The organism is Enterobacter sp. CPE_E863 (genome assembly GCF_046521465.1).
GTDB classification, from domain to species: domain Bacteria; phylum Pseudomonadota; class Gammaproteobacteria; order Enterobacterales; family Enterobacteriaceae; genus Enterobacter; species Enterobacter adelaidei.
This window is the reverse complement of record NZ_JBKFZX010000001.1, coordinates 4,242,651-4,300,321: the sequence shown is the minus strand read 5'-3', so window position 1 is coordinate 4,300,321 and position 57,671 is coordinate 4,242,651. Positions and strand designations below refer to the sequence as shown.

At 54.1% G+C, this 57,671-nt stretch carries 43 protein-coding genes, 1 tRNA gene, 3 rRNA genes and 2 pseudogenes (1 of these 49 only partly in view); 30 read left to right on the top strand and 19 right to left on the bottom strand.

The window, feature by feature from the left end; genetic code table 11:
- Nucleotides 1-46 carry the 3' portion of a 3'-5' ssDNA/RNA exonuclease TatD gene (gene tatD / locus ACLHV8_RS21150; RefSeq protein WP_134708719.1) on the top strand. Its footprint begins 737 nt before the window's first position, so only the last 46 of its 783 coding nucleotides appear in the window; the start codon falls outside the window, past its left edge; it ends in the stop codon at nucleotides 44-46.
- Here the strand turns inward: tatD and rfaH are convergent.
- Entirely contained in the window at nucleotides 43-534 is a 492-nt protein-coding gene (rfaH, locus tag ACLHV8_RS21145) for a transcription/translation regulatory transformer protein RfaH (RefSeq protein WP_028018168.1), read from the bottom strand. The two genes, tatD and rfaH, sit on opposite strands and share 4 nt — an antisense overlap.
- A 170-nt stretch (nucleotides 535-704) precedes the next feature.
- On the opposite strand from rfaH, the gene ubiD reads away from it, so the two are divergent.
- Entirely contained in the window at nucleotides 705-2,198 is a 1,494-nt protein-coding gene (gene ubiD / locus ACLHV8_RS21140; RefSeq protein ID WP_028018167.1) for a 4-hydroxy-3-polyprenylbenzoate decarboxylase, read from the top strand.
- Between the two features lie 43 nt (nucleotides 2,199-2,241).
- Nucleotides 2,242-2,943 (top strand): NAD(P)H-flavin reductase, encoded by a 702-nt coding sequence (fre, locus tag ACLHV8_RS21135; protein ID WP_008501516.1) that lies wholly within the window; start codon nucleotides 2,242-2,244, stop codon nucleotides 2,941-2,943.
- Between the two features lie 182 nt (nucleotides 2,944-3,125).
- Here fre and fadA read toward each other — a convergent pair whose 3' ends face one another.
- Nucleotides 3,126-4,289: an acetyl-CoA C-acyltransferase FadA gene (gene fadA / locus ACLHV8_RS21130; protein ID WP_010436772.1), complete on the bottom strand. Its 1,164-nt coding sequence runs from the start codon at nucleotides 4,287-4,289 to the stop codon at nucleotides 3,126-3,128.
- Nucleotides 4,290-4,298: 9 nt separating this feature from the next.
- Nucleotides 4,299-6,488, bottom strand: a complete 2,190-nt coding sequence (fadB, locus tag ACLHV8_RS21125) for a fatty acid oxidation complex subunit alpha FadB (RefSeq protein ID WP_208594813.1) — start codon at nucleotides 6,486-6,488, stop codon at nucleotides 4,299-4,301.
- Nucleotides 6,489-6,678: 190 nt separating this feature from the next.
- Here fadB and pepQ point away from each other — a divergent pair, with 190 nt between their 5' ends.
- The 11 genes from pepQ to ACLHV8_RS21070 all read left to right on the top strand — a co-directional run bounded on the left by pepQ (nucleotide 6,679) and on the right by ACLHV8_RS21070 (nucleotide 19,130).
- Nucleotides 6,679-8,010, top strand: a complete 1,332-nt coding sequence (gene pepQ / locus ACLHV8_RS21120; protein WP_028018164.1) for a Xaa-Pro dipeptidase — start codon at nucleotides 6,679-6,681, stop codon at nucleotides 8,008-8,010.
- Complete coding sequence (locus ACLHV8_RS21115) at nucleotides 8,010-8,624, top strand: IMPACT family protein (RefSeq protein ID WP_028018163.1); 615 nt, start codon at nucleotides 8,010-8,012, stop codon at nucleotides 8,622-8,624. The genes pepQ and ACLHV8_RS21115 overlap by 1 nt, the downstream gene beginning before the upstream one ends.
- Nucleotides 8,625-8,665: 41 nt before the next feature.
- Nucleotides 8,666-10,117 (top strand): Trk system potassium transporter TrkH, encoded by a 1,452-nt coding sequence (gene trkH, locus ACLHV8_RS21110; protein WP_208594812.1) that lies wholly within the window; start codon nucleotides 8,666-8,668, stop codon nucleotides 10,115-10,117.
- 10 nt (nucleotides 10,118-10,127) lie between these two features.
- On the top strand, nucleotides 10,128-10,673 hold the full coding sequence (hemG, locus tag ACLHV8_RS21105; protein WP_028018162.1) for a menaquinone-dependent protoporphyrinogen IX dehydrogenase: 546 nt from the start codon (nucleotides 10,128-10,130) through the stop codon (nucleotides 10,671-10,673).
- 355 nt (nucleotides 10,674-11,028) lie between these two features.
- A 16S ribosomal RNA gene (locus tag ACLHV8_RS21100) occupies nucleotides 11,029-12,568 on the top strand.
- A gap of 85 nt (nucleotides 12,569-12,653) precedes the next feature.
- A tRNA-Glu gene (locus tag ACLHV8_RS21095) sits at nucleotides 12,654-12,729 on the top strand.
- A gap of 192 nt (nucleotides 12,730-12,921) precedes the next feature.
- Nucleotides 12,922-15,825, top strand: a 23S ribosomal RNA gene (locus ACLHV8_RS21090).
- Between the two features lie 70 nt (nucleotides 15,826-15,895).
- Nucleotides 15,896-16,011 (top strand): 5S ribosomal RNA (gene rrf, locus ACLHV8_RS21085).
- Together the 16S, 23S and 5S rRNA genes with 1 tRNA gene alongside form the textbook arrangement of a ribosomal RNA operon.
- Nucleotides 16,012-16,133: 122 nt before the next feature.
- Nucleotides 16,134-17,162 carry a UDP-N-acetylmuramate dehydrogenase gene (gene murB, locus ACLHV8_RS21080; protein ID WP_208595327.1) on the top strand — a complete coding sequence of 343 codons (1,029 nt, stop codon included), beginning with the start codon at nucleotides 16,134-16,136 and terminating at the stop codon, nucleotides 17,160-17,162.
- Nucleotides 17,159-18,130, top strand: coding sequence for a bifunctional biotin--[acetyl-CoA-carboxylase] ligase/biotin operon repressor BirA (gene birA, locus ACLHV8_RS21075; protein ID WP_208595328.1), 972 nt, complete (start codon nucleotides 17,159-17,161; stop codon nucleotides 18,128-18,130). The genes murB and birA overlap by 4 nt, the downstream gene beginning before the upstream one ends.
- A 7-nt stretch (nucleotides 18,131-18,137) precedes the next feature.
- On the top strand, nucleotides 18,138-19,130 hold the full coding sequence (locus tag ACLHV8_RS21070) for a glycosyl hydrolase family 8 (RefSeq protein WP_410377026.1): 993 nt from the start codon (nucleotides 18,138-18,140) through the stop codon (nucleotides 19,128-19,130).
- Nucleotides 19,131-19,174: 44 nt separating this feature from the next.
- Here the strand turns inward: ACLHV8_RS21070 and bcsG are convergent, their stop codons facing one another.
- The 3 genes and pseudogenes from bcsG to bcsE all read right to left on the bottom strand — a co-directional run.
- Nucleotides 19,175-20,854 carry a cellulose biosynthesis protein BcsG gene (gene bcsG / locus ACLHV8_RS21065; protein WP_028018363.1) on the bottom strand — a complete coding sequence of 560 codons (1,680 nt, stop codon included), beginning with the start codon at nucleotides 20,852-20,854 and terminating at the stop codon, nucleotides 19,175-19,177.
- Nucleotides 20,847-21,044 carry a cellulose biosynthesis protein BcsF gene (gene bcsF, locus ACLHV8_RS21060; protein WP_028018362.1) on the bottom strand — a complete coding sequence of 66 codons (198 nt, stop codon included), beginning with the start codon at nucleotides 21,042-21,044 and terminating at the stop codon, nucleotides 20,847-20,849. Before bcsF ends, bcsG begins: the two co-directional genes overlap by 8 nt.
- A pseudogene (gene bcsE / locus ACLHV8_RS21055) lies at nucleotides 21,038-22,039 on the bottom strand (cellulose biosynthesis protein BcsE); the annotation flags it as partial. The gene bcsF and the pseudogene bcsE, both read right to left, overlap by 7 nt.
- A gap of 58 nt (nucleotides 22,040-22,097) precedes the next feature.
- On the opposite strand from bcsE, the gene ACLHV8_RS21050 reads away from it, so the two are divergent.
- The 5 genes from ACLHV8_RS21050 to ACLHV8_RS21030 all read left to right on the top strand — a co-directional run bounded on the left by ACLHV8_RS21050 (nucleotide 22,098) and on the right by ACLHV8_RS21030 (nucleotide 31,617).
- Nucleotides 22,098-22,794, top strand: a protein-coding gene (locus ACLHV8_RS21050) for an IS1 family transposase (protein WP_174491968.1) whose coding sequence is annotated in 2 segments (ribosomal slippage) — nucleotides 22,098-22,351 and nucleotides 22,350-22,794 — 699 coding nt in all. Because the reading frame shifts where the segments join, the coding sequence is not laid out codon by codon here.
- Nucleotides 22,795-22,826: 32 nt separating this feature from the next.
- Nucleotides 22,827-26,324, top strand: a complete 3,498-nt coding sequence (gene bcsC, locus ACLHV8_RS21045) for a cellulose synthase complex outer membrane protein BcsC (protein ID WP_410377025.1) — start codon at nucleotides 22,827-22,829, stop codon at nucleotides 26,322-26,324.
- Nucleotides 26,325-26,443: 119 nt separating this feature from the next.
- Nucleotides 26,444-28,450, top strand: a complete 2,007-nt coding sequence (gene hmsP / locus ACLHV8_RS21040; protein ID WP_028018355.1) for a biofilm formation regulator HmsP — start codon at nucleotides 26,444-26,446, stop codon at nucleotides 28,448-28,450.
- 159 nt (nucleotides 28,451-28,609) lie between these two features.
- Nucleotides 28,610-29,896: a dicarboxylate/amino acid:cation symporter gene (locus ACLHV8_RS21035; RefSeq protein ID WP_028018354.1), complete on the top strand. Its 1,287-nt coding sequence runs from the start codon at nucleotides 28,610-28,612 to the stop codon at nucleotides 29,894-29,896.
- A gap of 227 nt (nucleotides 29,897-30,123) precedes the next feature.
- Nucleotides 30,124-31,617 (top strand): M16 family metallopeptidase, encoded by a 1,494-nt coding sequence (locus tag ACLHV8_RS21030; protein WP_028018353.1) that lies wholly within the window; start codon nucleotides 30,124-30,126, stop codon nucleotides 31,615-31,617.
- Between the two features lie 54 nt (nucleotides 31,618-31,671).
- On the opposite strand, the gene ACLHV8_RS21025 is transcribed toward ACLHV8_RS21030, so the two are convergent.
- Nucleotides 31,672-32,601 carry a sugar kinase gene (locus ACLHV8_RS21025; protein WP_208594513.1) on the bottom strand — a complete coding sequence of 310 codons (930 nt, stop codon included), beginning with the start codon at nucleotides 32,599-32,601 and terminating at the stop codon, nucleotides 31,672-31,674.
- A gap of 229 nt (nucleotides 32,602-32,830) precedes the next feature.
- Between ACLHV8_RS21025 and pdeH the strand changes: the two genes are divergently transcribed.
- Both pdeH and ACLHV8_RS21015 read left to right on the top strand, forming a co-directional pair.
- Entirely contained in the window at nucleotides 32,831-33,604 is a 774-nt protein-coding gene (pdeH, locus tag ACLHV8_RS21020) for a cyclic-guanylate-specific phosphodiesterase (RefSeq protein WP_028018351.1), read from the top strand.
- A 65-nt stretch (nucleotides 33,605-33,669) separates the two neighbouring features.
- Nucleotides 33,670-35,712 (top strand): AsmA family protein, encoded by a 2,043-nt coding sequence (locus ACLHV8_RS21015; protein ID WP_208594514.1) that lies wholly within the window; start codon nucleotides 33,670-33,672, stop codon nucleotides 35,710-35,712.
- 60 nt (nucleotides 35,713-35,772) lie between these two features.
- On the opposite strand, the pseudogene ACLHV8_RS21010 reads toward ACLHV8_RS21015, so the two are convergent.
- From ACLHV8_RS21010 to ACLHV8_RS21000, 3 genes and pseudogenes are all read right to left on the bottom strand, one after another.
- Nucleotides 35,773-37,046, bottom strand: a pseudogene (locus ACLHV8_RS21010) (MFS transporter).
- A 261-nt stretch (nucleotides 37,047-37,307) separates the two neighbouring features.
- Nucleotides 37,308-38,333 (bottom strand): inner membrane protein YhjD, encoded by a 1,026-nt coding sequence (yhjD, locus tag ACLHV8_RS21005; protein ID WP_410377024.1) that lies wholly within the window; start codon nucleotides 38,331-38,333, stop codon nucleotides 37,308-37,310.
- A gap of 50 nt (nucleotides 38,334-38,383) precedes the next feature.
- The gene (locus ACLHV8_RS21000) at nucleotides 38,384-39,283 is read right to left on the bottom strand and encodes a LysR family transcriptional regulator (RefSeq protein WP_208594517.1); all 900 of its coding nucleotides are present in this window, start codon (nucleotides 39,281-39,283) and stop codon (nucleotides 38,384-38,386) included.
- A gap of 119 nt (nucleotides 39,284-39,402) precedes the next feature.
- Between ACLHV8_RS21000 and ACLHV8_RS20995 the strand changes: the two genes are divergently transcribed.
- Together ACLHV8_RS20995 and ACLHV8_RS20990 are read left to right on the top strand one after the other, a co-directional pair.
- Entirely contained in the window at nucleotides 39,403-40,161 is a 759-nt protein-coding gene (locus ACLHV8_RS20995; RefSeq protein ID WP_208594555.1) for an SDR family NAD(P)-dependent oxidoreductase, read from the top strand.
- Nucleotides 40,162-40,333: 172 nt separating this feature from the next.
- Nucleotides 40,334-40,936, top strand: a complete 603-nt coding sequence (locus ACLHV8_RS20990; protein ID WP_028018345.1) for a response regulator transcription factor — start codon at nucleotides 40,334-40,336, stop codon at nucleotides 40,934-40,936.
- Here ACLHV8_RS20990 and ACLHV8_RS20985 read toward each other — a convergent pair.
- Complete coding sequence (locus ACLHV8_RS20985) at nucleotides 40,915-41,253, bottom strand: lysozyme (protein ID WP_208594518.1); 339 nt, start codon at nucleotides 41,251-41,253, stop codon at nucleotides 40,915-40,917. The two genes, ACLHV8_RS20990 and ACLHV8_RS20985, sit on opposite strands and share 22 nt — an antisense overlap.
- A 71-nt stretch (nucleotides 41,254-41,324) precedes the next feature.
- The gene (locus tag ACLHV8_RS20980) at nucleotides 41,325-41,864 is read right to left on the bottom strand and encodes a GNAT family N-acetyltransferase (RefSeq protein WP_049005588.1); all 540 of its coding nucleotides are present in this window, start codon (nucleotides 41,862-41,864) and stop codon (nucleotides 41,325-41,327) included.
- A gap of 148 nt (nucleotides 41,865-42,012) precedes the next feature.
- Between ACLHV8_RS20980 and ACLHV8_RS20975 the strand changes: the two genes are divergently transcribed.
- Nucleotides 42,013-43,602: an STY4199 family HEPN domain-containing protein gene (locus tag ACLHV8_RS20975; RefSeq protein WP_410377023.1), complete on the top strand. Its 1,590-nt coding sequence runs from the start codon at nucleotides 42,013-42,015 to the stop codon at nucleotides 43,600-43,602.
- Here ACLHV8_RS20975 and ACLHV8_RS20970 read toward each other — a convergent pair whose 3' ends face one another.
- The 3 genes from ACLHV8_RS20970 to ACLHV8_RS20960 all read right to left on the bottom strand — a co-directional run bounded on the left by ACLHV8_RS20970 (nucleotide 43,603) and on the right by ACLHV8_RS20960 (nucleotide 47,700).
- Complete coding sequence (locus ACLHV8_RS20970) at nucleotides 43,603-45,252, bottom strand: alpha,alpha-trehalase (RefSeq protein ID WP_208594556.1); 1,650 nt, start codon at nucleotides 45,250-45,252, stop codon at nucleotides 43,603-43,605.
- Nucleotides 45,253-45,433: 181 nt separating this feature from the next.
- Nucleotides 45,434-46,786 carry a glutathione-disulfide reductase gene (gene gorA, locus ACLHV8_RS20965; RefSeq protein ID WP_108091145.1) on the bottom strand — a complete coding sequence of 451 codons (1,353 nt, stop codon included), beginning with the start codon at nucleotides 46,784-46,786 and terminating at the stop codon, nucleotides 45,434-45,436.
- A gap of 71 nt (nucleotides 46,787-46,857) precedes the next feature.
- Nucleotides 46,858-47,700 (bottom strand): 23S rRNA (adenine(2030)-N(6))-methyltransferase RlmJ, encoded by an 843-nt coding sequence (locus ACLHV8_RS20960; RefSeq protein ID WP_028018339.1) that lies wholly within the window; start codon nucleotides 47,698-47,700, stop codon nucleotides 46,858-46,860.
- Between the two features lie 177 nt (nucleotides 47,701-47,877).
- On the opposite strand from ACLHV8_RS20960, the gene prlC reads away from it, so the two are divergent.
- Together prlC and rsmJ are read left to right on the top strand one after the other, a co-directional pair.
- Nucleotides 47,878-49,920, top strand: a complete 2,043-nt coding sequence (gene prlC, locus ACLHV8_RS20955) for an oligopeptidase A (protein ID WP_208594519.1) — start codon at nucleotides 47,878-47,880, stop codon at nucleotides 49,918-49,920.
- A 7-nt stretch (nucleotides 49,921-49,927) separates the two neighbouring features.
- A complete protein-coding gene (gene rsmJ, locus ACLHV8_RS20950; RefSeq protein WP_049005596.1) occupies nucleotides 49,928-50,680 on the top strand; it encodes a 16S rRNA (guanine(1516)-N(2))-methyltransferase RsmJ in 753 nt (250 codons plus the stop codon).
- Nucleotides 50,681-50,719: 39 nt separating this feature from the next.
- On the opposite strand, the gene uspA is transcribed toward rsmJ, so the two are convergent.
- Complete coding sequence (gene uspA / locus ACLHV8_RS20945) at nucleotides 50,720-51,157, bottom strand: universal stress protein UspA (protein WP_003861223.1); 438 nt, start codon at nucleotides 51,155-51,157, stop codon at nucleotides 50,720-50,722.
- Between the two features lie 282 nt (nucleotides 51,158-51,439).
- On the opposite strand from uspA, the gene uspB reads away from it, so the two are divergent.
- Entirely contained in the window at nucleotides 51,440-51,775 is a 336-nt protein-coding gene (gene uspB, locus ACLHV8_RS20940; protein ID WP_028018336.1) for a universal stress protein UspB, read from the top strand.
- A 42-nt stretch (nucleotides 51,776-51,817) separates the two neighbouring features.
- Here the strand turns inward: uspB and ACLHV8_RS20935 are convergent, their stop codons facing one another.
- Together ACLHV8_RS20935 and pitA are read right to left on the bottom strand one after the other, a co-directional pair.
- Nucleotides 51,818-52,225 carry a hypothetical protein gene (locus ACLHV8_RS20935; protein WP_208594520.1) on the bottom strand — a complete coding sequence of 136 codons (408 nt, stop codon included), beginning with the start codon at nucleotides 52,223-52,225 and terminating at the stop codon, nucleotides 51,818-51,820.
- A gap of 84 nt (nucleotides 52,226-52,309) precedes the next feature.
- A complete protein-coding gene (gene pitA / locus ACLHV8_RS20930; protein ID WP_028018333.1) occupies nucleotides 52,310-53,809 on the bottom strand; it encodes an inorganic phosphate transporter PitA in 1,500 nt (499 codons plus the stop codon).
- A gap of 228 nt (nucleotides 53,810-54,037) precedes the next feature.
- On the opposite strand from pitA, the gene ACLHV8_RS20925 reads away from it, so the two are divergent.
- From ACLHV8_RS20925 to ACLHV8_RS20915, 3 genes are all read left to right on the top strand, one after another.
- Nucleotides 54,038-55,231, top strand: coding sequence for an NAD(P)/FAD-dependent oxidoreductase (locus ACLHV8_RS20925; protein WP_128348370.1), 1,194 nt, complete (start codon nucleotides 54,038-54,040; stop codon nucleotides 55,229-55,231).
- 109 nt (nucleotides 55,232-55,340) lie between these two features.
- Nucleotides 55,341-55,739, top strand: a complete 399-nt coding sequence (locus ACLHV8_RS20920) for a potassium channel family protein (protein WP_108091141.1) — start codon at nucleotides 55,341-55,343, stop codon at nucleotides 55,737-55,739.
- Between the two features lie 68 nt (nucleotides 55,740-55,807).
- Nucleotides 55,808-56,833, top strand: coding sequence for a TerC/Alx family metal homeostasis membrane protein (locus tag ACLHV8_RS20915; protein WP_028018065.1), 1,026 nt, complete (start codon nucleotides 55,808-55,810; stop codon nucleotides 56,831-56,833).
- 44 nt (nucleotides 56,834-56,877) lie between these two features.
- On the opposite strand, the gene ACLHV8_RS20910 is transcribed toward ACLHV8_RS20915, so the two are convergent.
- Nucleotides 56,878-57,537, bottom strand: coding sequence for an HAD family hydrolase (locus ACLHV8_RS20910; protein ID WP_028018064.1), 660 nt, complete (start codon nucleotides 57,535-57,537; stop codon nucleotides 56,878-56,880).
- Between the last annotated feature and the right edge of the window lie 134 nt (nucleotides 57,538-57,671).

The following is a 57,671-nucleotide window of genomic DNA, read 5'->3' as shown; positions in this document are numbered from 1 at the left end:
GCAGACGGATGACAACGTGCGTCACCTGTTTGGGATCGATTTTTAAACTTTGCGGAAGTCGGTGTTTTTAACGCTTTGCAGAACCTGTTTGTTCAGCAGGTTGAGCAACAGCATGGAGCGTGCTTCGCCGTCCGGTTCAGCGAAAATCGCCTGCAACCCTTCGAAAGCACCTTCCGTGATGACGACGCAGTCCCCTGAGTAAGGTGTTTCCGGGTCGGTGATACCTTCGGGTTGTTGATAAACCGATAGTTGATGGATCACCGTTGACGGAACCATTGCCGGGCTGGTACCAAAGCGCACAAAGTGGCTGACACCGCGTGTGGCGCTGATGGTGGTGGTGTGGATGACTTCCGGGTCGAACTCCACGAAGAGGTAGTTCGGGAACAACGGCTCACTGACGGTTGTGCGCTTCCCGCGCTGCATTTTTTCAAGCGTGATCACGGGTGTCAGGCAATTTACAGACTGACGTTCAAGATGTTCCTGCGCGCGCTGAAGCTGCCCGCGTTTGCAATAAAGTAAATACCAGGCCTGCATAATCACTCTTTCCCTTAGTTCGGGGCGCAAGCATATCAAAACCCTGGCGGGATCGCTAAGTTGATTATAATGGGGGAAAATGGAACAGAACGCATAAGTTCACGCTAATTTAACAAAATTACAGCATCAAGCAGGCTTACGCCGTATAATGAAGCGCTTACAGAGAGGCCATGACTAACTGCATGAAATACCACGATCTCCGCGACTTCCTGACGCTGCTGGAAAAGCAGGGCGAACTCAAACGCATTACACTTCCTGTTGATCCTTATCTGGAGATGACAGAAATTGCTGACCGCACCCTGCGTGCCGGTGGCCCCGCATTACTGTTTGAAAATCCGAAAGGGTACGCCATGCCGGTGTTGTGCAACCTGTTTGGTACTCCACGTCGTGTTGCATTGGGGATGGGGCAGGAAGACGTTACGGCGCTGCGTGAAGTGGGTAAACTGCTGGCGTTTCTGAAAGAGCCAGAGCCGCCGAAAGGCTTCCGCGATCTGTTCGACAAATTGCCACAGTTTAAGCAAGTATTGAACATGCCAACTAAACGCCTGCGCGGCGCGCCGTGCCAGCAGAAAGTGCTGGAAGGCGATGCGGTTGATCTGACCAAAATCCCTATTATGCAGTGCTGGCCTGAGGATGCTGCTCCGCTGATCACCTGGGGGTTGACGGTTACGCGCGGCCCTCACAAAGAGCGGCAAAATCTCGGTATTTACCGTCAGCAATTAATTGGCAAGAATAAACTCATCATGCGCTGGCTGTCGCATCGCGGCGGCGCGCTGGATTTCCAGGAGTGGTGTGCTGAGCATCCGGGTGAACGTTTCCCTGTCTCTGTCGCGTTAGGTGCCGATCCGGCCACCATTCTGGGTGCGGTGACCCCCGTGCCGGATACACTCTCTGAATACGCGTTTGCAGGCCTGCTGCGCGGAACCAAAACCGAAGTCGTGAAGTGTATTTCTAACGATCTCGAAGTTCCGGCCAGTGCGGAAATTGTGCTGGAAGGTTACATTGAGCAGGGTGAAATGGCGCCAGAAGGCCCTTACGGCGACCATACCGGCTATTACAACGAAGTGGATAACTTCCCGGTGTTTACCGTTACGCACATTACACAGCGTGAAGATGCGATCTATCACTCCACCTATACCGGACGTCCACCGGACGAACCGGCGGTACTGGGAGTGGCGCTGAATGAAGTGTTTGTGCCGATCCTGCAAAAGCAGTTCCCGGAAATTGTTGATTTTTATCTGCCGCCTGAAGGATGCTCATATCGCATGGCGGTGGTCACGATGAAGAAACAGTATCCTGGTCACGCGAAACGCGTGATGATGGGCGTATGGTCTTTCCTGCGCCAGTTTATGTATACCAAGTTTGTTATTGTCTGCGATGATGATGTTAACGCCCGCGACTGGAATGACGTAATCTGGGCCATTACCACGCGAATGGACCCGGCGCGCGATACGGTGTTAGTCGAAAACACGCCGATAGATTACCTGGATTTTGCCTCGCCGGTTTCCGGTCTTGGCTCAAAAATGGGACTGGATGCCACCAATAAATGGCCTGGCGAAACCGATCGTGAATGGGGTCGCCCGATCAAAAAAGATCCTGCAGTGACCGCGCGAATTGACGCGATCTGGGACGAGCTGGCCATAATGAATAACGGTAAACCCTGAGCTTGACCGTTAAGCCCTATAGACTTCCCGACAGAGAGAGCGAATGACAACCTTAAGCTGTAAAGTGACCTCGGTAGATGCCATCACCGACACCGTATATCGCGTCCGTTTAGTGCCAGAAGCGCCATTCTCTTTCCGCGCGGGTCAGTACCTGATGGTCGTGATGGATGAGCGTGATAAGCGTCCTTTCTCTATGGCCTCAACGCCAGCGGAGCAGGAATTTATTGAGCTTCATATTGGTGCGTCAGAGCTTAACCTGTATGCGATGGCCGTCATGGACCGCATTCTTAAAGAGCGTGAGATTGTGGTCGACATTCCTCATGGTGATGCATGGCTGCGCGATGACGAAGACCGTCCGCTGATCCTGATCGCGGGCGGTACGGGCTTCTCTTATGTGCGCTCTATTCTGCTGACCGCACTGGCGCGTAACCCGGACCGTGACATCACCATTTACTGGGGTGGCCGTGAAGAGAAACATCTCTATGACCTGTCTGAACTGGAAGCGCTGAGCGTAACCCATCCTAACCTGCGCATAGAGCCGGTGGTTGAGCAGCCGGAAGAAGGCTGGCGTGGACGCAGCGGTACGGTACTGACGGCGGTGCTACAGGATCATGGCACACTGGCAGGGCACGATATCTATATCGCTGGCCGTTTTGAGATGGCGAAAATTGCCCGTGACTTGTTCTGTAACGAACGTGATGCGCGTGAAGACCGTCTCTTCGGCGATGCTTTTGCCTTCATCTAAATAAAAAACCCGCCCCTGACAGGCGGGAAGAACGGCAACTAAACTGTCTCTCTTCGCCAATGACGCCATAACTGCGTTGGCTGCGCTCGTTCACCCGAATCACTTACTTGAGTAAGCTCATCGGGATTCGCTCGCTTGCCGCCTTGTTCTGACGGCATTGGCTTTGAGATACTTTTCCTGATTTACACTCTCTCAAACACCGTCGCGATACCCTGACCCAGCCCGATACACATCGTTGCCAGGCCAAACTGGGCATCTTTGCGCTCCATCAGGTTAATCAGCGTGGTGCTGATACGCGCGCCGGAGCAGCCCAGCGGATGGCCGAGGGCGATCGCGCCGCCGTTGAGGTTAATCTTCTCGTCGATCTGATCCATGAGTCCCAGATCTTTAATGCACGGCAGGATCTGCGCGGCGAAGGCTTCGTTCATTTCGAACAGGTCAATGTCGCTGGCGGTTAATCCCGCTTTTTTCAGCGCCAGCTTTGAGGCCGGAACCGGGCCGTAGCCCATGATTGAAGGATCGCAGCCCACGACCGCCATCGAACGTACCCGGGCGCGAGGGGTTAAGCCCAGCTCGCGGGCGCGGCTTTCGCTCATCACCAGCATCGCGGCGGCACCGTCGGACAGTGCGGACGAAGTACCTGCCGTTACCGTACCTGTGACCGGATCAAATGCCGGACGCAGCGTGGAAAGGGCTTCGACCGTGGTTTCCGGGCGGATCACTTCGTCGTAGCTGAACTGCTTCAGAACGCCGTCTGCATCATGACCACCGGTTGGGATGATCTCATTCTTAAACGCACCGGACTGTGTCGCCGCCCATGCGCGAGCGTGAGAGCGTGCGGCAAAAGCATCCTGCATTTCACGGCTGATGCCATGCAGACGAGAGAGCATCTCAGCGGTCAGGCCCATCATCCCTGCCGCTTTTGCCACGTTGCGGCTCATACCTGGGTGGAAATCGACCCCGTGGCTCATCGGCACGTGACCCATGTGCTCCACGCCGCCGACCAGGCAGGCCTGAGCATCGCCGGTCATGATCATACGTGCTGCATCATGTAACGCCTGCATTGACGAACCGCAAAGACGGTTGACGGTGACGGCCGGAACCGAATGTGGGATCTCCGCCAGCAGCGAGGCGTTGCGGGCGATGTTGAAGCCCTGCTCCAGGGTCTGCTGCACGCAGCCCCAGTAGATATCGTCGAGCGCGGTTGGGTCCAGCGCCGGGTTACGCGCCAGCAGGCTACGCATCAGGTGCGCAGAGAGGTCTTCCGCACGCACGTTACGGAATGCACCGCCTTTTGAACGGCCCATCGGGGTGCGAATCGCATCAACAATGACAACCTTTTCCATTGTGACTCCTTAAGCCGTTTTCAGCTCGCCAACCGGACGGGCTGGCTCAACTGCTGGATAGTAGGGTTCGTTATGGCGCGCTTTGTTACGCAGCCCTTCCGGCACCTCATAAAGCGGGCCGAGGTGCTGATATTGCTGAGCCATATCGAGATAGCGGGCGCTGCCGAGCGTGTCCAGCCAGCGGAACGCGCCGCCGTGGAACGGAGGGAAGCCCAGGCCGTACACCAGCGCCATGTCTGCTTCTGCCGGGCTGGCGATGATGCCTTCTTCCAGGCAACGCACCACTTCGTTGATCATCGGTATCATCATTCGGGCGATGATCTCGTCGTCGGTGAAGTCACGCTTTGGCTGACTCACTTCTGCCAGCAGGCTGTCCACTGCGGCGTCTTCTTCTTTCTTCGGTTTGCCTTTGCTGTCTTCTTTATAGCGCCAGAAGCCCAGACCGTTTTTCTGACCGAAGCGATTAGCGTCGAACAGCGCGTCAATGGCATCGCGATAATCTTTCTGCATGCGCTGCGGGAAGCCTGCCGCCATGACTGCCTGAGCGTGATGCGCGGTATCAATGCCGACTACATCCAGCAGATACGCCGGGCCCATCGGCCAGCCGAACTGTTTTTCCATCACTTTGTCGATTTTGCGGAAGTCGGCACCGTCGCGCAGCAACTGGCTGAAACCGGCGAAGTAAGGGAACAGGACGCGGTTAACGAAGAAGCCCGGGCAGTCGTTAACGACGATTGGCGTTTTGCCCATCTTGCTTGCCCATGCCACCACTTTGGCGATGGTGTCGTCTGAGGTTTTTTCCCCACGGATCACTTCGACAAGCGGCATCCGGTGTACCGGGTTGAAGAAGTGCATCCCGCAGAAGTTTTCCGGACGCTTCAGCACGCTCGCCAGTTCGCTAATCGGAATGGTGGAGGTGTTAGAGGCCAGGACGGTATCCGGACGAACCTTTTCTTCGGTTTCCGCGAGCACTGCTTTTTTAACTTTCGGGTTCTCAACGACGGCTTCGACTACCACGTCAACACGGTCGAAGCCGGTATATTCCAGCACAGGCTGAATGGTGGAGATCACGCCCGCGAGCTTCAGCCCGTCAATTTTTCCGCGTTCCAGCTGTTTATTCAGCAGCTTGGCCGCTTCGGTCATGCCCAGCGTCAGGGATTTCTCGCTGATGTCCTTCATCACCACCGGTACGCCTTTCCAGGCTGACTGATAAGCGATGCCGCCACCCATAATACCGGCACCGAGTACCGCTGCATGTTTCGGTGTCTCAACGTTTTTGGTCAGCTGTTTCGCTTTACCTTTCACGAACTGATCGTTGAGGAAGATGCCAACCAGCGCGCGGGCTTCATTGGTGTGCGCCAGCGGGACAAAGCTCTGGTTTTCCAGTTTCAGGGCTTCGTCGCGGCCAAAGCGGGCCGCCGCTTCAATGGTTTTCACCGCGGTGATGGGGGCCGGGTAGTGCTTACCCGCCGTCTGCATCACCATGCCTTTGGCAATGGTGAAGCTCATAGCGGCTTCAATCTTGCTGAGCTTTAACGGCTCCAGCTTCGGCTGGCGTTTGGCTTTCCAGTCGAGATCGCCGTTAATCGCCTGACGCAGAATGGCGAGTGCGCCTTCAACAAGCTTCTCAGGTTTCACAACGCCGTCGACCAGACCGATTTTCTGCGCCTGTTCTGCGCCAACATCTTTACCTGCCGCAATGATCTCAAGTGCACTGTCGGCACCCAGCATGCGCGGCATACGCACGGAACCACCAAAGCCCGGCATGATACCCAGCTTGGTTTCCGGGAGGCCAATGCGCAGATCCGGCGTCGCCAGACGGTAATCAGTGGCTAATACGCATTCGCAGCCACCGCCCAGCGCGTAGCCATTAACGGCGGAAATGGTCGGGACAGGAAGGTCTTCCAGACGATTAAAGACGCTGTTAGCAAAGTGCAGCCACTGGCTCAGCTGTTCCTCCGGGACCAGGAACAGAGAAAGGAATTCGGTGATATCGGCACCGACAATAAAGGCCGCTTTGTTCGAACGCAGCAGCAGCCCTTTTAATTCAGGTTGTTTTTCAAGTGCATCCAGCGCCTGGCCAAGACTGGCCACCGTCGCGGTATCAAGCTTATTCACTGAGCCGGGGGCATCGAACACCAGTTCGGCAATGCCATCTTCCAGCCAGTTGAGGTACAGGGTGTCGCCTTTGTAGAGCATGTCAGTCTCCTGAATCCAGCAATTGGATCTGGTCATACCAGATGAATCGGAGTGTGGAATTTATGTTAATAAAATGCAAATCACTCATTAAGAAATTGCTGCATTGATCACGGTCGGTGTAAATCACGCAGCCGGAGTGAGGTGTGCTAAGATGCGATGACTTGAGGTCAATAAAACGAAAGGAAGAATGATGGACTCACTGGCTTCGCTTTATAAAAATCATATCGTTACCCTACAAGAACGTACCCGCGATGTACTGGCCCGCTTTAAGCTGGATGCGCTGTTAATCCACTCTGGCGAGCTTTTGAATACTTTTCTGGATGACCATGCTTATCCGTTCAAGGTCAACCCACAGTTTAAGGCCTGGGTGCCGGTAACCCAGGTTCCAAATTGCTGGCTGCTGGTGGATGGCGTGAATAAGCCAAAATTGTGGTTCTATCTGCCTGTCGATTATTGGCACAACGTGGAACCGCTGCCGACCAGCTTCTGGACGGAAGAAGTGGATATCATTGCATTACCAAAAGCTGACGGCATTGGCAGCCAGTTGCCTGCTGCGCGCGGCAATATCGCCTATATTGGCCCTGTTCCGGAGCGTGCATTGGGCCTGGATATTCCGGCTGACAAGCTTAACCCGAAAGGGGTGCTGGATTACCTGCATTACTATCGCGCATATAAAACCGACTACGAACTTTACTGCATGCGTGAAGCGCAAAAAACGGCGGTGAACGGCCACCGCGCCGCGCATGAAGCATTCCAGTCTGGCATGAGCGAGTTCGATATCAACCAGGCCTACCTGACCGCGACCGGGCACCGTGATACGGACGTGCCGTACAGCAATATCGTCGCGCTGAATGAACACGCTTCCGTGTTGCACTACACCAAACTCGATCACCATGTGCCGTCGGAGATGCGCAGCTTCCTGCTGGATGCGGGTGCGGAGTACAACGGTTATGCGGCTGACCTGACCCGTACATGGGCGGCAAACGCGGATACTGACTTTGCGCATCTGATCAAAGACGTCAATGACGAACAGCTGGCCCTTATCAGTACCATGAAAGCGGGAACCAGTTACGTGGATTACCATATCCAGTTCCATCAGCGCATCGCGAAGCTGTTGCGTAAGCACCAGATTGTGAAAGACATGAGCGAAGAGGCGATGGTCGAGAACGATCTGACCGGGCCATTCATGCCGCACGGGATCGGTCACCCGTTGGGTCTGCAGGTTCACGATGTTGCAGGTTTTATGCAGGATGATACCGGTACGCACCTGGCGGCACCGTCTAAATATCCTTACCTGCGCTGCACCCGCATTCTTGAACCACGCATGGTGCTGACGATTGAACCGGGGATCTACTTTATCGAATCGCTGTTAGCACCCTGGCGTGAAGGTCAGTTCAGCAAACACTTCAACTGGGAAAAAATTGAAGCGCTGAAACCGTTTGGTGGCATTCGTATTGAAGATAACGTGGTCGTTCACGAAAACGGTATCGAGAATATGACGCGAGATCTGAAGCTGGCCTGATGGAAAGCTGGCTGATACCGGCTGAACCGGTCACCTTTGTTGAGGAAATCAAGAAAAGCCGCTTTATTACGCTGCTGGCACATACCGATGGCGTAGAGGCGGCAAAGGCGTTTGTTGAATCTGTTCGGGCGGAGCATCCTGACGCACGTCACCACTGTGTGGCGTGGGTCGCGGGGCCTCCAGACGATTCGCAGCAGTTGGGCTTTTCCGACGACGGTGAACCGGCTGGCACAGCCGGAAAACCCATGCTTTCGCAGCTGATGGGCAGCGGTGTGGGTGAAATTACCGCCGTGGTGGTGCGCTACTACGGCGGGATCCTGTTAGGCACGGGTGGGCTGGTTAAAGCGTATGGCGGCGGAGTTCAGCAGGCACTGAATTTGCTGATAACTACCCGCAAAACACCACTCACAGAATATACTTTACTGTGCGATTACGGACAGTTATCCGGTATCGAAGCGTTGCTGAAGCAGTTTAACGGCGTCATCGCGCACAGTGAATATCAGGCAATGGTGCAATTACGCGTGGCGCTTCCTCAGGCGGAACTGGCTGCTTTTTCAGCAAAACTGGCTGATTTTAGTCGTGGTTCGTTGCAATTGCTGCCGATTGAAGAATAATCCCCACCTCACTTTTTTGAATACCAAAGGAAGCGGCAGAGATGCATTTTCGTGCCATAACCCGAATCGTTGGACTGCTGGTCATACTCTTTTCCGGGACGATGATTCTCCCTGGGCTGGTGGCGCTTATCTACCGGGACGGCGCGGGGCGGGCATTTACCCAGACTTTCTTTGTTGCGCTGGCGATCGGCTCTCTGTTGTGGTGGCCTAACCGTCGTCAGAAGGTCGAGCTGAAATCACGCGAAGGATTTTTGATTGTCGTCTTGTTCTGGACGGTGCTGGGAAGCGTCGGTTCTCTGCCCTTTATCTTCTCCGAACAACCGAATCTGAGCATCACGGACGCATTTTTTGAATCGTTCTCTGGTTTAACAACAACCGGAGCGACGACGCTGGTGGGACTGGATTCGTTACCGCACGCGATTCTCTTTTATCGCCAGATGCTGCAATGGTTCGGTGGTATGGGGATCATCGTCCTGGCCGTGGCTATCCTGCCTATTCTGGGCGTCGGTGGGATGCAGCTCTATCGTGCCGAAATGCCCGGGCCGCTGAAAGATAACAAGATGCGCCCGCGTATTGCCGAGACGGCGAAAACGCTGTGGCTTATTTATGTCTTGCTGACGGTCGCCTGTGCGCTGGCGCTATGGTTCGCCGGTATGCCGGCATTCGATGCTATCGGACACAGTTTTGCGACGATTGCTATCGGCGGGTTCTCCACCCACGATGCCAGCGTGGGCTACTTTGACAGCCCTACGATTAACACCATTATTGCTATTTTCCTGCTGATTTCCGGCTGTAACTACGGTTTGCACTTCTCTTTACTCAGCGGGCGCAGCCTGAAAGTGTACTGGCGTGACCCCGAGTTCCGCATGTTCATTGGCGTTCAGCTTACGCTGGTTATCATCTGTACCCTGGTATTGTGGTTCCATGATGTTTATAACTCCGCGTTGACCACGTTAAACCAGGCGTTCTTCCAGGTGGTGTCGATGGCGACGACCGCCGGGTTTACCACGGATAGTATTGCGCGCTGGCCGTTATTCCTGCCGGTGTTACTGTTATGCTCCGCCTTTATTGGCGGCTGCGCGGGATCCACGGGCGGTGGCCTGAAGGTGATTCGTATTCTGCTGCTGTTCAAGCAGGGCAACCGTGAGCTGAAGCGTCTGGTCCACCCGAACGCGGTCTACAGTATCAAACTGGGAAACCGGGCACTGCCGGAACGTATCCTCGAAGCGGTGTGGGGTTTCTTCTCGGCGTATGCGCTGGTCTTTATCGTCAGTATGCTGGCGATCATCGCGACGGGGGTGGATGATTTCTCTGCTTTTGCATCCGTCGTAGCAACATTAAATAACCTTGGGCCAGGCCTGGGGGTTGTGGCGGATAACTTTGCCAGCATGAACCCGGTCGCGAAATGGATCCTCATCGCCAATATGCTGTTTGGTCGTCTTGAGGTCTTTACGCTGCTGGTGCTGTTCACCCCAACGTTCTGGCGCGAGTAAGGAGCCGTTGATGAAAACACTGATTCTTTTCTCTACCCGAGATGGACAAACGCGTGAGATTGCCGCGTATCTGGCGTCGGAATTAAAAGAGCTGGGAATTTACTCTGATGTGGTGAACCTGAATCGTGTCGGACAGATTACCTGGCAGGATTACGATCGCGTGGTGATTGGCGCGTCAATTCGTTACGGTCATTTTCATCCGGCACTTGATCGCTTCGTGAAAAAGCACACCGCGGTGCTCAACAAATTGCCTGGCGCGTTCTACTCGGTCAATCTGGTTGCTCGTAAAGCAGAGAAGCGTACGCCGCAGACCAACAGCTACACGCGCAAGTTCTTGCTGAACTCTCCATGGCAGCCAGACCTTTGTGCCGTCTTTGCTGGTGCGCTGCGTTATCCTCGCTATCGCTGGTATGACCGCTTCATGATCCGCCTGATTATGAAGATGACGGGGGGCGAAACCGATACGCGTAAAGAAGTGGTTTATACCGACTGGTCGCAGGTGGCCAGTTTTGCGCGGGAAATCGCGCATTTATCGGGCGATTCGCGGGTTAAATAAGCGTTGAGTCTGAAAAGTGAGCGAACGAAAAGTTTTTTTAAATTTCCTCTTGTCACGTCGGAATAACTCCCTATAATGCGCCTCCACTGACACGGAACAACGGCACGCACGCCGCCGGGTCAGCAGAGAAAAGCAAAATAAACGCTTGACTCTGTAGCGGGAAAGCGTAATATGCACACCCCGCGCCGCAGCGAAAACGAAGCGGCACTGCTCTTTAACAATTTATCAGACAATCTGTGTGGGCACTCAAAGTGACATGGATTCTTAATGTCCTCGGACACTAAATGAATACCAAGTCTCAACGAGTGAACACGTAATTCATTACGAAGTTTAATTCATTGAGCATCAAACTTTTAAATTGAAGAGTTTGATCATGGCTCAGATTGAACGCTGGCGGCAGGCCTAACACATGCAAGTCGAGCGGTAGCACAGAGAGCTTGCTCTCGGGTGACGAGCGGCGGACGGGTGAGTAATGTCTGGGAAACTGCCTGATGGAGGGGGATAACTACTGGAAACGGTAGCTAATACCGCATAACGTCGCAAGACCAAAGAGGGGGACCTTCGGGCCTCTTGCCATCAGATGTGCCCAGATGGGATTAGCTAGTAGGTGGGGTAACGGCTCACCTAGGCGACGATCCCTAGCTGGTCTGAGAGGATGACCAGCCACACTGGAACTGAGACACGGTCCAGACTCCTACGGGAGGCAGCAGTGGGGAATATTGCACAATGGGCGCAAGCCTGATGCAGCCATGCCGCGTGTATGAAGAAGGCCTTCGGGTTGTAAAGTACTTTCAGCGGGGAGGAAGGTGCTGAGGTTAATAACCTCAGCAATTGACGTTACCCGCAGAAGAAGCACCGGCTAACTCCGTGCCAGCAGCCGCGGTAATACGGAGGGTGCAAGCGTTAATCGGAATTACTGGGCGTAAAGCGCACGCAGGCGGTCTGTCAAGTCGGATGTGAAATCCCCGGGCTCAACCTGGGAACTGCATTCGAAACTGGCAGGCTAGAGTCTTGTAGAGGGGGGTAGAATTCCAGGTGTAGCGGTGAAATGCGTAGAGATCTGGAGGAATACCGGTGGCGAAGGCGGCCCCCTGGACAAAGACTGACGCTCAGGTGCGAAAGCGTGGGGAGCAAACAGGATTAGATACCCTGGTAGTCCACGCCGTAAACGATGTCGACTTGGAGGTTGTGCCCTTGAGGCGTGGCTTCCGGAGCTAACGCGTTAAGTCGACCGCCTGGGGAGTACGGCCGCAAGGTTAAAACTCAAATGAATTGACGGGGGCCCGCACAAGCGGTGGAGCATGTGGTTTAATTCGATGCAACGCGAAGAACCTTACCTACTCTTGACATCCAGAGAACTTAGCAGAGATGCTTTGGTGCCTTCGGGAACTCTGAGACAGGTGCTGCATGGCTGTCGTCAGCTCGTGTTGTGAAATGTTGGGTTAAGTCCCGCAACGAGCGCAACCCTTATCCTTTGTTGCCAGCGGTCCGGCCGGGAACTCAAAGGAGACTGCCAGTGATAAACTGGAGGAAGGTGGGGATGACGTCAAGTCATCATGGCCCTTACGAGTAGGGCTACACACGTGCTACAATGGCGCATACAAAGAGAAGCGACCTCGCGAGAGCAAGCGGACCTCATAAAGTGCGTCGTAGTCCGGATTGGAGTCTGCAACTCGACTCCATGAAGTCGGAATCGCTAGTAATCGTAGATCAGAATGCTACGGTGAATACGTTCCCGGGCCTTGTACACACCGCCCGTCACACCATGGGAGTGGGTTGCAAAAGAAGTAGGTAGCTTAACCTTCGGGAGGGCGCTTACCACTTTGTGATTCATGACTGGGGTGAAGTCGTAACAAGGTAACCGTAGGGGAACCTGCGGTTGGATCACCTCCTTACCTTAAAGAACCTGCCTTTGCAGTGCTCACACAGATTGTCTGATGAAAAGTAAATAGCAAGGCGTCTTGCGATTGAGACTTATACGTCCCCTTCGTCTAGAGGCCCAGGACACCGCCCTTTCACGGCGGTAACAGGGGTTCGAATCCCCTAGGGGACGCCACTTGCTGGTTCGTGAGTGAAAGTCACCTGCCGTCATATCTCAAAACTGACTTGCGAGTCATGTTTGAGATATTTGCTCTTTAAAAATCTGGATCAAGCTGAAAATTGAAACGACACACAGTTAATGTGTGTTCGAGTCTCTCAAATTTTCGCAAATCGATGATGAATCGAAAGAAACATCTTCGGGTTGTGAGGTTAAGCGACTAAGCGTACACGGTGGATGCCCTGGCAGTCAGAGGCGATGAAGGACGTGCTAATCTGCGAAAAGCGCCGGCGAGGTGATATGAACCTTTGACCCGGCGATGTCCGAATGGGGAAACCCAGTGTGATTCGTCACACTATCGTTAACTGAATACATAGGTTAACGAGGCGAACCGGGGGAACTGAAACATCTAAGTACCCCGAGGAAAAGAAATCAACCGAGATTCCCCAGTAGCGGCGAGCGAACGGGGAGCAGCCCAGAGTCTGAATCAGCTTGTGTGTTAGTGGAACGGTCTGGAAAGTCCGACGGTACAGGGTGATAGTCCCGTACACGAAAATGCACAGGCTGTGAACTCGAAGAGTAGGGCGGGACACGTGGTATCCTGTCTGAATATGGGGGGACCATCCTCCAAGGCTAAATACTCCTGACTGACCGATAGTGAACCAGTACCGTGAGGGAAAGGCGAAAAGAACCCCGGCGAGGGGAGTGAAAAAGAACCTGAAACCGTGTACGTACAAGCAGTGGGAGCACCTTCGTGGTGTGACTGCGTACCTTTTGTATAATGGGTCAGCGACTTATATTCTGTAGCAAGGTTAACCGTATAGGGGAGCCGAAGGGAAACCGAGTCTTAACTGGGCGTTAAGTTGCAGGGTATAGACCCGAAACCCGGTGATCTAGCCATGGGCAGGTTGAAGGTTGGGTAACACTAACTGGAGGACCGAACCGACTAATGTTGAAAAATTAGCGGATGACTTGTGGCTGGGGTGAAAGGCCAATCAAACCGGGAGATAGCTGGTTCCCCGAAAGCTATTTAGGTAGCGCCTCGTGAACTCATCTTCGGGGGTAGAGCACTGTTTCGGCTAGGGGGCCATCCCGGCTTACCAACCCGATGCAAACTACGAATACCGAAGAATGTTATCACGGGAGACACACGGCGGGTGCTAACGTCCGTCGTGAAGAGGGAAACAACCCAGACCGCCAGCTAAGGTCCCAAAGTCATGGTTAAGTGGGAAACGATGTGGGAAGGCACAGACAGCCAGGATGTTGGCTTAGAAGCAGCCATCATTTAAAGAAAGCGTAATAGCTCACTGGTCGAGTCGGCCTGCGCGGAAGATGTAACGGGGCTAAACCATGCACCGAAGCTGCTGCGGCAGCGACGCTTATGCGTTGTTGGGTAGGGGAGCGTTCTGTAAGCCGTTGAAGGTGTCCTGTGAGGGATGCTGGAGGTATCAGAAGTGCGAATGCTGACATAAGTAACGATAATGCGGGTGAAAAGCCCGCACGCCGGAAGACCAAGGGTTCCTGTCCAACGTTAATCGGGGCAGGGTGAGTCGACCCCTAAGGCGAGGCCGAAAGGCGTAGTCGATGGGAAACAGGTTAATATTCCTGTACTTGGTGTTACTGCGAAGGGGGGACGGAGAAGGCTATGTTAGCCGGGCGACGGTTGTCCCGGTTTAAGCATGTAGGCGGAACGATTAGGTAAATCCGGTCGTTTATTAACGCTGAGGTGTGATGACGAGGCACTACGGTGCTGAAGTAACAAATGCCCTGCTTCCAGGAAAAGCCTCTAAGCATCAGGTAACATCAAATCGTACCCCAAACCGACACAGGTGGTCAGGTAGAGAATACCAAGGCGCTTGAGAGAACTCGGGTGAAGGAACTAGGCAAAATGGTGCCGTAACTTCGGGAGAAGGCACGCTGATATGTAGGTGAAGCCCCTGCGGGTGGAGCTGAAATCAGTCGAAGATACCAGCTGGCTGCAACTGTTTATTAAAAACACAGCACTGTGCAAACACGAAAGTGGACGTATACGGTGTGACGCCTGCCCGGTGCCGGAAGGTTAATTGATGGGGTTAGCGGTAACGCGAAGCTCTTGATCGAAGCCCCGGTAAACGGCGGCCGTAACTATAACGGTCCTAAGGTAGCGAAATTCCTTGTCGGGTAAGTTCCGACCTGCACGAATGGCGTAATGATGGCCAGGCTGTCTCCACCGAGACTCAGTGAAATTGAACTCGCTGTGAAGATGCAGTGTACCCGCGGCAAGACGGAAAGACCCCGTGAACCTTTACTATAGCTTGACACTGAACACTGGTCCTTGATGTGTAGGATAGGTGGGAGGCTTTGAAGCGTGGACGCCAGTCTGCGTGGAGCCGCCCTTGAAATACCACCCTTTAATGGCTGGTGTTCTAACGTAGACCCGTAATCCGGGTTGCGGACAGTGTCTGGTGGGTAGTTTGACTGGGGCGGTCTCCTCCCAAAGAGTAACGGAGGAGCACGAAGGTTAGCTAATCCTGGTCGGACATCAGGAGGTTAGTGCAATGGCATAAGCTAGCTTGACTGCGAGAGTGACGGCTCGAGCAGGTGCGAAAGCAGGTCATAGTGATCCGGTGGTTCTGAATGGAAGGGCCATCGCTCAACGGATAAAAGGTACTCCGGGGATAACAGGCTGATACCGCCCAAGAGTTCATATCGACGGCGGTGTTTGGCACCTCGATGTCGGCTCATCACATCCTGGGGCTGAAGTAGGTCCCAAGGGTATGGCTGTTCGCCATTTAAAGTGGTACGCGAGCTGGGTTTAGAACGTCGTGAGACAGTTCGGTCCCTATCTGCCGTGGGCGCTGGAGAATTGAGGGGGGCTGCTCCTAGTACGAGAGGACCGGAGTGGACGCATCACTGGTGTTCGGGTTGTCATGCCAATGGCACTGCCCGGTAGCTAAATGCGGAAGAGATAAGTGCTGAAAGCATCTAAGCACGAAACTTGCCCCGAGATGAGTTCTCCCTGACCCTTTAAGGGTCCTGAAGGAACGTTGAAGACTACGACGTTGATAGGTCGGGTGTGTAAGCGCAGCGATGCGTTGAGCTAACCGATACTAATGAACCGTGAGGCTTAACCTTACAACGCCGAAGCTGTTTCGGCGAAGAGAGACAGAAGATTTTCAGCCTTGATACAGATTAACAGAATTTGCCTGGCGGCTTTAGCGCGGTGGTCCCACCTGACCCCATGCCGAACTCAGAAGTGAAACGCCGTAGCGCCGATGGTAGTGTGGGGTCTCCCCATGTGAGAGTAGGGAACTGCCAGGCATCAAATAAGTAGAGGCCATCCGCAAGGATGGCCTTTTTGCGTTTCTACGGCGCACAAACAAATCCCCCAACTCCTTGCTTATACGGTAAACTACCTCCGTTTTTGCATCAGGATAGCGTCTATGAACCACTCCCTTAAACCCTGGAATACCTTTGGCATTCAACGGAATGCTAAACAAATTGTACGTGCCGATACTGCACAGCAGTTGCTGGATGCATGGCAAAGCGCAACAGAAAATAACGAACCCGTACTGATTCTGGGCGAAGGAAGTAATGTCCTGTTTCTCGACGATTTTGCCGGAACGGTGATCGTCAACCGCATCATGGGAATTGATGTGGAAGAGCGCGTTGATAGCTGGCATTTGCACGTAGGGGCCGGAGAAAATTGGCATCATCTGGTGCAATTTACCCTTGAGAAGGGGATGCCAGGCCTCGAAAATCTTGCACTGATCCCAGGTTGTGCTGGATCGTCACCCATTCAAAACATCGGTGCCTACGGCATCGAACTGAAACACGTCTGCGAATATGTCGATTGTATTGAACTGGCGACCGGAACGGCTCAGCGCTTGACGGCCAAACAGTGCCGTTTTGGCTACCGCGACAGTATTTTCAAACATGAATACCAGGATCGCTATGTGATTGTGGCCGTTGGTCTGCGTCTGGCGAAAAACTGGAAACCTATCCTCACCTATGGTGATTTAACACGTCTTGACCCAGCCACTGCAACTGCACGTGAGGTGTTTGAGTCTGTTTGCCATATGCGAATGACCAAACTTCCCGATCCAAAAGTGAATGGAAATGCCGGGAGTTTCTTCAAAAACCCAGTCATTAGTGGTGAAAATGCAAAAGTATTTCTCGCTGGATGGCCTGCTGCACCACATTATCCGCAAGCTGATGGCAGCGTGAAGCTGGCAGCGGGCTGGCTCATCGATCAGTGCCAGTTAAAAGGTGCCACGAAGGGCGGGGCTGCAGTGCATCGTCAGCAGGCCCTGGTTCTGATTAACCAGGGCAATGCGACCGGCAGCGATGTTGTGCAGCTGGCACACCATGTCCGTCAGTGCGTGGGCGAAAAATTTAACGTCTGGCTGGAGCCAGAAGTTCGCTTCATTGGCCGCACAGGTGAAGTGAATGCCGTGGAGACCATTGCGTGAAGGATAATACCATCCCGTTAACACTGATTGGCATTCTTGCCGACGGTGAGTTTCATTCTGGCGAGCAGTTGGGTGAGCAACTCGGCATGAGCCGTGCCGCCATTAACAAACACATCCAGACCCTCCGTGACTGGGGTGTGGATGTCTTCACGGTTCCCGGAAAAGGATATAGCCTGCCGGAGCCAATCCAATTGCTGAATGAAGAAGCGATCCGTAACCAGATTGGATATGGCAATGTTGCGGTGCTGCCAGTGATTGATTCGACGAACCAGTATCTTCTGGATCGTCTGCCTGAGATGAAATCCGGAGATGCCTGTGTTGCGGAGTATCAGCAGGCTGGTCGTGGTCGTCGTGGCCGCAAATGGTTCTCGCCATTTGGTGCCAATCTCTATCTGTCCATGTACTGGCGTCTTGAGCAGGGGCCTGCTGCCGCTATTGGCCTGAGTCTGGTTATTGGCATTGTCATGGCAGAAGTTCTGCACGATCTGGGTGCTGATAAAGTGCGCGTTAAATGGCCTAATGATCTGTATCTGAACGATCGTAAGCTTGCAGGTATCCTGGTCGAACTGACAGGAAAAACAGGCGATGCGGCGCAAATCGTTATTGGTGCAGGCCTCAACATGGTGATGCGCAATGTACAAAATGATGTGGTGAATCAGGCCTGGACTAATCTTCAGGAAGCGGGGATCGTCATCGATCGTAACACCCTCGCCGTGCGTATGATTAAGGAATTGCGCAGCTCACTCATCCTCTTTGAACAGGAGGGACTGGCACCCTTCCTGTCTCGTTGGGAAAAGCTGGATAATTTTATCAACCGCCCGGTGAAATTACTGATTGGTGATAAAGAGATCTACGGAACATCCCGTGGCATTGACGCACAGGGGGCGTTGCTCCTGGAGCAGGATGGTGTGATCAAGCCGTGGGTGGGCGGTGAAATTTCACTGCGAAGTGCTGAACAACCGGAATGAGTTAATTATGCGAAAACCCGTCTGCGCTACGCTAGCTGTGATGATGAGTTTGCTCTTCTCTCCTCTCTCTCAGGCGAGTCAGGCCTGGGAAAGTTATAAGGCACGCTTTTTCAAACCGGAAGGTCGCATTGTCGATACCGGCAATGGTGACGTTTCGCATACGGAAGGCCAGGGTTTCGCCATGCTGATGGCGGTGGCCAACAACGATAAACCCACGTTCGATAAGCTCTGGCAATGGACAGACAGTCAGCTTAAAAACAAAGAGAACGGCCTGTTTTACTGGCGTTATAACCCCGCAGAATCCAACCCGGTCACCGACAAGAACAATGCCTCAGATGGCGATGTGCTGATTGCCTGGGCACTGTTAAAAGCCGACGCGCGCTGGCATGACAAACGCTATAGCGCTGCATCGGATGCAATTACAAAAGCACTGATTAATCACAACGTGATCCGCTATGCGGGTTATCGGGTCATGTTGCCCGGTGTGCAGGGGTTTAAACTTGACGGTAACGTGATACTGAACCCTTCCTATTTCGTGTTTCCGGCGTGGCAGGCCTTTGCCGGGCGCAGTCATTTACCGGTCTGGCGTGAATTAATTAAAGATGGAGAACGCCTGCTGGGGAAAATGGGCTCGGGTAAAGCGAATCTGCCACCTGACTGGGTCTCTCTGGCGTCGGGTGGCAAGCTGACTCCCGCCAAAGGTTGGGCTCCGAGGATGAGCTACGATGCGATTCGTATTCCGCTGTATGTGGCCTGGGCTGATAAGCAAAGCCCATTGCTGACGCCGTGGCGAGTCTGGTTCGGTCAATTTCCCCGGGAACAAACTCCCGCCTGGGTTAACGTCACCACTAACGAGTATGCACCCTACATGATGGAAGGGGGCCTGCTGGCAGTACGTGATTTAACGATTGGACAGTCTTCCACAGAACCCGAAATCACCTCAAATGATGATTACTATTCAGCAAGCCTGAAGATGCTGGTGTGGATCGCCCAACAATAATCTGAGCATTCCCTCTCCCACAGGGAGAGGGAAACAATGCCATTTTACTGCGGATAAGGTACCCAATCACCGCCGTTCAGGCGAACGTAAGGTTTGTTCTGGTACTGAATCACCACTGCGTTGGCGTTCTCAGAGACTTCTGCCGTTTGCGGCAGATTGCTGGTGAGCTGATCCCAGTTCACGCTGTCTTCAACAAACAGCTTCCCGTCAACGGCACGGGCAACCAGCTCGGAGATCGCCAGATAGCTGGTTGGCTGGGTGATTTCAATCGGTGCGCCCTGATGCGGAGCCTTCATACCAAAGAATTTAATACCTGCAGGCACGTTGGTAATGGACGGGCTTGGGATATCACGCAGACCTGACACCTGCATCCTGTCGCCTTTCAGCGCGCCACCGTGTTCAGGTACCACAACCACCATCACTTTACGGCCTGATTTTTCCAGCTCCGTAAAGAATGCGTCCAGCTCGTCGAAGAGTTTCTGCGCACGCACCTTATAGTCTGCCGTTTTGCTCACGCCCGGGAAATGGTTACCGTCGTGAAGCGGCAGGGTGTTAAAGAATGTCGCACTGCGAGGATTATTATCCTTTTCGATGGTCTGCAGCCAGCGTTGCAGCACGGCGGTATCGTCATAAACAGGTGAACCGTCGAAGCCCAACAGAGAAACCGGCAGACCCGTTTGATCCATCAGCGGAGCCTGCATTCCCCCTTCCTGACGTACCTCTTTCAGGAAATCACCAAACACACCGTTATGACCCAGCATCAGATGCTGTGTAAAGCCCAGTTTTGCCAGGTTATCGAACAGATAGCACTGGTTTCCGGCCGGTTGATACAGGTTTTTATGTGATGGCTGGCCGCAGCTTGCGCGCAGCAGACGAATTGCCGCCGGGCCGCTGTACGAGGTTGCAGAGTTGAAATCTTTAAACTGAATGTCGAAATGTGACCACAGCGGATGCGACATCAAACCTGCAGCATCCACATCTGCCCAGGAGAGTGAACAGATGTTGATCACCAGCAGTTCAAAGGGCTGAGCATCTGCCGGTAGCGCATCCGGGAACTTAGTCTGTCGCTTATCTTCCGCGGTATAGAAGCTGGAAAGCCAGGCGTTCAGGTTAGTGGAGGTCGGTGGTGCGGTCTGAGTAGGGATATCTCCCACCACAGGCGTCTCGCTCGCCGTCGCGACGGTTGCCGCCGCACTGCCGCCGGTGGTGGTGACGGTTGTTGTCGGTTGACCCGCAGGCCACAGAGAAAAACCGGGGCCTGCAAGCGTCAGCACGTTAAGCCAGATCATAATGGCGACGACAAACACCGTGACGCGGATCCACTGTGACAGAAATAGCCATGCAACCAGCAGCACAAAGACGGCACCAATCATCTGCCAGTTAATAAAGCGCTCGGTCAGGTCAAGGACATAGCTGGCGCTAAACCCGGCCACCTGCGATCCCTGGCTCATAATGCTGTCTGGCCCCGGTAGCCAGGTATCATGCCAGAACAGTGCAAAGCCGACAGGAATGGCCACCCAGTGGCGTAAGCGATGCAGCCTGATATTTGGCAGAGGCATCAGCAGGAAGGCCATAAACACCAGGTTGAGAAGAGGATGGAAATTCAGATAGCCTGCCCACAGCAGACCAAACTTCACCAGAAAGTAGAAGTTCCAGCCAGAAAGGCCGCGCCAGTATTGCCACAGTGGCGAGGGTGACGAAGCGGTATAGGTAGAATTAGTCATGTTTTCGGTCTGCCTTGACGTGTGATGCCCGTGTCAGTGTTCCGGCTGGTTTTACATAGCGAGGTTTTACAAACAGTATTCTGGCCGTATCGCGGATACGACGCAGTGAATGGCGCGCGTAGTAGCCAAGCGGGAAAAAGATCAGCGCGCAGAATACGACCAGTTGAATGATATCGCTGATACTCATGATGGTGCGTTCTCCCCATTCTCAGTTAATAAGCGAAGGGGTTCCGGAACCCGACGCCAGACGTGTCCATCATGTCTGGCATTGAGAATCGGTTTAACCTCACTCTTGATAACGAGCGGTTTAACCCATTGTTCAGGCTTGAGGGCTCGCATCTGCACCAGCTCTGCACTGATAGAGTTATCTTCGAACCAGATCATACGGTTAGAGAAAATATCCCCGGTTGGCAGGGGGAAGATGTGGTTAAGCGCGGTATCAAGATCGTTTACCCGACAGAAGGATAAAAACAGTACCAGACGATTGTCGCCAATGGTCATGATGTCCCCAGTGCGGTTCGGGCGGCATAACGTGAGAGCCTGTTCAACGCGAATACCAGGTACAGGGCGCAGGGCAACCATGACCCCTTTTCCGTCTGCCGGAAGCAGCGTGTTATTCATCATGTTGCTGACGGCGTCGCAGAAAGTATCCCATTTTTGGTATCCACGCAGTTTCATCGGCTGCGTCATTGAGAGCAATGTGGCTACATCTTCCGGGACATGGCGGCTGAACTGCTGGCCCTGAACGCTTTCGATAAGCGTCAGGCAGCGGGACAACGGCGCATTCCATGGAATGACCATATTGGCACCGCAGCCCAAAAGCAGACGCTCATCTGTGGCGCGCAGGCTGGTATTGTTTTCACGCACGATTATTTTTAATGCGCTTCCGCGCTGGCGGCGTAAGGTGTGGATTTGCCTGGCCAGCGTCTCAATCTGGTTATTCTGCATCAACGAGAACACAATCGTTGCTGCCTGCGTTGTGCGGGCTTCATGAAAAAGCGCTTCGTTAGATTCAAACAGTGACCAGTTTTCTGACAGAGCAGGTGCTCCCTCTAAAACCGCAATATGGCTCAAAATACGTTTTTCATCACTACGTGGTTGCACCACGGTTTCTTCCTGCTTTGCCAGGTGCCACTTACCCTCGATATGTTTAAGGGTCAGCTGTTGCCTGGCGCTCACGCCTTTTCAGGTAATGGTGCCAACTTACTGATTTAGTGTATGATGGTGTTTTTGAGGTGCTCCAGTGGCTTCTGTTTCTATCAGCTGTCCCTCCTGTTCAGCTACTGAAGGCGTGGTGCGTAACGGTAAAAGTACTGCCGGACATCAGCGCTATCTCTGCTCTCACTGCCGTAAAACATGGCAGCTACAGTTCACTTACACCGCTTCTCAACCCGGTACGCATCAGAAAATCATTGATATGGCCATGAATGGCGTCGGATGTCGCGCCAGTGCACGCATTATGGGCGTTGGCCTCAACACGATTTTACGACACTTAAAAACTCAGGCCGCAGTCGGTAAACTCACGCATACAACCGGGCAGTGACGTCATTGTTTGCGCGGAAATGGACGAACAGTGGGGTTACGTCGGCGCTAAATCACGCCAGCGCTGGTTGTTTTACGCGTATGACAGGATACGGAGGACGGTTGTGGCGCACGTATTCGGTGAACGCACGTTGGCCACGCTGGAGCGTCTTCTGGGCCTGCTGTCGGCCTTTGAGGTCGTGGTATGGATGACGGATGGCTGGCCGCTGTATGAATCACGCCTGAAGGGAGAACTGCACGTTATCAGCAAGCGATATACGCAGCGCATTGAGCGGCATAACCTGAATCTGAGGCAGCATCTGGCAAGGCTGGGCAGGAAGTCACTGTCGTTCTCAAAATCGGTGGAGCTGCATGACAAAGTCATCGGGCATTATCTGAACATAAAACACTATCAGTAAGTTGGAGTCATTACCCCGGATTGGGGCCAGGAATGCGCAAGTTCACAGTAAATCTACTCAGTTTATCGCTTGGCCTGGCATTGATGCCGTTGGCTCAGGCCGCTAACTCTCCGCAGCAGAGACAACTGCTGGAACAGGTTCGGCTGGGTGAATCAACTCAGCGTGAGGATTTGGTTCGACAGTCACTCTATCGCCTTGAGCTGATTGACCCGAACAACCCTGACGTCATCGCCGCACGCTTTCGTTACCTGCTTCGTCAGGGTGATACCGCTGGTGCGCAAAAAGAGCTTGATCGTCTGAAAGGGATCGCACCGGGCTCCAGTGTTTATCAGTCATCACGTAATACGATGTTGCTCTCCACCCCTGATGGCCGCCAGCAGCTACAGCAGGCCAGATTGCTTGCTACGACGGGGCACACTCAGGAGGCGATTGCCGCCTATGACAAGCTGTTTGACGGCAACCCACCGAGTGGCGATCTGGCGACGGAATACTGGAATGTCGTGGCGAAAGATCCTGCCCGCCGTAATGCAGCGATTAACCAGCTCAAGAAAATAAATACCAGCAGCCCCGGAAATACGCAGCTGCAGGCGACGCTGTCTCAGCTTCTGTTCCAGAGCGGACGGCGCGATGAAGGCTTTGCGGTGTTGCAGGAAATGGCCAAATCCACCAATGGCCGCAATCAGGCGTCAGATTTGTGGTATGAGCAGATAAAAGGCCAGCCTGCCAGCAGCGCCAGCGTGAGCGCGTTGCAAAAATATCTGAGCGTGTTCAGCGACGGGGATAATGTCACGGCGGCACGCTCACAGCTTGAAGCACAACAAAAACAGCTTGCTGACCCGGCGTTCCGTGCGAAAGCGGAAGGGCTGGCCGCGGTGGATGCCGGACAGAGCGGTAAGGCGGTAGCTGAGCTGCAAAAAGCCGTCAGCGCCAACCATGCCGACAGTGAGGCGGTGGGAGCCCTGGGGCAGGCTTATTCCCAGAAAGGCGATCGCGCCCGCGCAGTGGCACAGTTTGAAAAGGCGATTGCCCTCGATCCGCAGAGTGATAACCGGGGTAAATGGGACAGTTTGCTGAAGGTCAACCGTTACTGGCTGCTGATCCAGCAGGGGGATGCGGCGCTGAAGGCGAATAACCCGGCGCAGGCAGAGCGTTACTATCAGCAGGCGCGCAATATAGACAATACCGACAGTTATGCCGTACTGGGGCTGGGAGATGCCGCAGCCGCGCGTAAAGATAACGACGCGGCAGAACGTTATTATCGCCAGGCGTTACGTATGGATAGCGGCAACAGCAATGCGGTTCGCGGACTGGCCAATATTTACCGCGCGCAGTCGCCGGAGAAAGCTTCGCAGTTTATCCAGTCGCTGTCTGCCAGCCAACGCCGGAGCATTGATGATATTGAACGTAGCCTGACCAACGAGCAGCTTTCAGCCCAGGCAGAACAGCTGGAGAATCAGGGTAAATACGCCCAGGCAGCAGAAATTCAGCGTCGCCGTCTGGCACTCTCTCCTGGCGACGTGTGGATAACATACCGACTGTCGCGCGATCTCTACAGCGCGGGCCAGCGTAGCCAGGCGGATACCCTGATGCGTCAGCTTGCCAGCCAGAAACCGTCTGACCCGGATCAGGTGTATGCCAGCGGGCTGTATCTTTCCGGAAACGATCAGGACCGGGCTGCCCTGGCGCATCTGGACACGCTTCCGCGTAACCAGTGGAATAGCAACATTCAGGAACTGGCCGACCGCCTGCAAAGCAACCAGGTGCTGGAAACCGCCAACCGCCTGCGCGACAGCGGCAAAGAGAAAGAGGCAGAAAATCTCCTCCGCCAGCAACCGACCTCCACTCGTATTGACTTAACCCTGGCAGACTGGGCTCAGCAGCGCGGCGATCTTAATGAGGCAAAAACGGCTTACAGTGCCGTGTTGCAGCGTGAGCCGCAGAACGAGGATGCGCTTCTCGGTCTGACTGAAATTTACAGTGCGCAAGGTGACAAGGATGCCGCGCGCGCCGAGCTGGCAAAATTGCCAGCCGCACAAAATGGTCAGCCGTTATCGCTCAATATGCAACGCCGGATTGCGATGGCGCAGGCCGGTCTGGGTGATTCCGCTGCCGCAGAACAAACATTCAACAAAATCATCCCGCAGGCGAAATCGCAACCCGGCTCCATGGAAAACGCGCTGGTGTTACGTGATGCTGCGCGTTTCCAGGCACAAAACGGCCAGCCTCAGCAGGCGCTGGATACCTATAAAGATGCGATGGTCTCGTCTGGCATCACGACAACGCGCCCGACCGACAACGACAGCTTCACCCGTTTGACGCGTAATGACGAAAAAGATGACTGGCTGAAGCGCGGCGTGCGCAGTGATGCCGGTGATTTGTACCGCCAGCAGGATGTTAACGTCACACTGCAACATGATTACTGGGGCTCCAGCGGTACGGGTGGTTATTCTGACCTGAAAGCGCACACCACCATGCTGCAGGTTGATGCCCCGCTCTCTGATGGACGTATGTTCTTCCGCAGCGATCTGGTCAATATGGACGCCGGATCGTTTGAGACGAAGGACGGGAAGTACGATCCGACCTGGGGTACCTGTTCTGCAACACCGTGTAGTGGCAACACCCATCAGTCAGACAATGGCGCGAGCGTCGCCGTTGGCTGGCAGAATAAAACCTGGGCGATGGATATTGGTACCACGCCAATGGGCTTTGATGTCGTCGACGTGGTGGGTGGTGTCAGTTACAGCAGCGATCTGGGGCCTATCGGCTATACCGTTAACGCCCATCGCCGGCCAATTTCCAGCTCTCTGCTGGCCTTTGGCGGGCAAAAGGACACAAATACCGGCACCACGTGGGGTGGCGTACGCGCTACGGGTGGTGGTGTGAGTATCAGCTATGACAAAGGTGAGGCGAACGGCGTCTGGTCGAGCCTGAATGCGGAAACGCTGACGGGGAAAAATGTGGAAGATAACTGGCGCGTCCGCTGGATGACGGGTTACTACTACAAGCTGATTAATCAAAACAATGAGCGCCTGACGGTCGGCGTCTCCAACATGCTGTGGCACTACGATAAAGATCTGAGCGGATACTCTCTGGGTCAGGGCGGCTACTACAGCCCGCAGGAGTATGTCTCCTTCGCCTTGCCGGTGACCTGGCGTAAACGCACGGAAAACTGGTCCTGGGAGTTGGGTGGCTCGGTATCCTGGTCTCACTCAAAAACCAAAGACGGCATGCGTTATCCTATCCAGAGTCTCATCCCGGATAACCAGGTGGATGCCAATGGTGACCCGATGTATACCGATAAGCATAATCCCGAAACGGGCAGCAGCTCTTCGGGTACGGGTTATACCGCACGAGCCATTATCGAACGCCGGGTGACCTCCAACTGGTTTGTAGGCATGGGCGTGGATATTCAGCAAGCGAAAGACTATACCCCAAGCCATGCGTTGCTGTATGTACGCTACTCTGCTGCAGGCTGGCAGGGCGATATGGACTTACCGCCGCAGCCGCTTATCCCTTACGCGGACTGGTAATCGGATTTTCCTTAATCCATTTGTAAGTCTCTCTTAATAGCGTAGCAATCGGGTATACTCAGGCGCGCCAGGTTTACACCCTGGTGCGCCCTGCGCTTCGAGTTTTGTGGAGAGTCATTTTGCGTGTCAGCCGTTCTTTAACGATCAAACAGATGGCGATGGTGTCTGCCGTCACCATGCTGTTTGTCCTGCTCTTTTGCGTAATTTTGCTGTTTCATTCTGTACAGCAGAATCGCTATAACACGGCTTCGCAGTTAGAAAGTATCGCCCGCTCGGTGCGAGGCCCGCTCTCCGCCTCTATTCTGAAAGGGGATATTCCCGAAGCGGAAACCATTCTGAAACGCATTCAGCCGGCCGGTATTGTGAGCCGGGCCGATGTTGTATTGCCCAACCAGTTCCAGGCGCTGCGGATGAGCTTTATCCCGGAACGCCCGGTCCCAATGATGGTGATGCGCCTGTTTGAACTGCCGGTGCAGATTTCACTGCCGGTCTATTCGCTTGAGCGTCCTGCTAATCCGCAGCCGTTGGCCTATCTGGTCTTACAGGCGGACTCATACCGCATGTATAAGTTCGTCATGAGCTGGGTAGTTACGTTAGTGACCACTTGCTTACTTATGACGCTCATTCTGAGCGTCGCGCTGACCTGGTGTATCAACCGGCTGATCGTCCATCCGTTGCGCCATATTGCCCGGGAGCTGAACACGCTCTCTCCGCAGGACCAGATGGGTCATCAACTGAAGGTACCGCGTCTTCATCATGACGATGAAATTGGTATGCTGGTGCGCAGTTATAACCTCAATCAGCAGCGAATCCAGCGCCAACAGGATGAGTTAAGCAACAGCGCCACCCGCTTCCCGGTGTCCGAGCTTCCCAATAAAGCCTTTTTGATGGCAATGCTGGAGCAGACCGTTGCGCGTCAGCAAACCACGGCGCTGATGGTCGTCGCCTGCGAGACCCTGCAGGACACGGCTGGCGTGCTCAAGGAGAGCCAGCGCGAAATACTGCTCCTGACGCTGGTGGAAAAAGTGAAGTCTGTTATTGCTCCTCGCATGGTACTGACCCAGGTCAGCGGTTATGACCTGGTCATTATTGCCAACGGTGTGAAAGAGCCCTGGCATGCGATCACATTAGGTCAGCAAGTACTCACTGTCATTAATGAACGGTTGCCTGTTCAGGGTATCCAGCTTCGTCCAAGCGCCAGCATCGGCATCGCGATGTACTATGGCGACTTGACCGCGGAACAGCTATATCGTCGCGCGTTCTCGGCGGCGTTTACCGCCCGGCGCAAAGGGAAAAATCAGATCCAGTTCTTCGACCCGGAACAGATGGAAAAGGCGCAACAGCGCCTGACCGAAGAGAGCGACATTCTGACCGCGCTGGATAACCGCCAGTTTGCCCTCTGGTTACAGCCGCAGGTGAACTTGCTGACGGGAGAAGTGAAAAGCGCTGAGGCATTACTGCGTGTGCAGCAGCCGGATGGCTCATGGGAGTTGCCGGAGGGGCTGATTGAGCGGATCGAATCCTGTGGTCTGATGGTCACCGTCGGTTACTGGGTGCTTGAAGAGTCCTGCCGTCAGCTAGCTGCCTGGCAGGAGCGCGGGGTAACGCTGCCGCTGTCGGTCAATTTGTCAGCTCTGCAGCTTATGCACCCGACCATGGTTTCAGAGATGCTGGAGCTGATCCATCGTTACCGAATCAAGCCTGATACGTTAACCCTGGAAGTCACTGAGAGCCGACGCATTGACGACCCTAATGAGGCAGTCGCGATCCTGAAGCCGCTGCGCAATGCCGGCATTCGCATTGCGCTGGACGATTTTGGCATGGGATACGCCGGGCTACGCCAGCTTCAGCACATGAAGACCCTCCCGGTGGATGTGCTAAAAATTGACAAAGCGTTTGTCGACGGCCTGCCGGGCGACAGCAGCATGGTGCAGGCCATTATCCAGATGGCGCGCAGCCTGAATCTGCATCTTATTGCCGAGGGAATTGAAACCGAAGCGCAACGCGTCTGGCTGGCAGAGGCGGGCGTGGAGAGCGGACAAGGCTTCCTTTTTGCCCCTGCTGTTCCTTCGGATGTCTTTGAACAACGATACCTTTCTGGCCCTGACAATAACGCAAAAGTGTAATTTTGTTGCTGGCTTGTGCGAGTCAGCTCAAAGTTCTTAACATTTGTGTTTCAAATTTGAACTGAGTTTATTTCTGTCCTGTTATGTGGGTGTTATTTTAAAGCCGCAGGTTAACCATAACCTTACAAAGCCTGTGGTTTTTCTTCCCAAGGACACCTTATGAAAACCTCTCTCTTTAAAAGTCTTTATTTCCAGGTCCTGACAGCCATCGCCATCGGTATTCTGCTGGGTCACTATTACCCTGAACTGGGCGCACAAATGAAACCGCTTGGCGACGCGTTCGTTAAGCTCATCAAAATGGTCATCGCCCCGGTGATTTTCTGTACGGTAGTGACGGGCATCGCTGGCATGGAAAGCATGAAGGCGGTGGGGCGTACCGGCGCTGTGGCACTTCTGTATTTCGAGGTGGTCAGTACCCTCGCGCTGATTATCGGTCTTATTATAGTTAACGTGGTGCAGCCAGGCGCGGGAATGAACGTTGACCCATCAACGCTGGATGCCAAAGCAGTCGCGGTTTATGCCGAGCAGGCGAAGGATCAGGGCGTTGTCGCCTTCCTGCTGGACGTAATACCTGGCAGCGTCATCGGCGCGTTCGCCAGCGGAAACATCCTGCAGGTGCTGCTGTTTGCGGTCATGTTTGGCTTTGCTCTGCACCGTCTTGGCAGTAAAGGTCAGCTTATTTTCAATGTGATTGAAAGCTTCTCGCAGGTGATCTTCGGCATCATCAATATGATCATGCGCCTGGCGCCGATTGGTGCTTTCGGTGCGATGGCCTTTACCATCGGTAAATATGGCGTCGGTACGCTGGTGCAGCTGGGTCAGCTGATTATCTGCTTCTATATCACCTGTATCCTTTTCGTGGTCGTGGTACTGGGTTCTATCGCCCGCGCGACAGGCTTCAGTATTTTCAAATTCATCCGCTACATCCGTGAAGAGCTGCTGATTGTTCTGGGGACTTCTTCTTCAGAATCGGCGCTGCCGCGTATGCTCGATAAGATGGAGAAACTGGGGTGCCGGAAATCGGTGGTCGGTCTGGTGATCCCGACGGGTTACTCCTTCAACCTTGATGGAACCTCGATATACCTGACGATGGCGGCTGTGTTTATCGCTCAGGCGACCAACAGTCATATGGATATTTTCCATCAGATTACCCTGCTGGTGGTGCTCCTGCTCTCTTCTAAAGGTGCGGCGGGCGTAACCGGCAGTGGCTTTATCGTGCTGGCAGCCACCATTTCCGCAGTGGGCCACCTGCCGGTGGCGGGTCTGGCATTGATTCTGGGTATTGACCGCTTCATGTCCGAGGCGCGTGCGTTAACCAACCTGGTGGGTAACGGCGTAGCCACGGTGGTCGTGGCGAAATGGGTGAAAGAGCTGGATCACAAAAAGCTCGACGACACTCTGAATAACCGTTCAACCGACAGCAAAAATCCTGGCTTAACCTCTTAAACTTGTCACAAATGCCCGTATTCCCTTGTCGGAATGCGGGCTCCTGCGCATAATAACTGTTCATACCTGTCATAATTCGACAAGATTTTTTTTGGGTATATTTCTCTTCGGACCGTGACGTTTTACCGAACGCGCGGTCTAATTGACGTATTTTCATCGTCATCTTTAAGAGTGAGGCGCGACGCGAGGCACTCTTTTTTAACCAGGAATGTTGATCAGGGGTTCACATGCAGGGCACAAAAATTCGACTCTTAACCGGCGGTTTGCTGATGATGGCAGCAGCCAGTTATGTGCAGGCAGATGCGCTCCAGCCAGACCCGGCCTGGCAACAAGGGACATTAGCGAACGGTTTTCAGTGGCAGGTTTTAGCCACCCCACAACGTCCCAGCGACCGTATTGAAATCCGTCTGTCCGTCAATACCGGCTCTCTCGCGGAGAGCACCCAGCAAACTGGGTTTAGCCACTTTATTCCCCGGCTGGCGCTCACTCAGAGCGGCAGTCTGCAAGCGGTTCAGGTGCGTTCTCTTTGGCAACAGGCCATCGATCCGAAACGCCCACTTCCTCCGGCTGTTGTCTCGTATGACTACACCATGTTTAACCTGAGCCTGCCAAATAACCGCAACGATTTGCTCAAAGAAGCCTTGACGTATCTCTCCGATGCCTCTGGCAATCTGGCGATTACGCCGGATACCGTTAACTATGCCCTGAGCAACAGTGACATGGTGGCGACCTGGCCTGTGGATACCAAAGAGGGCTGGTGGCGTTATCGCCTGAAAGGCTCCACGTTGCTTGGGCATGATCCGGCCGAACCATTGAAACAACCGGTGGATGCTGAACAGGTAAAATCGTTCTACCAGAAATGGTATACCCCGGATGCGATGACGCTGATCGTAGTGGGTAACGTGGACAGCCGCGCGGTGGTTGAGCAGATCAACAAAGCGTTTGGTGATTTGAAAGGCAAACGTGAAACGCCAGCACCTGTCCCGACGCTCTCTCCACTGCGTACAGAACCCGTCAGCATTATGACGGACACCGTCCGTCAGGACCGACTTTCCGTCATGTGGGATAACGCCTGGCAGCCAATTCGTGAGTCCGCGGCGCTGTTGCGCTACTGGCGTGCCGATCTGGCGCGTGAAGCGTTGTTCTGGCACGTTCAGCAGACGCTCAGTAAGAACAGTGTGAAGAATATCGGTCTTGGTTTTGACTGTCGTGTGCTGTTCCAGCGTGCACAGTGTGCCATTAACGTTGAATCGCCGGGCGATAAGCTGAATGCGAATCTGGGTGTGGTTGCGAAAGAGCTGGCGAAAGTGCGCAAAGAGGGTCTCTCTGAAGACGAGTTCAATGCTCTCGTGGCGCAGAAAAAACTCGAGCTGCAGAAGCTGTTTGCAACCTACGCTCGCGCCGATACCGATATCCTGATCAGCCAGCGTATTCGCTCCCTGCAAAATCAGGTGGTGGATATTGCACCAGAACAGTACCAGAAACTTCGCCAGGATTTCCTTAACGGTCTGACCGTCGATATGTTAAATCAGGACTTGCGTCAGCAGCTGTCGCAGGAAATGGCGTTGGTCCTGCTGCAGCCAAAAGGCGAGCCGGAATATGACATGAAGGAACTTCAGACGACCTGGGATTCCATTATGGCTACCGCGCCGCAGCCGGTGCAGGCCACCACGACTGATGATTTACATCAGGATGCGACGGATATACCGCAGGGGCAGTAATTAATACGTCAACACACCCTCTCCCTGTGGAGAGGGTGTCAGCCCGCGCCTTACTTAAACAGGCATCGCCTCACGCGGAATAATCGCCCCGCGATACTGAATCACGGTGCTGGCCGTCAGATGCCCACGCTGTGCCGCCGCTTCCGGGCTTCCGCCCGTCAAACGTACCGCCAGATAGCCCGCGCTGAATGAATCTCCCGCCGCGGTGGTATCAATCACTTTCTCTTTGGCAAGCTTCACCGCCGGGACGTCAACCACCGCTTCACCCGCAACTGCGACCAGGCATGAATCTGCGCCGCGCTTGATCACCACTTCGCTTACGCCAGCCGCCTGCGTACGCGCAATCACGTCTTCTACCGGTTTCTCACCCCAGAGGGCGTCTTCATCGTCGAGCGTCAGAAACGCGATGTCGGTGCACTGCAGCATCTGCTGATAGACCTGCTGCGTCTCTTCGCGGCTGTCCCACAGGCGCGGACGGTAGTTGTTATCGAAAATGACCTTCCCGCCGTTGGCGCGGCATTCGCGCAGCAGAGAAAGCAGCTTTTCACGGCTGGTGGGGCTCAGGATCGCCAGGCTGATCCCGCTCAGATAGAGATAATCAAACGTGGCCAGTTTTTCACAGATGGCCGCGGCTGCATCGCTCTCAAGCCAGAATTTGGCCGCGGCTTCGTTACGCCAGTAATAGAACGTACGCTCGCCGGTGCTGTCGGTTTCGATGTAGTAGAGCCCCGGGAGGCGGTTCTCCATACGCTGGATCAGCGAGGTTTCAACGTGTTCACTCTGCCAGGCGTCCAGCATTTGCTGGCTAAAATTATCCGTGCCCAGTGCAGTGACGTAGTTCACGGCGAGTGCCTCAGGTGCAACCTGACGGGCAATATAAACGGACGTGTTTAACGTATCGCCACCAAATCCGCGGCTGACTTCCGCGCCTTTTTGTGACAGCTCAATCATGCATTCGCCAATCACGGCAATTTTTTTGGACATAGTCGTGAACCTGAACAGAGTAATTATCGGTAGTTTGCGCTGAGTGAATTAACTGGTCAACTATATTAAAACAACGTTCCATTATTTTGTTTGAGCCAGCGCGTGTTCCTGTTCATTTCTGTCATCTTAATTTCATTTTCCCCGTGAATTGAACATAAAGTTCTCAATTGTTGCGCCGATAATCCTGTGACGAGTCCAGAAAGGCTATCCCAACAACAGGACATCTGAAATGAAGTCAGAGCAGGTTATCCAGCGGCTGAGCACTACGCCTGAGGCAAGTATTGAGAACTTGCAGGAGCATCGCTACTGGCTGCAATGTGAGCGCGCGTACACCTATCAGCCGATCTACCGGACTGATGGTCGGCTGATGGCAATTGAAATTTTGACCGTCGTCACGCATCCATCAAACCCTTCTCAGCGTATCGCACCGGATCGCTATTTTGCCGAAGTTGCCGTTCGCCAGCGCCTGGATGTGCTGGAAGAACAGCTCCGTATGCTGGCAACGAAGCAGGCCTTTTTCGAGCAGAATGATATCCTCGCCTCGGTGAACGTTGATGGCCCAACTCTGCTGGCGTTGCGTCAGAATGCGAAATTGCAGGAATTGATCGCCACCCTGCCATGGATGCGCTTTGAGCTGGTCGAGCATGTCCGACTGCCGCAGGACTCTTCGTTTGCTTCAATATGTGAGTATGGCCCGTTGTGGCTGGATGATTTTGGCACTGGCATGGCGAACTTTTCTGCCCTGAGTGAAGTGCATTATGACTACATTAAAGTGGCCCGCGAGCTGTTCATAATGCTGCGCCAGACCTCTGAAGGGCGGAATCTGTTTACGCTGTTATTACAGCTGATGAACCGCTATTGCCAGGGGGTGATTGTTGAAGGCGTGGAAACGCTGGAAGAGTGGCGTGATGTGCAAAACTCTCCTGCAGCGGCGGCGCAAGGCTATTTCCTCTCTCGCCCGGTCCCCATGGATCACCTCGATAACGTGATAACGACCCTCTGATAAGCCAGCTTCCCTTTGTCTGAACTATAGTTTTACAGGACAGGTCATCAGGAAAGGGGAAAACAATGACAAAAACAGCCAGGGTAATCTCCTGGGTAGCAGGGATTTTCTTGTTGTTGATCGTGGTTTTCGTCGTCATTGTTGCGACGTTTGACTGGAACCGTCTTAAGCCGACCATCAACCAGAAAGTCTCAACCGAGCTGAACCGCCCCTTCGCCATACGCGGTGATTTAGGGGTGGTTTGGGAACGTCAGAAAGAGGAGACCGGCTGGCGAAGCTGGATCCCCTGGCCACATGTTCACGCCGACGACATCATCCTCGGCAACCCGCCAGATATCCCGGATGTCACCATGGTGCATCTGCCCCGCGTTGAAGCCACACTGGCCCCGTTAGCGCTATTGTCCAAAACGGTCTATCTGCCGTGGATCAAGCTTCAGCAGCCCGACGCGCGGCTGATTCGCCTCTCTGAAAAAAACAACAACTGGACGTTCAACCTTGCCAGCGACAGCGAAAAAGATCCGAATGCCCAGCCTTCTTCCTGGTCATTCCGTCTGGATAATATTCTTTTCGATCGCGGGCGGATCGCCATCGACGATAAGGTCAGCAAAGCTGACGTGCAGATCCTGGTTGATCCGCTGGGCAAACCGCTTCCGTTTAGCGAAGTGACTGGCAGCAAAGCGAAAGGCGATAACGTCAACGTGGGTGATTACGCATTCGGCCTGACAGCAAAAGGACGCTATAACGACCAACCTCTCAGCGGTAAAGGGAAAATAGGCGGCATGCTGGCGCTCCGGAGCGAAGGCACACCGTTCCCGGTGCAGGCGGATTTCCGTTCCGGTAACACCCGCGTGGCGTTCGTGGGGACGGTCAACGATCCGATGAACATGGGGGGCGTCGATCTGCAGCTGAAGTTTGCCGGCGATTCGCTGGGCGAATTGTATCAGCTCACTGGCGTATTACTGCCGGATACGCCGCCGTTTGAGACCGACGGCCATCTGGTGGCGAAAATCGGCGCGAAAAAATCGTCGGTATTTGATTACCGGGGTTTCAACGGTCGTATTGGTGATAGCGATATTCACGGCTCACTGACTTACACCACCGGAAAACCGCGTCCGAAACTGGAAGGGGATGTCGAGTCCCGCCAGCTGCGTCTGGCCGACTTAGGCCCGCTGATAGGTATTGATTCCGGTAAAGGTACGAAGTCAAAAGAGGTGAAGAAAGACCTCCAGCCCGCGGGGAAAGTGCTGCCCTACGAACGCTTTGAGACCGACAAGTGGAATGCAATGGATGCGGATGTACGCTTCAAAGGCGGCAAAATTGAACACGGCAGCACGCTGCCGATCAGCAATCTTTCGACCCATATTCTCCTCCAGAATGCCGACCTGCGCCTGCAGCCGCTGAAGTTTGGCATGGCAGGCGGGACAATTTCCTCGAACATTCACCTGGAAGGCGATAAAAAGCCGATGCAGGGACGAGCCGATATTCAGGCCCGCAGACTTAAGCTGAAAGCGCTGATGCCGAACGTGGAGTTAATGCAGAAAACCCTCGGCGAAATGAACGGTGATGCCGACATTCGCGGGGTAGGGAATTCCGTGGCGGCGCTGCTGGGAAGCAGTAATGGCAATCTGAAGCTTCTGATGAACGACGGGCTGGTGAGCCGCAACCTGATGGAGATCCTGGGATTGAACGTCGGTAACTACGTTATCGGGCAAATCTTCGGTGACGACGAGGTGCGGGTGAACTGCGCGGCGGCCAATCTGGATCTGGTTAACGGCGTGGCACGCCCGCAGATTTTTGCCTTCGACACGGAAAATGCAGTCATTAACGTGACCGGTACTGCCAGCATGGCCTCCGAGCAGCTTGATTTGACGATCGATCCGGAAAGTAAGGGGATTCGTATCATCACCCTGCGCTCGCCGCTTTATGTGCGCGGCACCTTCAAAAACCCCCAGGCGGGTGTGAAGCCAGGGCCGTTGATTGCGCGCGGTGCGGTGGCTGCAGCCCTCGCGACGCTGGTTACCCCGGCTGCAGCGCTGCTGGCGTTGATATCGCCGTCAGAGGGCGAGGCGAATCAGTGTCGGACCATTTTGTCACAGATGAAGAAGTAGCTCCCTTTCTCCCTCTCCCTGTGGGAGAGGGTCGGGGTGAGGGCATCAGCCCGCAGTGAATTACAGGGACTGATGCTTAGTCTCGTGCGTCAGCAGCAGTGCAATCAGCGTCAGCGCTGCCATAGCTGCCAGATAGACACCGACATAGAACAGACCATAGTTTGCCTGTAACCAGGTCGCGATGTACGGCGCAACGGACGCGCCCAGAATGGAGGAGACGTTGTAAGAGAACGACGCGCCGGTATAACGCACTTCCGTCGGGAACAGCTCCGGCAGCAGCGCACCCATCGGGCCGAAGGTAAGCCCCATCAGGCTCAGGCCAATCAGCAGGTAGGCCATCACCAGCGCCGGACTACCGGAACCCAGCAGCGGCGGGAAGACGAACAGTGCAAACAGAATGATCAGCGTGGTGATCACAATCATGCTTGCGCGGCGACCAAATTTATCCGCCAGCAGACCCGCAATCGGTACCATCACACCAAACCCAATCACCGCCATCATCAGCATCCACAGCACTTCGTTACGCGGCAGACCCAGCCCAACCGGCGCGGCGGCGGTACTGAACGTCATGGAGTAAACGGTCATGATGTAGAACAGGGTATAAGTCGCCAGCATGATAAACGTGCCCAGGACGGTCACGCGGACGTGTTTGGTCAGCAGCGTGCCCAGCGGTACTTTCACCTGTTTTTTCTCGGCGGCAACTTTCGCGAAAACAGGGGTTTCATGCAAAGAAACGCGGACATACAGACCAATCAGCACCAGTACGGCAGAGAACACAAACGGGATACGCCAGCCCCAGCTCATGAACTGTTCATCTGTGAGCAGCCAGGAGAGCAGCAGGAACGTCCCGTTGGCAAAGAAGAAGCCAATGGGTGCGCCAAGCTGCGGGAATGAACCATACAGCGCACGTTTACGCGCCGGTGCGTTCTCGGTCGCCAGCAGCGCAGCGCCAGCAGAACCGGGGCCAGAATGCCGATAGTTTCGTAAGTTGGCAGCAGACCGATGGCCACGGTGGAGATCCCCATCGTCAGCAATGAGGCCACCAGGGTGACTTTACGCCCAATGCGATCGCCAAAATGCCCAAACAGGGCAGAGCCAATCGGACGGGCAACAAACGCGATAGCAAAGGTGGCCAGAGATTGTAGCGTGGCTGCCGTCGGGTCTCCCTGTGGGAAGAAAATATGCGGGAAGACGATGACCGCAGCGGTGGCATAAATGTAAAAGTCGAAGAACTCGATGGCGGTGCCAATCAGCGATGCGACGACAACTTTATTGCGCGAATTTACCGGAACGTTTTCTGCACCAGAGTCGAGTGTTGTGGCTGTTGCTTGCATAATATTTTCTTATTTTTTGTCGAACGAAAGGCCATATTACGCACAGCAAAAGCGACATTTCAATCTGTAACAAAGCTGTTGGCTGGTGATAAAAGCAACAAAAAGCGGATAATTTTCAGACCAGCCAAAACACGTCTATGAAATGCTTCACAGATTTTAAATATCAGTCAATTAAACTGGTTTTCGGTTAAATAAAAGTTACGGACTGGATTTATATGCTGAAATGATGAATCGGGCTGAGATTTCAGCCCGGGAGAGGTATTACCGATGCGTTTTCCCCGGCATCCTTGGGTCATCTTTGTACTGGGCGGTGGCAATCCACGCTGCGCAGAACAGCGTCAGGCGGGCGAAGAAGTAGAAGAACGCCATCAACCCCAGTACTGAACCAAACGCCGCGCCAGAAGGGGATTTAACCAGCGCCGGCAGGGTCCAGGTCATCACAATTTTGATCACCTCAAAGCCTATCGCCGCAATCAATGTTCCACGGATCAGCGCCTTCTTGCGCGGACGATGACGCGGCAGGCGCCAGAAGATCCAAAAGAACAGCAGGTAGTTAGCGAAGATGGAAATTGCCAGACCAATGCCGCGCCAGGCGGGTTTCAGCCACTCGATATAATCGAGATAAAGCGCGGAGATAATCATCTGCTGCGCGGAGCCAGCAACAGAGGTAATCGAGAGCGTGACGATGAGTGCGACAAGCAGGCCAATCAGCGAAACAAAGTCACGAATATACTTAATCCAGATTTTTTCCTGATCCTGAGGCTTACGCTCCCACACCTCGCGCGACTGGGCGCGAATGGCCTCGCGCAGGTTGCCCATCCAGTTAACGCCGGAGTAAAGGGCAATCAGCAAGCCAGCGATACCGACGGTGGTACGCTGTTGGACGGCAGTATTGATGGTGCTTTTGAGCGTACTGGCGAGAGTCGGATCGCTGACGTTATTCAGGATCTTAGCGAAGATATCCTGAAGCAGCGTTGGGTGCGACGCGAGCACGAAACCGGCCGCCGCAAACGACACCATCAGGATCGGGATCATCGACAGGAAGGAAAAATAGGTGATGGCGGCACCAAACTGGTTTCCCATGCGGTCATTGAAGCGTTCGGCCGCGCGTATCAGATGCGCCACCATGGGAAACTGCTGAATTCTTGCGGCGATACCGGTGACGGTTCCCAGCGCTTTGCTGGCGGTGCCTGGCGATTTGGCCTCTTCGGGCCCGGTTTCCATCTTTTTGATGGGATCGTAATCTAACTGTTGGGTGGGTCGTTGCGGGTTGTTTTCCTGCGTCACGCGTCTTTTCCTTTTCGTTTGGCTGGATGTGATTGAATTATAGCTTGTGGCTAATCTACGTAAGCTTTTGTGAGTTCGGTAAGCCACTCCATGAACAGATGTACCCGGCGGGAGAGGTTACGGCGATGGGGATAAATCAGAGAGACAGGCATCGGTTCGGCCCGGTATTGTGGGAGGATCTCAACCAGTTTCTTCGCGCGCAGTAAATCGCGCACGCCAACCCGCGGAACCTGAATAATGCCCAGCCCGGCGAGGCAGGCCGCCTGGTAAGTTTCCGTACTGTTGACGGTTAACACCCCGCCCGTTTTTATCCACTGCGTCGCACTGCCGCTATAAAACTCAAAGCCCTGCGGGCGGGTTCCCAGCATGGCGGCATAATGAATAACGGCGTGTGAGCCTAAATCGTCCAGCGTTTCCGGGTAGCCAAAACGCGCCAGATAATCCGGGCTGGCGCAGTTAATCACCGTCAGCTTGCCCAGCGGACGCGCGATAAGCCCTGAATCCTTCAGTGTACCGACGCGTACCACGCAATCAAACCCTTCACGGATCACATCCACCAGACGATCGCTGCTGCTGAGTTCCAGTTCGATACCGGGATAGTGCTGCAGAAAAGCAGGCAGTTTTGGTATGACTAAATTTCGCGCAACGGCGACGGGCATATCCACGCGTAACCGCCCGCTGATGCTGGAGGGGTCGTGCTGAAACATTCCGTCGAGTTCATCAAGGTTTGCCAGCAGATCTTTTGCCCGCTCGTAATAGACCATGCCGTCCTGCGTCAGGCTGACGCGACGCGTGGTGCGGTGCAACAGCTGGGTGCCAAGCCGGTTTTCCAGCGCCTGAATTTGCCGAGAAACGCTGCCTTTTGGCAGCGTTAATGTTTCTGCCGCGCGGGAAAAACTCTCCAGTTCCGCGACGCGGACAAACAACTGCATTGCGTGAATTTTATCCATAGACGAAGCTCATTGTTGTTGCGGTTGAAACAGTGAAGCGTTTTATCCCATCTTTATTGATTTTCTATCACCTAATAAGCTCTTTCTCAATCTCCATAACAGCCAAAACGAGGTTTATGATGACTGAACGTATCGCATTAGTGACGGGTGGTAGCCGTGGACTGGGTAAAAACGCGGCTTTAAAGCTGGCGGCAGAGGGGACGGGAATTATCCTGACATATCACCGCAGTGAGCAGGAAGCACAGGATGTTGTACGCGAAATTCAGGGAAAAGGTGTCAGAGCAGCAGCATTACAGCTCAACGTCGGGGATATCGCCAGTTTCGACCATTTTGCCCGGCAGCTTCAGGAAACCCTTAACACCGTCTGGCAGTGTGACACCTTTGATTATTTATTAAACAATGCCGGAACGGGGTTATACGCGCCCTATACCGACACAACGGAAGCTCAGTTTGATGAGGCGTTAAACATCCATTTCAAAGGGCCGTTTTTCCTGACACAGCGCCTGCTGCCATTGCTTAATGACGGGGGACGGATCCTCAATGTTTCCAGTGGACTGGCTCGTTTTACTCAGCCAGGTTCAGGGACCTATGCTGCCATGAAAGGGGCGATGGAAGTGCTGACCCGTTATCAGGCGAAAGAGTTGGGCGCGCGCGGGATCACCGTCAACATCATTGCTCCCGGCGCGATAGAAACGGACTTTGGCGGTGGACGCGTGCGTGACAACGCGCAGTTGAATCAGATGCTGGCTTCACAGACCGCCCTGGGTCGGGTGGGGCTACCGGATGATATTGGCGATGCCATTGCGGCCCTGCTTAGCGATAAACTGGGCTGGATGAACGCACAACGTATTGAAGTATCAGGCGGAATGTTCCTGTGATGCCTATTCTTAAGGGGAAGGAACCTCTTAAGGAAATCCTCAACATTAATGTGTCCAAATACTGACAGATATAAAGAAAACGGGGGGATTTGTAACGTCCCCATTCATTGAGTTTTTTCTTAAATAACGCCTCTGTAGAATCCCCCTTCGCTATTCTCAGAGGGGAAAAACGATGCGAGTGATCATGTTTGACAGGCAGTCAATATTTATTCATGGAGTGATACACAGTCTTCAGACGTTAATTCCAGAAATAAATATAACAGGAACCTGTCAGGCAGAAGATTTATGGGCTCAGGTGTCAGCGTCACCGTCTGCTATCGTCATGATTGACGGAAATTTAATTCAGGATGACGAGATCGCATGGCTGGAAGCGCTCATGACTCGCTTCCCGGCGATATCCGTGGTCATGGTGTTAGCGAAAAAAGAGGCCCGATGGGTTGAGCAGTTGTTGCAGCGAAACGTCATGGCCATTATTCCCCGCAAGGCGAGCCCAGAACGGTTTTCCGCCGTGCTGGATTCGGTGTCAAGAGGGATGGTCTGTTTTCCCGGAGAGTGGGTTAAACAGCCGTCGTCATCTCAGGCCTTATTATCTCTGAGCGAACGCCAGCGCGAAGTTCTGAAATTGCTGGCCGCGGGGGAATCGAATAAAGAGATTGGACGCAATCTCAACATCAGTGCGGCCACGGTAAAAGCGCATCTGGAAGCGCTTTTCCGTCGACTGGATGTTAAAAACAGAACGCAGGCGGCTATGTATTATACGCGAGCGACGGTCTGAAAAACCGCTTGCGGGAGCGAGGACGTCTCACCGAAGCTGAATAGCATTAGCACCAGTGCGTCATGCTGCTGTTGGGTTAAGGGCCGAGCCATATTTTCCCGCAGCATCCTCTCACATAACTGAATTTCCTTATGAAGCAAATATTCTGCCTCAGAAGGGGTGATCAGACCGTTAAATGTTTCCCGGTCGCGGATAACGTGGCCATAACCAATAACCCATAAGCCGTTTTCGTCACGATATTTCGCCAGTGAAAGTCCCTGATGGTTTTTTATTAGCGCAATGGCGGCATCCGATATTTTCAGTGCATGACCTTTCATATTTGTGTCCTCTTAATAGCGACACTGTAGAGGAATCAACGTCAGAGAAATATCCGCCAAATGGCTGTTGATCAGGCGTTATTGCTCAGGTATTCCTGCCTCAATAAACCGAACAACCAGTCATTATGCCAGCATCCGGCAAGGTAATAGCTCTCGCGTAACTCACCTTCCAGACGAAAATGGGCTTTTTCCAGCAGGCGCCTTGAGGCGACATTCCCCGCAGTGACGGTCGCGGTCAGCCGGCGAATCCCCCCTTGACGGAAGGCATAGTCACAAAGTGCCTGCAGGGATTCGAAGCCGTAACCTTTCCCCTGCGCCGCGGGCTCAAAAAGAAAACCCACTTCAGCACAATCCTCCTCCCGATGAATATACCCGGTGACGCCCAGCGCCGTTCGGGTGGTGGCATCACGCACGACGAGACAAAGCCAGTGTGTGCTGCCAGGTGTCCATGGCGTCAGACGAGCGTCAAAAGCCTCGCGGATCTCTGCTACAGGGCGATCTTGCGCAACAAAGCGCATGACATCAGGATGTTGCTGTAATGCCAGAAAAAAGGGCCAGTCATGTTCCTGCAGGGGCGAGCAGCTAAGGCGTGGGGTGTTTAAAACAGGCATTCAGATTCTCCTGACACTTTTTAAATGATTTTAGGGTTGTCACTTTATTTCAATAGAAAGTCAGGTATGGTTAACCTCGTATAAATAAAAAGAAAAACGGCAGTTACGTGCCCATTCCGGATGTCTTCGTTGGCGCTTAAGGAAAACAATGGCTCTCAGTACATCACATCACGTTCGCGAACAGTTCGAACACTGTCTGGCGGTCATTCGCCAGGCGTCTGTGGAAATTTTGCTTCTTCTGAATGTACATGCTTCTGAGGGCAAAGATCCACGCTGGTTTCTTGAACAACTGGACAGCGCGCGATTAGCTCTGGGGGGCTGGGGGGCCGTTGCGAAGAAGCTCAATCTGAATGATGCCGAGATGTCGGAATTTACGCTGCAATTGCGCCTGCTGCAGCAGCGCGTGCCGCAGTATGAAAGCGGACAGGATGTGAGTGAAAACCAGCTGATTGCGGCAATGCGGTTTGTGACTGCGCTGGAACACCTTCGTCTGCAGCAGCCGCTTCTGACCTACAGCACTGAACTGGCTCCGGGCAGTGAACTCCAGCAGCAACAGGCGCACAAACAGGTGCGTGCGATTGAGCTGATGTTAAAAGGGCTCATCCAGCAGGCCTGGCCCGATCAGGTGCGGTTGAATAACCATCTTAAGACGCTTTTTAACGCCGACCGGGTAAGACGCTGGTTGAAGCTTGGCGAGATTAACGATGTCCTGAGCGGCATGATGTTCAGTGAACTGGCGCAGATGCTGGTGGATAAAAAAGAGTTCAGCCGCTATTACGCTTCGCTATTCAGTGACCCGTCCATGCTGACGCTGCTGGTGGAACCGCGTAAAACGCTGCAAACCTTCCTCGATGACATTCGGCAAATCCGCAACAACATCACGGTTCAGAAAACATTAAGTTCGGCGCAAATTCAGCTGCTGGATAACTATTACACGCAGATCAGCCGACCGGTTCAGCGTGCGTTTGAAGAGGGGAGAACCCGCGTAAATCCGACGGGGTTAATGGCGGTAGATGCCAGCGAATTGCATACCTTCTGGGAAAAGGCGCAGAAAATGGATCGGGTCACTGGCGGGGATCTGTTTGAAGTTCGTGACACCATTGAAAAGCCGACCCAGCGCGCACCGCGCACCCCAGAACAACGCGAGCAGCTTATTTCTGGTGCGTTATGGGGGGCGGTTGGCGTCATGGTGATTGCCATCGTGGCAGGGGGCTTCTGGCTGGTGACCAGTGGTAAACCACAGCCTGCAACCGTCAGTGCCGCAGAAACAGCGCCTCCACAGGAAATGCGTGAGACGCCTTCCTCGCGTGAAACGCTGACGCGCATGGGCGTGACCTGGGACGAGAATAATTTCCGTTCGGCCATTAACCGCAACGATACCCGCGTGACCCAGCTGTTTTTGCAGGGCGGCATGGACTGGAAGCTGTCATGGACCGAAGAGGCGATGTCGGCAGGTTATGACGACGTGCTGGAGCTGATGTTACGCTACCGGCAGAACATGGTCGAAGAGAAGCCGTGCCGTCGCTTTATCAATACGCTCAGCCACGCCATGTCGAATGGCGAGCCTCTGACGTCAAAACGTAAAGAGTATCTGAAAGCATTCTGTACTGTGCCAGCCGTGGTGAAACGCCAGCAGCACGATCTTGATATGGCGACCCGTCGTGCGCAGTCACAACCGGATGCCACCACGAAAAAATGGCAGTCCATCCAGACCGCCATTTATGAGGTGATTCGCTGATTAAGGTTCCCCATACAACCCAATCAGCCGTCGCACCACGCCGTTCGTCCAGCCAAAGCCATCCTGCAGGGGGTATTCACCACCGCCCCCTTCGCTTGGCGTACTGCTGGCGATGTGGTACTTCTCAATCAGCTTATGATGCGTCTTATAAAAATGATTGACTGTATGCAACCAGCTCCAGGCGATCTCATCCCCTAGCGAATCATTTCCGTACTGCTTGAACCCCTGAATTGCCATCCATTGCAGCGGGGCCCAGCCGTTGGGTTTATCCCACTGTTCGCCGGTTTCATACTCGGTGGCGAGAATACCGCCAGGGGTCAGGAGCCGCGCTTTGACCGCATCAGACAGGCGTTCGGCCTGCTCATGGGTTGCCATACCCACATACAGAGGCACAATGCTGGCTGCTGAGAACAGCGCCTTTTCCTCGCGTCTCCAGTCATAATCGCGGAAACAGCCGCTCTCCTCATCCCACAGATAGCGGTTCACCGCCTCTCGGCGATCGCTGGCTTTCTGGCGGAACAGGTCGGCGGTTTCTTTATCTCCTTTCGATGCCGAGATATTGGCAATTGCGCTTTCCAGCTTGAACAGGAAGGCGTTCAGATCGATGGGGATAAACTGCGTCGTGCGGATGCTGGCGAGCCGTGACGGATCGCGCAGCCAGCGGGACGAATAATCCCAGCCTGACGCCGCTCCCGCACGCAGGTCGCGATACACCTCATTGGGCGGACGACCCGAGTGGCGGGCCGTCTCCACATCCTCAATCCACGATTCGTCACGCGGTGTGTCACGATCGTCCCAGTAGCGGTTGAGAAGGGAACCATCCGGCATACGTACCGCACTGCGGTAGGCCTGATTAAGCAGCAATGACTCAGCGCCGTCCATCCAGAAGGCGTGCTCCATTTTGAGGTGTTCAAGGTAACGCTTCGCCCCGCGCACGCCGTCCTCCTCGAACAGCTCAACCATCAGGGCAAAAACGGGGGGCTGGGAGCGGCTGAGATAATAGGTGCGGTTGCCGTTCGGAATATGACCGTAGCGTTCGATTAGCCAGGCGAAGTTATCCGCCATACATTTCAGCAGATCGTTCCGGCCACTCTCGGCCAACCCCAGCATGGAGAAATAAGAGTCCCAGTAATAGGTCTCGCTGAATCGGCCGCCAGGTACGATATACGCTTGCGGCAGTGCCAGCAGGGATGACCAGGGAATATGATCCTGTGGCTCACGCGTTAGCACTGGCCACAGACTGTCGATGTGCTCTTTTAACGAAAGGCCGGGGTCGGAGACATATTCTGTGCTGTAAGTCTCAGGCAACCAGAAGTGGTTCTCCACAAACTGGCGCAGGTCGAAATCCCGGTGGCGTTTGACCTTGCGGTAGCGGATCAGAATATCCAGTGGGTCCATCTTCGGCGCGCAGTCGGGGAAGGTTTTGCTGTCTGCAAACAGCCGTGAAGACTGCACGTGTTCGAACAGTTCAAGATAGCGATCGGCGGGCGTCAGGGCATCAGAGGCGGGTAGCCCTTCGATCATCTCGGGTTCCGGCTCCGCTTCAATCATTTCATCCAGTTTCAACTCACAGGGATCGGTCTCGTAGCGCAGCTCTTCTTCAATCCCGAATTCGATGTTCTCGGTAGCCTGTGTCTTCTGGTTGAACATGGTGATAAGGACCTCCGGTTGTGTGTTCAAAGAGATTGTTCTTCCGGGTGTCTTTAAAGCGTAGACATTCGCTTCGGTAGATGGGGAGGAATATGTGCGCTAGATCACTATTTTCGGAGCATTCGTTTTGCAACGGTGTATGAATGTTAAAAAAAAGCCCCTCCGGAGAGGGGCTTCAGGATTATCGCATGGTCACGAACTCTTCCGCAGCCGTCGGGTGGATCGCCACGGTGTTGTCGAAGTCTTTCTTCGTTGCGCCCATCTTCAGCGCCACCGCGAAGCCCTGCAGGATCTCATCCATGCCAAAGCCAATGCCGTGAATACCGACAATCTTCTCGTCTGGCCCAACGCACACCAGCTTCATACGACACGGCTGACGGTGAGAGGTAACAGCGGTATACATCGCGGTAAACGCGGATTTATACACTTTCACCTGATCGTCGCCATACTGCTCGCGCGCCTGCGGCTCGGTTAAGCCGACGGTGCCGATTGGCGGGTGGCTGAAGACCACGGTCGGGATATTACTGTAGTCCAGATGCTCTTCCGGCTTGTTGTTAAACAGACGCTCGGAGAGACGGCGACCCGCTGCAACGGCAACCGGGGTCAGCTCAACCGCACCGGTGTTATCACCGACAGCATAAATGCCCGGTACGCTGGTGTTCTGGAACTTATCAACGACGATATAGCCTTTATCATTGGTTTTCACGCCCGTGACGGCCAGGTTGAAGTTATCGTTCGCTGGTTCACGGCCAATCGCCCAGATCAGGCAATCGACGGTCTGGCTGCGGCCATCTTCCAGCTCCAGGGTCAGGCTGCCGTCTGCATTTTTCACTACCGCTTTTGGTACGGCGTTGGTGTGCAGGGTTGGGCCTTCGGCGTTCATCACTTCGACCAGCGTGTCGACGATCAGCGGGTCAAAGCTACGCAGCGGTGCGTGTTTACGCACGAACAGATGCGCTTCGGCACCCAGACCATTAATCACGCCGGCAAGCTCAACCGCAATGTAACCCGCGCCCACCACGGCAACGCGTTTTGGCAGGGCTGGCAGTTCGAAGAAGCCGTCGGAGTCGATACCGTATTCCACACCCGGGATATTCGGGTGGCTCGGACGGCCGCCGGTGGCGATCAGGATGTGATCGGCAGTGATCGTCTCGCCGTTCACTTCGATCGTTTTCGCGTCCACAAAGCGGGCAAAACCACGGATCACGTCGACGTTATTTTTACCCAGTACGTTGTCGTACGAGGTGTGAATACGGTCGATGTAGGCGGTACGGCTGGCGATCAGTTTGTCCCAGTCGAAGTGGTTGATGGTGGTGTCAAAGCCGTAGTCCGGGCCATACATATGGATAGCTTCACGGATCTGCGCCGCATGCCACATCACTTTCTTCGGTACACAACCCACGTTCACGCAGGTGCCGCCAAGTTCTTTGGCTTCAATCAGCGCACATTTCTGGCCATACATGGCCGCACGGTTGATGGAGGCGATGCCGCCGCTGCCGCCGCCGATTGCGATGTAGTCATAATGCTTAGTCATAGCTTTTATCCTTAATCGTGAATTGCCGCGATTGTATACCTGAAATCAATAGGTTCCACCGATGGCTGTGATTACTCAGGCACGATCCAACTGACGGTGGCGTGGCCTGTACCCGCTGGCACCAGCGTTTTGTGCAGCCACGGCAGCACGTTATTCATCTGCGCTTCGAGCTTCCACGGCGGGTTGATGACAATCATACCGGAGGCGGTCATACCGCGCTGGTCGCTATCCGGGCGTACCGCCAGTTCAATCTGCAGGATTTTACGGATGCCGGTCGCTTCCAGGTCTTTGATCATGCGTTTGATTTGCGCGCGCAGTACCACCGGGTACCACAGGGCATAGGTACCGGTCGCAAAGCGCTTGTAACCTTCGTGGATGCCGGTCACCACCGCCTGATAGTCGGTTTTGATTTCGTACGGCGGGTCGATCAGCACCAGGCCGCGACGGGAAACCGGCGGCAATTTGGCTTTCAGCTGCTGATAGCCATCGGCTTTATCCACGCGAGCGCGGTTATCTTTCTGGAATTCAGCGCGCAACAGCGGGAAATCACTTGGGTGCAGCTCGGTCAACTGGATGCTGTCCTGTTCGCGCAACAGCTGACGGGCAATCAGCGGAGAACCTGGGTAGTAACGCAGCTGGCCGTTGCGGTTGAAATGGTTCACTACACCGATGTAGGGTTCCAGTTCTGCTGGCAGGTCATCCTGCTGCCAGATGCGGGCGATCCCTTCCAGATATTCACCGGTACGCTCGGCGTGTTCGCCGCTCAGCTGATAGCGCCCCGCGCCCGCGTGGGTGTCCAGATAGAGAAACGGCTTCTCTTTCTCTTTGAGTGATTCGATGATCAGACTCTGAACGGTGTGTTTGAGGACATCGGCGTGGTTGCCTGCGTGGAAGCTGTGGCGATAACTGAGCATGAGTAATGAAATTCCGCTGAAATGACGATTTGCCACAGTTTACAGCAGAACGGCACAGATTACCCGTCAGCCCGGTAAGCGCAGGCATTGAAATCCTCTACACTTAACCCCATTACTGGACCATATGCACAGCGCCGGATGCGCGCTTCATTCATCTTATTCAACAGGACAGCGTTTATGACCAATCCATTACTGACGCCTTTTTCGTTGCCACCATTTTCTAAAATCCTCCCTGAACATGTGGTTCCAGCCGTTACGCAATCGCTGGACAACTGCCGTGCGGCGGTAGAAAGCGTGGTCGCGCAGGGCGCGCCGTACACCTGGGAAAATCTGTGTCAGCCGCTGGACGAAGTGTACGACGTGCTGGGGCGTATCCTCTCCCCGGTGAGCCACCTGAACTCGGTAAAAGACAGCCCGGAACTGCGCGAAGCCTACGAACAGACCCTGCCGCTGCGCTCCGAGTACTGGACCTGGGTCGGCCAGCACGAAGGGCTCTACAAAGCGTATCGCGACCTGCGCGACGGCGACCACTATGCTGAACTGAACACGGCGCAGAAAAAATCGGTCGATAACGCCCTGCGTGATTTTGAGCTGTCCGGGATTGGTCTGCCAAAAGAGAAGCAGACCCGCTACGGTGAAATTGCCGCGCGCCTGTCTGAACTGGGCAATCAGTACAGCAACAACGTGCTCGACGCCACCATGGGCTGGACGAAGCTGATTACCGACGAAGCGCAGTTGGCCGGGATGCCGGAAAGCGCGCTGGCGGCGGCAAAAGCGCAGGCCGAAGCGAAAGAGCAGGAAGGTTTCCTGTTAACCCTGGATATCCCGAGCTACCTGCCGGTAATGACCTACTGCGACAACCAGGCGTTGCGCGAAGAGATGTACCGCGCTTACAGCACCCGCGCCTCCGACCAGGGGCCGAATGCCGGTAAATGGGACAACAGCCCGGTGATGGCTGAAATTCTGGCTCTGCGTCACGAGCTGGCGCAGTTGCTGGGCTTTGAAAACTATGCCGATAAATCCCTTGCCACCAAAATGGCGGAAAATCCACAGCAGGTACTCGATTTTCTAACCGACCTGGCCAAACGCGCCCGTCCACAGGGTGAGAAAGAGCTGGCACAACTGCGTGCCTTCGCGAAGGCGGAGTTCGGCGTGGACGAGTTGCAGCCGTGGGACATCGCTTACTACAGCGAAAAACAGAAGCAGCACCTCTACAGCATCAGCGATGAGCAGTTGCGCCCGTACTTCCCGGAAAACAAAGCCGTTAACGGTCTGTTCGAAGTGGTTAAACGCATCTATGGCATCACCGCAAAAGAACGTACCGACATTGACGTCTGGCATCCGGACGTACGTTTCTTCGAGCTGTATGACGAGAAGAACGAGCTGCGCGGCAGTTTCTACCTCGATCTCTACGCGCGTGAGAACAAACGCGGCGGGGCGTGGATGGACGACTGCGTGGGCCAGATGCGTAAAGCCGACGGTTCTCTGCAGAAGCCGGTCGCTTATCTGACCTGTAACTTCAACCGTCCGGTGAATGGCAAACCTGCGCTGTTTACCCACGACGAAGTGATCACCCTGTTCCACGAGTTCGGCCACGGTCTGCACCATATGCTGACCCGCATCGAAACCGCAGGCGTGGCCGGGATCAGCGGCGTACCGTGGGATGCGGTCGAACTGCCAAGCCAGTTTATGGAAAACTGGTGCTGGGAGCCGGACGCGCTGGCGTTTATCTCTGGTCACTATGAGACCGGCGAACCGCTGCCGAAAGAACTGCTGGATAAAATGCTGGCGGCGAAAAACTACCAGGCGGCGATGTTTATCCTGCGTCAGCTGGAATTCGGCCTGTTCGATTTCCGCCTGCACGCCGAGTTCAGCCCGGAGCAGGGGGCTAAAATCCTCGAGACCCTGGCTGAGATTAAAAAGCAGGTTGCCGTCATTCCTGGGCCAACCTGGGGCCGCTTCCCGCACGCGTTCAGCCACATCTTCGCAGGCGGCTACGCGGCAGGTTACTATAGCTACCTGTGGGCCGACGTGCTGGCGGCAGATGCCTTCTCTCGTTTCGAAGAGGAAGGGATTTTTAACCGCGAAACAGGCCAGTCGTTCCTCGATAACATCCTGACCCGTGGCGGTTCTGAAGAGCCTATGGTGCTGTTCAAACGCTTCCGTGGCCGCGAGCCGCAGCTGGATGCGATGCTGGAGCATTACGGGATCAAAGGCTGATTGCTACGTGAAGATCTGCTTAGTCGATGAAACAGGCGCCGGAGACGGCGCCTTATCTGTTCTGGCCGCCCGCTGGGGGCTGGAGCACGATGATGAAAACCTGATGGCGCTGGTGATGACGCCAGAGCATCTCGAATTACGTAAGCGCGACGAACCAAAACTCGGCGGTATTTTTGTCGACTTTGTTGGCGGTGCGATGGCACACCGACGTAAGTTTGGTGGCGGTCGTGGTGAAGCGGTTGCCAAAGCGGTCGGCATCAAGGGAAGCTATCTGCCGGATGTGGTGGATGCCACGGCGGGGTTAGGGCGTGATGCGTTTGTGCTGGCATCCGTGGGTTGTCATGTGCGGATGCTGGAACGGAATCCTGTGGTGGCCGCACTACTCGACGACGGTCTGGTGCGTGGCTATGCAGACCCGGAAATCGGCCCGTGGTTGCAGGAGCGTTTGCAGCTGATCCACGCCTCCAGCCTGACGGCGCTGACCGATATTACCCCGCGCCCGCAGGTGGTCTATCTTGATCCGATGTTCCCGCATAAGCAGAAAAGCGCGCTGGTGAAAAAAGAGATGCGTGTGTTTCAGTCGCTCGTGGGTCCGGACCTGGATGCAGATGGTTTGCTGGGGCCTGCTCGCCAGTTAGCGACGAAGCGTGTGGTAGTGAAACGCCCGGACTATGCGCCGCCGCTGGCGGACGTTGCGACGACCAATGCGGTGACTACCAAAGGGCACCGGTTTGATATTTATGCCGGTACGCCGGAATAACAAAGCCCGGTGGCGCTAGCGCTACCGGGCATTTTGCACTTATTCGTCTTCTTCGTCACGCAGTGGAACAATCAGCATATCCACGTGAACGGTGTTAATCAGCTGGCGCGCTGAAGACATCAGCTTGCTCCAGAAGTCCTGATGGTGACCGCATACCACCAGATCCATATCGTATTTCTTAATTGCATCGACCAGCACCTGGCCCAGGTCGCCGCTACCGCTTAAGGTTTCGGTGATCGGATAACCTGCGTTAGTCGACAGTTCGCTCAGAGCATGGTGAGTCTCTTCGGAGATGCGTTTCTGCATATCGCCGAGATTGACGTCGATCAGACCGGTATAGAGGTCGGAGTAATTCACATCAACGTGAATCAGAGAAACTTTCGCGTTGTAGGGACGTGCCATGGATACTGCTTTATCAACCAGTACTTTGCTCTCCGGGGAGAGGTCTACCGCGATGAGAATGTGTTTGTAAGCCATAGTGTTACTCCTTCCTTAAGTTATCGATGACTATTACGAGAATGCCGCCGTCTGATACTTTATTACGGCCCAGTTAAACATATTTTTCAAGCTTTGGTGTTGATAACGATTAACCTTGTGGCAAAAAAATAAACGGATCTCCTACACTATTTAATGAGCCGTTCGGATTTTAAAATGCGAACCGGATCGATTTTGGTCATTCTTTCACTGAACTGTCTGTCAGGGCATTGGGGTGCGGTAGCTCAGAAGCCTTGCTTCGTGGGCGGACGCCGGGGAGGATGTATGATTAGCACCGTCGCATTGTTTTGGGCGCTATGTGTGGTTTGCATAGTGAATATGGCGCGCTACTTCTCATCGTTACGTGCGCTGTTGGTGGTACTTCGTGGTTGCGATCCGTTGCTTTATCAGTATGTGGACGGTGGAGGTTTCTTCACCTCGCATGGACAGCCCAGCAAACAGATGCGTCTGGTGGGATACATCTACTACCAGCGCTACCGCGATCATCACGATGAAGAGTTTATCCGTCGTTGCGAGCGCCTGCGTCGTCAGTTCATTTTGACCAGCGCCTTATGTGGTCTGGTCGTGGTCAGTATGGTTGCATTGATGATTTGGCATTGAGCTTCACAGCAGGCGGGGTAAGCCCGCCTGATTTCATCTGGTTCAGGGCGTAACTGAGAACCGGAGATTTGAGATATTGTCCTGAATTGAGATAACTTTCCCGCTATAGGTAATTTTCACTTCCCCGTTTGTATCCATACTGGCAGTGGTAATCGTGCCTGTACCTTCAATAACAGGATGCTTCATAGCAAGCTGATGGATAACGTCGGCATCATTCCCTGATATTTCCCCCGAGAGGTAGTAACGGTAGATTGTTGGCACGGTTGCGCCACCCTGATTGTTCACGGTCATATAGAGCCAGACGCTATCAGATAATTTATAAACGCGCTGAAGTTCATCGTTGTTTCGCTGATTAGGTTGGTGGTTTAGCCAGAGAAAACCAATGACCAGAGCCAGAAGCGAAACGGTAACAAGGCGATGAATCCATTTAATAGCCGTTTTGAATGGCATAGTCTATTCCTTCCAGGGTATTGCGTTGGTTCCAAAAAAAAGCGGGTCAGTTTCCTGACCCGCTTTTTTGTCGCCTTCAACTGATTAGATCAGCTTCAGCGAAATCCAGTACAAACCGCCAGACAACAGGATAGAGGCCGGGAGAGTGAATACCCAGGCCATCAGAATGTTGGTCACGGTTTTGCGCTGCAAACCGCCACCGTCAACAATCATGGTTCCTGCCACGGACGAAGAAAGTACGTGGGTGGTAGACACTGGCATACCGGTATAGCTCGCCAGACCGATAGACACGGCTGCCGTCATCTGCGCGGACATACCCTGCGCATAGGTCATGCCTTTCTTACCGATCTTCTCGCCGATGGTGGTCGCCACGCGACGCCAGCCAATCATCGTACCGATACCGAGCGCCAGCGCGACTGCCATGATGATCCAGATTGGCGCGTACTCGATGGTGTTGAGCATATCGCCTTTCAGTTTCTTCAGAAGACGCTGGTCATCAGCATTCACGTCAGGCAGCTTCGCCACTTTATCCGTCACATCAGAGATGCACAGCATAATGCGACGCAGCTGACCACGCTGTTCAACGGTCAGTTTGTCATAACTCTCGATAGTGCCCAGCATGCCTTTCGCACGTTCCAGCGCGTTAATCGCGTTTGCCGGATGGCAGTGGAACTCGCCTGGTACGGTGGTAGCGCCCGCTTCCGGAGAAGGAATCAACTGGTCAACGCCGGTCGCTTTCTTGAGAAGATCAGGATGCTGCTGGAAATAGATCTCGACGTTATTCACCGCATCACGGGTACGGGTGATTTCGTATCCGGAGGCATTCATGTTAACCACGAAACCTGCTGGCGCAACGCCAATCAGAACCAACATCACCAGACCAATGCCTTTCTGACCATCGTTCGCACCGTGTGAGAAAGCCACGCCGATTGCAGAAATGATCAGAGCGATACGTGTCCAGAATGGCGGTTTTTTCTTACCGTCTTTCTTCTCACGCTCTGCCGGAGTCAGGTGAATACGGGAGCGCTTTTTCGTGTTGCTCCAGTAACGACGCAGGATGAAAATTAATCCACCTGCAACCACCAGACCCACAATTGGGGAGACGATAAGCGAGGCAAAAATCCCCAGCACTTTCGGGATGTTTAACGCATCAACAACCGATGTACCGGTCATCAGGGCATTGGTTAACCCGATACCGATAATCGCGCCGATGAGAGTGTGAGAACTGGATGCAGGCAGGCCGAAATACCAGGTACCGAGGTTCCAGATAATTGCAGCAAGCAGCATTGAGAACACCATAGCGAGGCCATGGCCAGAACTTACGTTAAGCAGCAGATCCGTTGGCAACATATGCACAATGGCATATGCAACGCTCAGTCCGCCCAGGAGGACACCAAAAAAGTTAAATACCGCCGCCATAACAACCGCCAGTTGCGATCGCATTGCGCGAGTGTAAATAACCGTTGCTACTGCGTTTGCAGTGTCGTGGAAGCCGTTGATCGCTTCGTAAAACAGTACAAAAACCAGAGCAAGCAATAATAAAAGCCCGGTATGTAAATCCAGGCCGGCAAACAAATGTAGCATAGGACGTTACGCCATTTTGAGGACATGAACGCGGCGCATTATCCAGGACAAATGCACGGCGGGCAAAGTGAAATATAGACTTTTTTTGACATACCACCTGATTTGGGAAAAGTGCCTGAAAGGATATTCTTTAAATTTCAATGAAATGGCTTTGTAATATCTTTTTACGCTGGTGTGACCACAGAGGAAACTTTACAATCCGCGGCAGTGAACAAAGAGGGTTTTGACGTGGAAAGGTTTGATGCCGTGGTCATTGGCGCCGGTGCGGCGGGTATGTTTTGTGCGGCGATGGCCGGACAAGCGGGTCGTCGCGTGCTGTTACTGGATAACGGTAAAAAACCAGGCCGTAAGATCCTGATGTCTGGCGGTGGGCGCTGCAACTTTACTAATCTGTATGTTGAACCCGCGGCCTATTTGAGCCAAAACCGTCATTTTTGCAAATCTGCGCTGGCGCGTTACACCCAGTGGGACTTTATCGACCTCGTGGGTAAACACGGTATTGCGTGGCATGAGAAGACGTTGGGTCAGCTGTTCTGCGACGATTCCGCGCAGCAGATTGTCGATATGCTGGTGGCCGAGTGCGAGAAGGGCGGTGTAACGATGCGCCTGCGCACGGAAGTGCTGGACGTTGCGCGTGATGAGCAAGGTTACACGCTGCAACTCAACGGTGAAACCGTCAGCACCGACAGCCTGGTGATCGCCAGCGGTGGTCTTTCTATGCCGGGTCTGGGTGCCTCGCCATTTGGCTACAAGATTGCCGAGCAGTTTGGCCTGAAGGTGCTGCCAACGCGTGCGGGGCTGGTGCCGTTTACGCTGCATAAACCTCTGCTGGAACAACTCCAGACACTTTCTGGCGTCTCGGTTCCGTCGGTCATCACCGCCGAAGATGGTACGGTATTCCGCGAAAACCTGCTCTTCACTCACCGCGGCCTCTCTGGCCCGGCGGTACTGCAGATCTCCAGCTACTGGCAGCCGGGGGAGTTTGTCACGGTTAACCTGCTTCCCGATTGCGATCTGGATGCCTTCCTCAACGAGCAGCGTGTGGCGCACCCGAATCAGAGCCTGAAAAACACCCTGGCAATGCAGCTGCCGAAGCGTCTGGTGGAATGTTTGCAGGTGCTGGGGCAGATCCCGGATGTTTCGCTCAAGCAGCTTAACAGCCGCGAGCAGGAGACGCTGGTGGAGACGCTGACAAACTGGCGCGTGCAGCCAAACGGCACGGAAGGCTACCGCACCGCAGAAGTCACGCTGGGCGGGGTCGACACGAATGAACTCTCTTCCCGCTCCATGGAAGCGCGCAACGTGCCGGGGCTCTATTTTATTGGCGAAGTGATGGACGTCACCGGCTGGCTTGGCGGGTACAACTTCCAGTGGGCATGGGCAAGTGCCTGGGCATGTGCTCAGGCGCTGGCAGAGAAATAATCACGCCCCGCAATTATTGCACCAACTTTTTCTCTCCATTCAACTAAGCTTCGACCAGATGCCCCGCCGCGTTCGCGGGGCCATACTCTTTTTGGTCAGAGCACACGTCATGCAACTACTCAGTATTATTATTTTGCTTACCCTAACCGTGGTGATCCATTCACTGTGGATGTTTGGCGTTTTAAAATTCATTAAATTAGAAGTCGATTCTGCGGTACGTATTGTTTTACGTAATGTCGGCATCGTTATCTCCATGATTTTCGCCCATCTTCTTGAAGCCGGGCTATTTGCGGCGTTTTATTTCGTCATTGATGCATTTAATGACTGGAACACCAGTTTCTACTTTTCACTGGTCAGTTATGCCACTGTCGGGTACGGCGACGTCACGTTACCCGAGAACTGGCGGCTCATCGGCGGTGTGGAAGGGCTCGTGGGCGCGCTAATGGTGGGCTGGTCTGTGGCGGTTCTGGTGGCGGTACTGCAGCGTTTGCGTGGCATGAGCGCCTGAACGACGGGTGTGCTAAAGTAACGATCTTTTTCTGTTACTGGCTTATGTCAGTTTGTATGGTGTTGTGTATGTCTGCTGCTCATCTCGGTTTCCCGACGGAAACCGTTGTTGTCTTTGTTGTGATGGCCGTAGGGGCGATGTTTATCGACCTCTTTATGCACCGTCACGATAAACCGATCTCGCTCAAAAGTGCCGCCATGTGGTCCCTGTTCTGGGTCATGATGGCAATGGCGTTCGCCGGATTCCTGTATGTTCACCACGGCGCCGAGATGGCAAGTCTGTTCCTCACGGGTTACGCGCTTGAAGAGGTGCTTTCTGTCGATAACCTGTTTGTAATGATGGCCATTTTTGCCTGGTTTGGTGTGCCGGATAAGTATCGTCACCGCGTACTTTACTGGGGCGTGCTGGGCGCGATTGTTTTCCGTGGCATCTTTGTGGCCATTGGGACAAGCCTGCTGAGTCTGGGGCCTTACGTCGAAGTGATTTTCGCGCTGGTCGTTGGCTGGACAGCGGTGATGATGCTCAAACGCAATGAAGAGAGTGACGAAGTGGAAGATTACTCTGGTCATCTCGCTTATCGCCTGGTGAAACGTTTCTATCCTGTCTGGCCGAAAATCAGCAGCAATGCCTTTATTCTGACCCAGAAAGAGGTCGATGCTGAACTTGAAAAACCGGAAAACCAGGACGTGATGGTTGGACGCGTGAAGAAGGCGAAGCGCTACGCAACACCACTGCTGCTCTGCGTGGCGGTTGTGGAGCTTTCTGACGTGATGTTCGCGTTTGACTCGGTCCCGGCGATTATTGCCGTGAGTCGCGAACCGCTGATTATCTATAGCGCCATGATGTTCGCCATTCTCGGCCTGCGTACGCTCTATTTCGTACTGGAAGCGCTGAAACAGTATCTGGTGCACCTTGAGAAAGCCGTGGTGTTGTTACTGTTCTTCGTGGCCTTCAAGCTGGGTCTGAATGCAACCGACCACTTCTGGCATCATGGTTACAGCATTGGCGCGACGGCCAGCCTGTTTGTGGTATTAGGCGTGCTGGCGCTGGGCATTATTGCGAGTGTGATGTTCCCTGGGAAACGTGAGGCCTGATGCACCGCTTTTCACCCTCGCCCCGTGGGGAGAGGGTGAAAAGGCTATTTAATCGGTGAATTCCGACGCTTACGCGGGTGATGGAAATGCCGCCAGTGTGGATCCTGCGCGGCTGCCAGCAGTTCGTGATCGCCGCGAGTGTCTCCCCAGGCGCGCAGGTGATACGCGTTGAGATCGCCATACACCTTTTCCAGCCTTGCCACTTTCTGAGCACAGCGGCAGTTATTGCCCGTGATACGTCCTGTCAGCTTACCGTTTTTCACTTCCAGCTGTGTGCCAATCAGCTTAATGCCGAGTTTGTCAGCCCACGGCTGTAGCACCAGGGCAGGAGAAGCGGAACAGATTGTCACTTCCGCGCCGGAGTTCACCTCTGCAGCAACGGCCAGCACGCCAGCCGGACGCATCAGTTTATCCCAGTACTTTTCGCAAAAGGCTTCCGCCTGCTGGCGTAACCAGTGTTCATCCACGCCTGTCAGGAACGTTTTAATCAGCACTTCTTTCAGCTCATCGCGCGTCAGCTTGCGGCGCACGCAGTGGAGCGTTGGCAGCGCCATACGCACCAGGCGGCCCGCGAAGTAACGTTTACCAAAGGCAAAACGCAGGAAAGGGATAAAGCTGTCGTGGTGCGTTAATGTTCCATCAAAGTCAAAGACAGAGAGCACGTTGGATTTTGCCACCGTCTCGTCGGCAATCATATTGGTCATAAATACGTCTTAGCTGAAATACACATTCTGTTGATTAGTTTACCTGCTTTACCTGGACAGTCCTTACATCACAACCATTTTTTTATCGATCTTGCGATCTGAAAGTGAGTCCATTTTTGGCCTCGATAAAGATT

Excerpts from the sequence above, each read along its gene's own strand:
- rfaH (WP_028018168.1), bottom strand. The coding sequence starts at position 534 with ATGCAGGCCTGGTATTTACTTTATTGCAAACGCGGGCAGCTTCAGCGC.
- ubiD (WP_028018167.1), top strand. The coding sequence starts at position 705 with ATGACTAACTGCATGAAATACCACGATCTCCGCGACTTCCTGACGCTG.
- fre (WP_008501516.1), top strand. The coding sequence starts at position 2,242 with ATGACAACCTTAAGCTGTAAAGTGACCTCGGTAGATGCCATCACCGAC.
- fadA (WP_010436772.1), bottom strand. The coding sequence starts at position 4,289 with ATGGAAAAGGTTGTCATTGTTGATGCGATTCGCACCCCGATGGGCCGT.
- fadB (WP_208594813.1), bottom strand. The coding sequence starts at position 6,488 with ATGCTCTACAAAGGCGACACCCTGTACCTCAACTGGCTGGAAGATGGC.
- pepQ (WP_028018164.1), top strand. The coding sequence starts at position 6,679 with ATGGACTCACTGGCTTCGCTTTATAAAAATCATATCGTTACCCTACAA.
- ACLHV8_RS21115 (WP_028018163.1), top strand. The coding sequence starts at position 8,010 with ATGGAAAGCTGGCTGATACCGGCTGAACCGGTCACCTTTGTTGAGGAA.
- trkH (WP_208594812.1), top strand. The coding sequence starts at position 8,666 with ATGCATTTTCGTGCCATAACCCGAATCGTTGGACTGCTGGTCATACTC.
- hemG (WP_028018162.1), top strand. The coding sequence starts at position 10,128 with ATGAAAACACTGATTCTTTTCTCTACCCGAGATGGACAAACGCGTGAG.
- murB (WP_208595327.1), top strand. The coding sequence starts at position 16,134 with ATGAACCACTCCCTTAAACCCTGGAATACCTTTGGCATTCAACGGAAT.
- ACLHV8_RS21070 (WP_410377026.1), top strand. The coding sequence starts at position 18,138 with ATGCGAAAACCCGTCTGCGCTACGCTAGCTGTGATGATGAGTTTGCTC.
- bcsG (WP_028018363.1), bottom strand. The coding sequence starts at position 20,854 with ATGACTAATTCTACCTATACCGCTTCGTCACCCTCGCCACTGTGGCAA.
- bcsC (WP_410377025.1), top strand. The coding sequence starts at position 22,827 with ATGCGCAAGTTCACAGTAAATCTACTCAGTTTATCGCTTGGCCTGGCA.
- ACLHV8_RS21035 (WP_028018354.1), top strand. The coding sequence starts at position 28,610 with ATGAAAACCTCTCTCTTTAAAAGTCTTTATTTCCAGGTCCTGACAGCC.
- ACLHV8_RS21030 (WP_028018353.1), top strand. The coding sequence starts at position 30,124 with ATGCAGGGCACAAAAATTCGACTCTTAACCGGCGGTTTGCTGATGATG.
- ACLHV8_RS21025 (WP_208594513.1), bottom strand. The coding sequence starts at position 32,601 with ATGTCCAAAAAAATTGCCGTGATTGGCGAATGCATGATTGAGCTGTCA.
- pdeH (WP_028018351.1), top strand. The coding sequence starts at position 32,831 with ATGAAGTCAGAGCAGGTTATCCAGCGGCTGAGCACTACGCCTGAGGCA.
- ACLHV8_RS21015 (WP_208594514.1), top strand. The coding sequence starts at position 33,670 with ATGACAAAAACAGCCAGGGTAATCTCCTGGGTAGCAGGGATTTTCTTG.
- ACLHV8_RS21000 (WP_208594517.1), bottom strand. The coding sequence starts at position 39,283 with ATGGATAAAATTCACGCAATGCAGTTGTTTGTCCGCGTCGCGGAACTG.
- ACLHV8_RS20995 (WP_208594555.1), top strand. The coding sequence starts at position 39,403 with ATGACTGAACGTATCGCATTAGTGACGGGTGGTAGCCGTGGACTGGGT.
- ACLHV8_RS20990 (WP_028018345.1), top strand. The coding sequence starts at position 40,334 with ATGCGAGTGATCATGTTTGACAGGCAGTCAATATTTATTCATGGAGTG.
- ACLHV8_RS20985 (WP_208594518.1), bottom strand. The coding sequence starts at position 41,253 with ATGAAAGGTCATGCACTGAAAATATCGGATGCCGCCATTGCGCTAATA.
- ACLHV8_RS20980 (WP_049005588.1), bottom strand. The coding sequence starts at position 41,864 with ATGCCTGTTTTAAACACCCCACGCCTTAGCTGCTCGCCCCTGCAGGAA.
- ACLHV8_RS20975 (WP_410377023.1), top strand. The coding sequence starts at position 42,013 with ATGGCTCTCAGTACATCACATCACGTTCGCGAACAGTTCGAACACTGT.
- ACLHV8_RS20970 (WP_208594556.1), bottom strand. The coding sequence starts at position 45,252 with ATGTTCAACCAGAAGACACAGGCTACCGAGAACATCGAATTCGGGATT.
- gorA (WP_108091145.1), bottom strand. The coding sequence starts at position 46,786 with ATGACTAAGCATTATGACTACATCGCAATCGGCGGCGGCAGCGGCGGC.
- ACLHV8_RS20960 (WP_028018339.1), bottom strand. The coding sequence starts at position 47,700 with ATGCTCAGTTATCGCCACAGCTTCCACGCAGGCAACCACGCCGATGTC.
- prlC (WP_208594519.1), top strand. The coding sequence starts at position 47,878 with ATGACCAATCCATTACTGACGCCTTTTTCGTTGCCACCATTTTCTAAA.
- uspA (WP_003861223.1), bottom strand. The coding sequence starts at position 51,157 with ATGGCTTACAAACACATTCTCATCGCGGTAGACCTCTCCCCGGAGAGC.
- uspB (WP_028018336.1), top strand. The coding sequence starts at position 51,440 with ATGATTAGCACCGTCGCATTGTTTTGGGCGCTATGTGTGGTTTGCATA.
- ACLHV8_RS20935 (WP_208594520.1), bottom strand. The coding sequence starts at position 52,225 with ATGCCATTCAAAACGGCTATTAAATGGATTCATCGCCTTGTTACCGTT.
- pitA (WP_028018333.1), bottom strand. The coding sequence starts at position 53,809 with ATGCTACATTTGTTTGCCGGCCTGGATTTACATACCGGGCTTTTATTA.
- ACLHV8_RS20920 (WP_108091141.1), top strand. The coding sequence starts at position 55,341 with ATGCAACTACTCAGTATTATTATTTTGCTTACCCTAACCGTGGTGATC.
- ACLHV8_RS20915 (WP_028018065.1), top strand. The coding sequence starts at position 55,808 with ATGTCTGCTGCTCATCTCGGTTTCCCGACGGAAACCGTTGTTGTCTTT.
- ACLHV8_RS20910 (WP_028018064.1), bottom strand. The coding sequence starts at position 57,537 with ATGACCAATATGATTGCCGACGAGACGGTGGCAAAATCCAACGTGCTC.